General features: G+C 37.2%; 52 protein-coding genes and 1 pseudogene (2 of these 53 running past the window's edge). 28 read left to right on the plus strand and 25 right to left on the minus strand.

From position 1 onward, the window contains the following. Together M1F17_RS10705 and M1F17_RS10710 are read right to left on the minus strand one after the other, a co-directional pair. Window positions 1-1,106, minus strand: partial view of an ATP-binding protein gene (locus M1F17_RS10705; RefSeq protein WP_094960567.1) — the 5' portion only. Its footprint begins 4 nt before the window's first position; only the first 1,106 of its 1,110 coding nucleotides appear in the window; the start codon lies at window positions 1,104-1,106; the stop codon falls past the left edge of the window. A gap of 24 nt (window positions 1,107-1,130) precedes the next feature. Beyond that, window positions 1,131-4,865, minus strand: a complete 3,735-nt coding sequence (locus tag M1F17_RS10710; protein ID WP_206277298.1) for a DUF4132 domain-containing protein — start codon at window positions 4,863-4,865, stop codon at window positions 1,131-1,133. 361 nt (window positions 4,866-5,226) lie between these two features. On the opposite strand from M1F17_RS10710, the gene M1F17_RS10715 reads away from it, so the two are divergent. The 3 genes from M1F17_RS10715 (at window position 5,227) to M1F17_RS10725 (ending at window position 7,357) form a co-directional block, all read left to right on the plus strand. Further along, window positions 5,227-5,616 (plus strand): RidA family protein, encoded by a 390-nt coding sequence (locus tag M1F17_RS10715; protein ID WP_206277297.1) that lies wholly within the window; start codon window positions 5,227-5,229, stop codon window positions 5,614-5,616. A gap of 27 nt (window positions 5,617-5,643) precedes the next feature. Then, the gene (locus M1F17_RS10720) at window positions 5,644-6,609 is read left to right on the plus strand and encodes a threo-3-hydroxy-L-aspartate ammonia-lyase (RefSeq protein ID WP_180311957.1); all 966 of its coding nucleotides are present in this window, start codon (window positions 5,644-5,646) and stop codon (window positions 6,607-6,609) included. A gap of 118 nt (window positions 6,610-6,727) precedes the next feature. Further along, the gene (locus tag M1F17_RS10725) at window positions 6,728-7,357 is read left to right on the plus strand and encodes a transcriptional regulator (RefSeq protein WP_036957733.1); all 630 of its coding nucleotides are present in this window, start codon (window positions 6,728-6,730) and stop codon (window positions 7,355-7,357) included. Here the strand turns inward: M1F17_RS10725 and M1F17_RS10730 are convergent. Continuing rightward, on the minus strand, window positions 7,354-7,890 hold the full coding sequence (locus M1F17_RS10730; RefSeq protein ID WP_180311958.1) for a metallophosphoesterase: 537 nt from the start codon (window positions 7,888-7,890) through the stop codon (window positions 7,354-7,356). The genes M1F17_RS10725 and M1F17_RS10730 overlap by 4 nt on opposite strands. A gap of 242 nt (window positions 7,891-8,132) precedes the next feature. Between M1F17_RS10730 and M1F17_RS10735 the strand changes: the two genes are divergently transcribed. Continuing rightward, window positions 8,133-9,014 carry an alpha/beta fold hydrolase gene (locus tag M1F17_RS10735; protein ID WP_180311959.1) on the plus strand — a complete coding sequence of 294 codons (882 nt, stop codon included), beginning with the start codon at window positions 8,133-8,135 and terminating at the stop codon, window positions 9,012-9,014. Window positions 9,015-9,054: 40 nt separating this feature from the next. Here M1F17_RS10735 and M1F17_RS10740 read toward each other — a convergent pair whose 3' ends face one another. Together M1F17_RS10740 and M1F17_RS10745 are read right to left on the minus strand one after the other, a co-directional pair. Continuing rightward, window positions 9,055-9,939 carry a DUF362 domain-containing protein gene (locus tag M1F17_RS10740; RefSeq protein ID WP_144140025.1) on the minus strand — a complete coding sequence of 295 codons (885 nt, stop codon included), beginning with the start codon at window positions 9,937-9,939 and terminating at the stop codon, window positions 9,055-9,057. Window positions 9,940-10,130: 191 nt separating this feature from the next. Further along, window positions 10,131-17,453: a C80 family cysteine peptidase gene (locus M1F17_RS10745; protein ID WP_318836970.1), complete on the minus strand. Its 7,323-nt coding sequence runs from the start codon at window positions 17,451-17,453 to the stop codon at window positions 10,131-10,133. A gap of 251 nt (window positions 17,454-17,704) precedes the next feature. Here M1F17_RS10745 and M1F17_RS10750 point away from each other — a divergent pair, with 251 nt between their 5' ends. After that, a complete protein-coding gene (locus M1F17_RS10750; RefSeq protein ID WP_094960576.1) occupies window positions 17,705-18,862 on the plus strand; it encodes an iron-containing alcohol dehydrogenase in 1,158 nt (385 codons plus the stop codon). Between the two features lie 302 nt (window positions 18,863-19,164). Continuing rightward, window positions 19,165-20,355 carry an efflux MFS transporter YdeE gene (gene ydeE, locus M1F17_RS10755; RefSeq protein ID WP_144140019.1) on the plus strand — a complete coding sequence of 397 codons (1,191 nt, stop codon included), beginning with the start codon at window positions 19,165-19,167 and terminating at the stop codon, window positions 20,353-20,355. 48 nt (window positions 20,356-20,403) lie between these two features. On the opposite strand, the gene M1F17_RS10760 is transcribed toward ydeE, so the two are convergent. Beyond that, window positions 20,404-21,555 (minus strand): MFS transporter, encoded by a 1,152-nt coding sequence (locus M1F17_RS10760; RefSeq protein ID WP_318836971.1) that lies wholly within the window; start codon window positions 21,553-21,555, stop codon window positions 20,404-20,406. A gap of 527 nt (window positions 21,556-22,082) precedes the next feature. Between M1F17_RS10760 and M1F17_RS10765 the strand changes: the two genes are divergently transcribed. After that, on the plus strand, window positions 22,083-23,330 hold the full coding sequence (locus M1F17_RS10765) for an MFS transporter (RefSeq protein WP_094960579.1): 1,248 nt from the start codon (window positions 22,083-22,085) through the stop codon (window positions 23,328-23,330). 112 nt (window positions 23,331-23,442) lie between these two features. Here M1F17_RS10765 and ada read toward each other — a convergent pair whose 3' ends face one another. Then, window positions 23,443-24,519 carry a bifunctional DNA-binding transcriptional regulator/O6-methylguanine-DNA methyltransferase Ada gene (gene ada / locus M1F17_RS10770; RefSeq protein ID WP_036957739.1) on the minus strand — a complete coding sequence of 359 codons (1,077 nt, stop codon included), beginning with the start codon at window positions 24,517-24,519 and terminating at the stop codon, window positions 23,443-23,445. Window positions 24,520-24,696: 177 nt separating this feature from the next. After that, window positions 24,697-25,551, minus strand: coding sequence for a helix-turn-helix domain-containing protein (locus tag M1F17_RS10775; RefSeq protein ID WP_318836972.1), 855 nt, complete (start codon window positions 25,549-25,551; stop codon window positions 24,697-24,699). A gap of 155 nt (window positions 25,552-25,706) precedes the next feature. Here M1F17_RS10775 and M1F17_RS10780 point away from each other — a divergent pair, with 155 nt between their 5' ends. The 3 genes from M1F17_RS10780 to M1F17_RS10790 all read left to right on the plus strand — a co-directional run bounded on the left by M1F17_RS10780 (window position 25,707) and on the right by M1F17_RS10790 (window position 28,858). After that, complete coding sequence (locus M1F17_RS10780) at window positions 25,707-26,249, plus strand: GNAT family N-acetyltransferase (RefSeq protein ID WP_094960581.1); 543 nt, start codon at window positions 25,707-25,709, stop codon at window positions 26,247-26,249. 176 nt (window positions 26,250-26,425) lie between these two features. After that, window positions 26,426-27,853, plus strand: coding sequence for a Na+/H+ antiporter NhaC family protein (locus M1F17_RS10785; RefSeq protein WP_004254427.1), 1,428 nt, complete (start codon window positions 26,426-26,428; stop codon window positions 27,851-27,853). 15 nt (window positions 27,854-27,868) lie between these two features. After that, complete coding sequence (locus M1F17_RS10790; RefSeq protein WP_318836973.1) at window positions 27,869-28,858, plus strand: D-cysteine desulfhydrase; 990 nt, start codon at window positions 27,869-27,871, stop codon at window positions 28,856-28,858. 85 nt (window positions 28,859-28,943) lie between these two features. Here M1F17_RS10790 and yqfB read toward each other — a convergent pair whose 3' ends face one another. Continuing rightward, window positions 28,944-29,273 (minus strand): N(4)-acetylcytidine aminohydrolase, encoded by a 330-nt coding sequence (gene yqfB, locus M1F17_RS10795; RefSeq protein ID WP_318836974.1) that lies wholly within the window; start codon window positions 29,271-29,273, stop codon window positions 28,944-28,946. A 184-nt stretch (window positions 29,274-29,457) separates the two neighbouring features. Here yqfB and M1F17_RS10800 point away from each other — a divergent pair, with 184 nt between their 5' ends. Continuing rightward, window positions 29,458-30,240, plus strand: a complete 783-nt coding sequence (locus tag M1F17_RS10800; protein WP_272673948.1) for a GNAT family N-acetyltransferase — start codon at window positions 29,458-29,460, stop codon at window positions 30,238-30,240. A 137-nt stretch (window positions 30,241-30,377) separates the two neighbouring features. Here M1F17_RS10800 and M1F17_RS10805 read toward each other — a convergent pair whose 3' ends face one another. Further along, window positions 30,378-31,298: an alpha/beta hydrolase family protein gene (locus tag M1F17_RS10805; RefSeq protein ID WP_004254440.1), complete on the minus strand. Its 921-nt coding sequence runs from the start codon at window positions 31,296-31,298 to the stop codon at window positions 30,378-30,380. Between the two features lie 147 nt (window positions 31,299-31,445). Here M1F17_RS10805 and M1F17_RS10810 point away from each other — a divergent pair. From M1F17_RS10810 to M1F17_RS10830, 5 genes and pseudogenes are all read left to right on the plus strand, one after another. After that, a pseudogene (locus tag M1F17_RS10810) lies at window positions 31,446-31,709 on the plus strand (inositol monophosphatase family protein); the annotation flags it as partial. Between the two features lie 13 nt (window positions 31,710-31,722). Further along, window positions 31,723-32,883: an MFS transporter gene (locus M1F17_RS10815; protein WP_110591704.1), complete on the plus strand. Its 1,161-nt coding sequence runs from the start codon at window positions 31,723-31,725 to the stop codon at window positions 32,881-32,883. 186 nt (window positions 32,884-33,069) lie between these two features. Then, a complete protein-coding gene (locus M1F17_RS10820; protein ID WP_262960693.1) occupies window positions 33,070-33,258 on the plus strand; it encodes an FAD-binding oxidoreductase in 189 nt (62 codons plus the stop codon). A gap of 3 nt (window positions 33,259-33,261) precedes the next feature. Then, window positions 33,262-34,035 (plus strand): GNAT family N-acetyltransferase, encoded by a 774-nt coding sequence (locus M1F17_RS10825; RefSeq protein ID WP_112307091.1) that lies wholly within the window; start codon window positions 33,262-33,264, stop codon window positions 34,033-34,035. Between the two features lie 117 nt (window positions 34,036-34,152). After that, a complete protein-coding gene (locus M1F17_RS10830) occupies window positions 34,153-34,704 on the plus strand; it encodes a hypothetical protein (RefSeq protein WP_004254476.1) in 552 nt (183 codons plus the stop codon). 47 nt (window positions 34,705-34,751) lie between these two features. On the opposite strand, the gene ddlA is transcribed toward M1F17_RS10830, so the two are convergent. Continuing rightward, a complete protein-coding gene (gene ddlA / locus M1F17_RS10835; protein WP_036957745.1) occupies window positions 34,752-35,855 on the minus strand; it encodes a D-alanine--D-alanine ligase in 1,104 nt (367 codons plus the stop codon). Window positions 35,856-35,988: 133 nt separating this feature from the next. Then, a complete protein-coding gene (locus M1F17_RS10840; RefSeq protein ID WP_136134960.1) occupies window positions 35,989-36,873 on the minus strand; it encodes a LysR substrate-binding domain-containing protein in 885 nt (294 codons plus the stop codon). Between the two features lie 149 nt (window positions 36,874-37,022). Here M1F17_RS10840 and M1F17_RS10845 point away from each other — a divergent pair, with 149 nt between their 5' ends. Then, window positions 37,023-37,637: a LysE family translocator gene (locus M1F17_RS10845; RefSeq protein WP_004254484.1), complete on the plus strand. Its 615-nt coding sequence runs from the start codon at window positions 37,023-37,025 to the stop codon at window positions 37,635-37,637. Between the two features lie 35 nt (window positions 37,638-37,672). Here M1F17_RS10845 and M1F17_RS10850 read toward each other — a convergent pair whose 3' ends face one another. Further along, window positions 37,673-38,146, minus strand: a complete 474-nt coding sequence (locus M1F17_RS10850; protein WP_036957747.1) for an NUDIX hydrolase — start codon at window positions 38,144-38,146, stop codon at window positions 37,673-37,675. A 351-nt stretch (window positions 38,147-38,497) separates the two neighbouring features. Then, window positions 38,498-39,139 carry a leucine efflux protein LeuE gene (gene leuE, locus M1F17_RS10855; RefSeq protein ID WP_004254492.1) on the minus strand — a complete coding sequence of 214 codons (642 nt, stop codon included), beginning with the start codon at window positions 39,137-39,139 and terminating at the stop codon, window positions 38,498-38,500. 470 nt (window positions 39,140-39,609) lie between these two features. On the opposite strand from leuE, the gene M1F17_RS10860 reads away from it, so the two are divergent. From M1F17_RS10860 to M1F17_RS10880, 5 genes are all read left to right on the plus strand, one after another. Then, the gene (locus M1F17_RS10860) at window positions 39,610-40,311 is read left to right on the plus strand and encodes an AzlC family ABC transporter permease (RefSeq protein WP_094960594.1); all 702 of its coding nucleotides are present in this window, start codon (window positions 39,610-39,612) and stop codon (window positions 40,309-40,311) included. Further along, window positions 40,308-40,622, plus strand: a complete 315-nt coding sequence (locus tag M1F17_RS10865; RefSeq protein ID WP_094960595.1) for an AzlD domain-containing protein — start codon at window positions 40,308-40,310, stop codon at window positions 40,620-40,622. Before M1F17_RS10860 ends, M1F17_RS10865 begins: the two co-directional genes overlap by 4 nt. Before the next feature lie 187 nt (window positions 40,623-40,809). Next, window positions 40,810-41,277, plus strand: coding sequence for a DUF1456 family protein (locus M1F17_RS10870; RefSeq protein ID WP_094960596.1), 468 nt, complete (start codon window positions 40,810-40,812; stop codon window positions 41,275-41,277). An 88-nt stretch (window positions 41,278-41,365) separates the two neighbouring features. After that, on the plus strand, window positions 41,366-41,827 hold the full coding sequence (locus M1F17_RS10875; protein WP_004254502.1) for an antitoxin Xre-like helix-turn-helix domain-containing protein: 462 nt from the start codon (window positions 41,366-41,368) through the stop codon (window positions 41,825-41,827). Then, complete coding sequence (locus M1F17_RS10880; protein WP_144139996.1) at window positions 41,824-42,282, plus strand: RES family NAD+ phosphorylase; 459 nt, start codon at window positions 41,824-41,826, stop codon at window positions 42,280-42,282. The genes M1F17_RS10875 and M1F17_RS10880 overlap by 4 nt, the downstream gene beginning before the upstream one ends. On the opposite strand, the gene M1F17_RS10885 is transcribed toward M1F17_RS10880, so the two are convergent. The 6 genes from M1F17_RS10885 to M1F17_RS10910 form a co-directional block, all read right to left on the minus strand. Next, on the minus strand, window positions 42,283-43,173 hold the full coding sequence (locus M1F17_RS10885) for a LysR family transcriptional regulator (RefSeq protein ID WP_094960598.1): 891 nt from the start codon (window positions 43,171-43,173) through the stop codon (window positions 42,283-42,285). Between the two features lie 45 nt (window positions 43,174-43,218). Then, window positions 43,219-44,178: an acetyl-CoA carboxylase carboxyl transferase subunit alpha gene (gene accA, locus M1F17_RS10890; protein ID WP_318836975.1), complete on the minus strand. Its 960-nt coding sequence runs from the start codon at window positions 44,176-44,178 to the stop codon at window positions 43,219-43,221. A gap of 105 nt (window positions 44,179-44,283) precedes the next feature. After that, the gene (locus tag M1F17_RS10895) at window positions 44,284-44,706 is read right to left on the minus strand and encodes a helix-turn-helix domain-containing protein (protein WP_144139990.1); all 423 of its coding nucleotides are present in this window, start codon (window positions 44,704-44,706) and stop codon (window positions 44,284-44,286) included. A gap of 30 nt (window positions 44,707-44,736) precedes the next feature. Then, window positions 44,737-45,300: a GNAT family N-acetyltransferase gene (locus M1F17_RS10900; RefSeq protein ID WP_004254518.1), complete on the minus strand. Its 564-nt coding sequence runs from the start codon at window positions 45,298-45,300 to the stop codon at window positions 44,737-44,739. Next, on the minus strand, window positions 45,281-46,741 hold the full coding sequence (locus M1F17_RS10905; protein ID WP_153673684.1) for an AMP nucleosidase: 1,461 nt from the start codon (window positions 46,739-46,741) through the stop codon (window positions 45,281-45,283). The genes M1F17_RS10900 and M1F17_RS10905 overlap by 20 nt, the downstream gene beginning before the upstream one ends. A 104-nt stretch (window positions 46,742-46,845) precedes the next feature. Continuing rightward, window positions 46,846-47,754, minus strand: a complete 909-nt coding sequence (locus M1F17_RS10910; RefSeq protein ID WP_094960602.1) for an AEC family transporter — start codon at window positions 47,752-47,754, stop codon at window positions 46,846-46,848. A 298-nt stretch (window positions 47,755-48,052) separates the two neighbouring features. Here M1F17_RS10910 and M1F17_RS10915 point away from each other — a divergent pair, with 298 nt between their 5' ends. The 4 genes from M1F17_RS10915 to M1F17_RS10930 all read left to right on the plus strand — a co-directional run bounded on the left by M1F17_RS10915 (window position 48,053) and on the right by M1F17_RS10930 (window position 50,998). Next, window positions 48,053-48,820, plus strand: a complete 768-nt coding sequence (locus M1F17_RS10915; protein ID WP_004254527.1) for a basic amino acid ABC transporter substrate-binding protein — start codon at window positions 48,053-48,055, stop codon at window positions 48,818-48,820. Window positions 48,821-48,885: 65 nt separating this feature from the next. Further along, window positions 48,886-49,650: an amino acid ABC transporter permease gene (locus tag M1F17_RS10920; protein ID WP_004254530.1), complete on the plus strand. Its 765-nt coding sequence runs from the start codon at window positions 48,886-48,888 to the stop codon at window positions 49,648-49,650. After that, the gene (locus M1F17_RS10925) at window positions 49,637-50,359 is read left to right on the plus strand and encodes an amino acid ABC transporter ATP-binding protein (protein ID WP_004254533.1); all 723 of its coding nucleotides are present in this window, start codon (window positions 49,637-49,639) and stop codon (window positions 50,357-50,359) included. The genes M1F17_RS10920 and M1F17_RS10925 overlap by 14 nt, the downstream gene beginning before the upstream one ends. A 99-nt stretch (window positions 50,360-50,458) precedes the next feature. Beyond that, entirely contained in the window at window positions 50,459-50,998 is a 540-nt protein-coding gene (locus M1F17_RS10930) for an NADAR family protein (protein ID WP_172767194.1), read from the plus strand. Window positions 50,999-51,103: 105 nt separating this feature from the next. Here M1F17_RS10930 and M1F17_RS10935 read toward each other — a convergent pair whose 3' ends face one another. Further along, window positions 51,104-51,562, minus strand: a complete 459-nt coding sequence (locus M1F17_RS10935; protein ID WP_094960604.1) for a GNAT family N-acetyltransferase — start codon at window positions 51,560-51,562, stop codon at window positions 51,104-51,106. A 103-nt stretch (window positions 51,563-51,665) separates the two neighbouring features. On the opposite strand from M1F17_RS10935, the gene M1F17_RS10940 reads away from it, so the two are divergent. Both M1F17_RS10940 and M1F17_RS10945 read left to right on the plus strand, forming a co-directional pair. Then, on the plus strand, window positions 51,666-53,153 hold the full coding sequence (locus M1F17_RS10940) for a PLP-dependent aminotransferase family protein (RefSeq protein WP_180311967.1): 1,488 nt from the start codon (window positions 51,666-51,668) through the stop codon (window positions 53,151-53,153). A gap of 93 nt (window positions 53,154-53,246) precedes the next feature. Then, entirely contained in the window at window positions 53,247-53,828 is a 582-nt protein-coding gene (locus M1F17_RS10945; RefSeq protein ID WP_004254550.1) for a YebB family permuted papain-like enzyme, read from the plus strand. Window positions 53,829-54,025: 197 nt separating this feature from the next. Here M1F17_RS10945 and yajD read toward each other — a convergent pair whose 3' ends face one another. From yajD to ahpF, 4 genes are all read right to left on the minus strand, one after another. Next, window positions 54,026-54,373 (minus strand): HNH nuclease YajD, encoded by a 348-nt coding sequence (gene yajD / locus M1F17_RS10950; protein WP_318836976.1) that lies wholly within the window; start codon window positions 54,371-54,373, stop codon window positions 54,026-54,028. Between the two features lie 172 nt (window positions 54,374-54,545). Next, window positions 54,546-55,577 (minus strand): methionine synthase, encoded by a 1,032-nt coding sequence (locus tag M1F17_RS10955; RefSeq protein WP_318836977.1) that lies wholly within the window; start codon window positions 55,575-55,577, stop codon window positions 54,546-54,548. Window positions 55,578-55,606: 29 nt separating this feature from the next. Next, entirely contained in the window at window positions 55,607-56,584 is a 978-nt protein-coding gene (locus tag M1F17_RS10960; protein ID WP_318836978.1) for a DUF1852 domain-containing protein, read from the minus strand. A 502-nt stretch (window positions 56,585-57,086) separates the two neighbouring features. Then, a protein-coding gene (gene ahpF, locus M1F17_RS10965) for an alkyl hydroperoxide reductase subunit F (protein ID WP_036957764.1) crosses the window boundary here: on the minus strand, window positions 57,087-57,671 show its 3' end. 990 nt of this gene lie beyond the right edge of the window; only the last 585 of its 1,575 coding nucleotides appear in the window; the start codon falls outside the window, past its right edge; it ends in the stop codon at window positions 57,087-57,089.

A 57,671-nucleotide genomic window follows, 5' to 3' on the forward strand; every position in this document is an offset into this window, starting at 1 on the left:
TGCCAAAATGCCCTCGATGCATCAAAAAAGGCTTTCCAGTCTTGGCTATGTTTTGCCCTTTCTCTCGCGACATTATCAATGTAATAACGCATCCGTTTAATATCATCAGGGTTATCTTTTAAAACCACGCCAATGAGCTGCCGTGCAACTGCTCCTGCATTGAGCGTACCATCGCCTAAGTAATGAGCTTCAAGCGCACATGCATAAGCAATATTAACGGCCTCGGCTGTCGACATAACCGCGTCTGGCGTTTTAATATTGCCCCCATCTTTAGTATTTCCTGAGCGCAATTCTTGAAATGTCGTAACCAACAGTTCGATCACGTTGCTTGGGATTGCCACTTGGCCGTTCAGGTCAGCTAACTCTGTGGCTAATTGCTTATTAATCAGTTCAATTTCAAATGCAGGGTCTTGGATTGGCCGCACGGTTTCAAAATTAAATCGGCGTTTTAGTGCTGATGACATCTCATGAACACCGCGATCACGCAAGTTTGCTGTACCAATTAAATTAAAGCCTTGTTTCGCGCTGATCCGTGCATTGTCTTTCATTTCAGGGATCATCATTTGCTTTTCTGACATCAAGCTAACCAGCACATCTTGTATTTCAGGGGGGCATCGTGTGATCTCTTCAAAACGCACAATTTTACCTTCTTGCATACCTTGGTATAACGGCGAACTCACCAGAGCCTTTTCCGTCGGGCCTTCCGCCAATAGCAATGCATAATTCCATGAGTACTTAATGTGATCTTCTGTTGTGCCCGCGGTTCCTTGAATGGTTAAACCTGAATCACCACTAATTGCAGCAGCTAATAATTCAGATAACATGGATTTTGCCGTCCCGGGTTCCCCTACTAGCATTAGTCCTTGCTTACCTAATAACGTCACAATTGCACGGTCAACCAAAGCATCATCACCGAAAAACTTTGCAGAAATATTGAGTGATTCATCACCTAAAATAAATTGCCTAACGGCACGAGGTGAACGCAGCCACCCTTGTGGTTTCGGGTTTTGTTTATCCGCTTCGGTTAAACGTGCCAATTCATCGGCAAAACGAATTTCTGCGCTTTCACGCAGAACATTCCCTTGTGTTGTTTTATTTTTAGTCATTCCAAAATCCTACGTTAAACCCGCTTACCAAGGTGTTTTCTTTTCCCACTCAGGGTCAAAACCTGCACACGCATCCGCAACTTTTAAATAATCCGCATAGCTTTCAGCTAATAAAATAGGCGGGATATCTTTTAACTCGATATAGCTGCGGTTCCATGAGCTTTGTTGTGATTTTTCAAAGCTTAGTGAAAATAAGACGGCTGGGATATTTTCCTCTGGCACATAGCTACCACTAAACTCGATATAGACATAAAAACCTAAACTAGCGAAATGTTTTGCATAATGGGTAAAGCTTCCACCATCTTCCGCTTGCCCACGTTGGTAACCCATTTTTGTCAAGACGCCACGCAAGGTATAGGTGTCGGTTAACCAACCTTTACGATCTTCAATTTCAGTTAATTTCAGATCCAGTTCAGGGATTTTATGTTCCATCTGCGAGAATAAAAATTTCACTTTGTAATCTTTAAAATGCGCTATCCACGCTTTTCGCTCATCTTCACTGACCAATGCCGCATGGGCTAATTTGATATAAGAATCAGTGGATAACGTAATTTCATCGTCATCTAAATTTAATAAACTGCCATCGTCTGATGGACGAAATACATTTAGAATGTTGTTGTCTTTCGTTTCTATCCAAACTAATTTTTCGATAAGCCCACGCATCACTGGGTGTGCTTGAATATATTCCTGCCAGTCTGCGGTTGTCCAAAGGCGCTCTGCACACATCGCTTCGTACAAACGTGCAGTTTGTAATTCAATCACTTGCTTGAGTTCTTTTTTACTCGCAGTAAATAGTTTTTTAGATTCTTTAGCTAATTCTTCATTGTCTGTTTTGCGTGCAGCAGGTAATGCTTTGATTTCTTTACCTTCAGGATTAAACAAAACGAGTTTTTGTTGTGCGTCCAGTTTCGCGGTAAACGTGCGGTCACCGTATTCAAGTGCCAAGATACCTGTTTCATCCATTCCGGCTGTCGGTATCGTTCTATCTGCGAGTTCATCTGCGCTCCAACCATTACGTTCAGCAATTTGAGCAACAAGCCCGCGTGCTTTTTCCTGAACTGACGCGGTACGATAACGACGAGAAAGAGACAATAATAGTTGGATAATCAGTGGGTCATTACTCGTTGCAACCGCATCAATCATGGCTTCAATTTGTGCACGGCGCTGGTAGTGATCACGCATATAGTTACGCAATGTGGTCACGGCAAGGTGCCCTTCAATACCACAGATCAGGGCTAACATTCCTTTATCACTAATAGCGGAACCTAAATAACGGCGCAGAACTTCATTTTTTATCTCATTAAATGTCTGTTCTAAAGTATAGTTTTCATACTGACTATAATATTCAGGCCAGCGTTTCACCCAATCTTGATAATTAGCTAAGCGTTTTGGCGCATCACGTTCTGCTTCCGCCATTGCCATTTCTAATGACGGCCCAGCAATATCTTGGCCGATAAAGCTATTTAAAATAAAACTGCCTAGTTTCTTTTGGCTCTCCACCGAAAGCAAACCAATATAACGTTGTAGCAGCCCATTCCCTGCTGGCATTTTTAATTTAACCGCTAGGATCACCCACCAGCGAATAATATCTGCTTCTACGGGTTTATTATTTTGCCAAGTTAATGCCGGCAAAGAATCTAGGTTAAACCATGCCATGCTGGCAGGCGCTTTCGCTTTTAGCCCTTTTTGCGCTTCAGCTAATAACACTTTAGGTGCAAGGTAACCAGAAATATCTTCCCCAAATTGTTCCAAAGCGGTTAATAAGGCCGCCCGCACAACTTCCCGTTTTTCTTTCTTTAATAAGGCGTAGAGTGGTTTTAATGAATCTGGATTATTTAAGCGTGCCAGCCATTCAATGGCAGTGACACGAATTTCTTGTTTGCCTGAGTCTAACCCTTCTGCCGCATTAAGATGAATATTCGGTAATGTCTCTAGTAGTTTCTGCGCACTCAGACGATGGGTTTTATTTTCCCCTAGGGCCAACTCCATAATACGTGGAATAAATCGCGCAGGAATGGTCGGCAACATTGCAAGCACATCAATTCCACTCGCCGCATCATATTCTTGGTAATAGCGCTGAGTTTCTTGTTGAGGGATTAAACCCAATGCTTCTGCAATAAAATCTGGATTTTGAATGAAAAACGGCCAAACTTGTGCTGGCTGGTTAAAGATGGCTAACCCATTGGCATATGAGCGTAAGCAAAGGTCTGCAATCAACCGTGTTGCGTTTTTAAAATGACATTGTGTTAACGTTTTTTCTAATTGGCGCAATTCTATTTGCCCAAGAATTCTTGGTGGAACTTCCCGAGTAAGATGATAATGGGATAAATGCTCTTCATTTGTTCGGTTATGGCTAATCAGACGTAATGCATGGAATAACGTAAACTCAGGTAAGTTAGTAATACGTTCTTTAAATTTCACCACGCTATATTCATGATCAGTAATAATTTCTTTACCTGAATTCAGTTTATCAATCACTTTGCAACAAGCTTGCGCATTGAGCTTTTGGAATTCTTTGTAATGGCGTTGCGCCCAATTGTAACTGTGCTTCTGTTTCTTATTTTCTTCAATTTCATTTTCTGCATTTTCTTTTGCTTTTTGCAGCATTTCATTGAAATTATTAACTAAAATTTCTTTTGCACTTTCAGGCAGTGGTGTATCTTCTAATTCAACGAGTTCAGGTAACTCAGTCTCTTCAACTTGGCTGGCAGTATCCATGACTGAGAATCTCGAAATCGCACTTTCAATACTTTTAAGTACCGTTTTATTGGTTTCAGTTGTTAGTGCAGCTTCTAATATCTCACGGTGTTCCCCTATACGGGCAAATAAATCCGCGGCTTGGGTACGCTGTTTTGGTGTTCCCTCTGTTAGAATTTTTGTTAAATGTTGTGTGACCGATTGCGCAGGTAAAATTGCCATTGTCGGTTCCGCAGCCGCACGTACTGTTTTTAAAGAACTAGTAGCAAAAGCAACTAATATATCTGCGAAAAGCGTATAAAGCTCAACATCTTTCTTCAAAGTGTTGATTAATTGAATTTGCCCAGCAGCGGATAAATGATTGGCTAACGTATGCTTAATAAATGCTTGCTCTGCGATTAAATACGCTTTGAAACCTGGAATGGAAAATAGCCGATTTAAGTTATCATAATGATAATCGGATAAATGATGACGGTCGAAAATAATATATAAAATAGTGTTAGCCGGTTTATCAGTTTCTTTTGCGATGATTTCCGTTAATAGGTCAAAATGCCAATGTTTTCGATGTTCTAACTTAGTATCTCGCGAATTATCATAGGTTTTTGCAAAAGCATCGCCCATTAAATAACTCATCCATGACGGTAATTCAGGTGTTAATACTTTGATATTGATATCTTGGCATGCCGCCGCTAACACTTTAGCAAAACGGGCTATCTGTGATGCAGTAATGCCATCACCCACTTTTGAATATAATTTATGCCTTGCGTTTGCCCCTTGGCGAATTAATTTATTATATTGGCTCGAGTTAAAGTTATTTCCCCCCCACCACCAATCTACGGTGCCAGGTTTATCGAGTAAAATAACCGCTTTTTCGTTATCTAATTGGCTTAGTTGAACCAATACTTCTGGCGATTTTCCATCTAGCACATACTCTAAAACAGTTTTAGGCAATGCTTCATCTAATACTGACAAAGGCAAAAGCGCTTCTTGTAAATATTGTTCTGCAACAGGTGATTCTTTTTTCCCAAAAATTGAAAGAAGATTAAATGTGAACTTCGCCATGTGATATCCCTAAAAGTATTTATATAACAACTTCTTATCATTTTAATGATATCGTCACAATTTGATTATTCTTAATCATTTTTAATTAAGATATATCGCTCAATCTGCATTGCCAATTTAAATTCTGCCTATAGGAATATCGCAGTAGATTTACTCTTGATAATTAACTTTTGCCCAGTAAATAATTTAATTAACTGTCTTATATCTCTATTTTTCTTTTTATTATGTTGATGGCAATTCTGATAACAGTTTGTTGTTATTTACATCAAATTTATTTCGCGAAGAAAAGCGTTGACTAAACATATAATCTAACATTAGACTAAAAATCCAATCAGGGTATTTTATGCATAATGAGGTAAATATGAGTCAACGGATTGAGTGTGTGAATGCACCGACACTCATTGCCCCCAAAGGGCATTATTCACACTGTGTTACTGCAAACGGTTTGGTTTTTATCTCAGGACAATTACCGGTTGATAAGCTCGGGAATGCGGTGATTGACGTGTCATTCCAAAAGCAAGCCTCGCTTGTGCTTAATAATTTACAAGCATGTTTAGATGCCGTTAACTGTAGTAAAGCACAGTTGGTTCAAGTCCGAGTTTATATCGCAGATATGGAAAATTGGCCGTTATTTAACCAAGTTTATGCTAATTGGATAGGTGACCATCGCCCAGCCCGTGCTGTCGCAGGTGTTGCTGAACTCCATTTTGGTGCAGCCATAGAAATTGAAGCCGTTGCAGTGTCTGCTTAATCACTTATTATTCATTGGGGTTATATCATGTCAGAATTAATATTACCGACTTTTCAAGATGTGGAAGCAGCTGCACGACGCATTGCGGGTTTTGCGCATAAAACCCCTGTTCTTACCTCAACCACCGCAAATAAAGAATTTGGGGCCGAACTGTTTTTTAAATGCGAAAACTTCCAGCGTATGGGGGCTTTTAAATTTCGTGGAGCCTTTAATGCGTTGAGTTTGTTGAGTCCCGAGCAGAAAAAAGCAGGCGTTATTGCATTTTCTTCTGGTAACCATGCGCAAGGTATTGCTTTAGCGGCGCAACTTCTACACATTCCGGCCACCATTCTGATGCCCAATGATGCACCTGCCGTGAAAGTAGCAGCTACGCAAGGTTACGGGGCCACCGTTATCCGTTTTGATCGTTATAAAGAAGATAGAGAAGTACTTTGCCAGCAACTCGCAGCCCAACAGGGGTTAACCATTATTCCACCGTATGATCACCCTGATATCATAGCTGGCCAAGGCACAGCAGCCAAAGAATTGATTGAAGAAGTAGGTGAATTAGATGCCCTATTCGTTTGCTTAGGTGGAGGAGGCTTACTCTCAGGGTGTGCCATTGCAACCAGACAATTATCGCCTAATTGCCTAATTTATGGGGTTGAACCTTTAGCAGGCAATGATGCACAACAATCATTTCGTCGAGGGGAAATTGTACATATAGACACGCCAAAAACTATCGCAGACGGTGCCCAAACCCAACATCTAGGTAACTACACTTTTGCAGTTATCAAAAATAAGGTTGATGATATTTTCACTGTAACCGATGAACAGCTAATTGACCGCATGAAATTTTATGCAGAGCGCATGAAAATTATCGTTGAGCCGACAGGTTGCTTGTCCTATGCTGCTGCCCTTGCCCACAAAGAACAGTTCCAAGGTAAGCGCGTGGGGATCATTGTCAGCGGTGGAAATGTTGATATTCAGCACTTTGCACAATTAGTTTCATAAGTAGCTAACTAGTTTTATAAAGAATTAGTTTCATAATGATCACCACCCTTCATCTATTAGCAACACGAAAAATAGGTTAAAATTAGGGGTTAACGCTTGATAGATGAAGGGAAATTGCATGTCAGATCAAAAAAATAATTCATTACTGGCTCAAGTTGAAATTATTGCAAAAGGTCTTAGTGAAACATTCGCCCCTTTTTGTGAGGTTGTTGTACACGACCTTAAAAATCCAGAGCACTCAATCCTGTCGATTCATAATAACTTATCTGGTCGCCAAGTTGGTGAGCCGACTACCGAACTCGGCCATGCAAGAATTGAATCTGCAGATTTTCCGAACATCATAGCCAATTATACCAACCAATTTTCCGATGGGCGCCCAGTAAAAAGTACTTCGATTGGTATTAAAGATGAGTCAGGGAAATATATCGCAGCATTATGCTTAAATCTGGATATGACGTTATTTAGAAGTATGCAAAGTATGTTATCGCAATTTATTGACGTGGGAAATAGCCCAATAAAAGAGCATATTGAGCCTAATGGGACCGAAGCGATTCGCATACGTATTGACCAATATGCAGCAGCCTTAGCAGCAACCCCACGCACATTGAAAGCGGACGAAAGAAAAAACTTAATTGAAGTGCTACGCAATGAAGGCCTGTTAGATGTAAAAAAATCCATGGAAACGGTGGCACAGCACTTAGGGATATCAAGGGCTTCAGTTTATTTGTATGCCAAAAAAGAAAGTTAACTATTTGCCTTTCTTAATATCTGTTTAATACTGATAGGGAGAAAATCATTCACATCTACGCCGACATTAATGGCTCGGGGCCCTAATACCGCTAAACGCTTAAACTGCTCAAGGTCTTTACCTGAATTATGAACATGTCCATATAAATGAATCGCATCACGGAAGAAGCCTTGCCATTCTAATATTGGGTAATGAAATAACACTAATTTCTGTTTTTGATATTCCAACTCATAATAGCTTTTAACCCATTCAAACAATGATTGGTCGAATTCAGGGTCGTCTAAAAATTTATCATGATTGCCGCGGATCAAATATTTTTTCCCCGCTAAACGGCGTAATATTTTATTGGCATCCGCACCACTACCCTTGTATAAAAAATCACCTAGTATGTAAATCTCATCATGATCAGTAACATACGCATTCCAGTTATGAATTAATGTATCATTCATGTGACTGGTGCTTTTAAACGGGCGATCACATAGGTTAATAATGTTCGAATGGCAAAAATGGGTATCTGAAATAAAGTAAATCATATAAAACCTAAAAATATATTAATAATTATTCTACTCAAGCAAACGATTTGCTTGCTAGTTATCATATCTCAATGCTTTTTAATTGCTTTACAGAATTGACTGAAAAACAGACTTATATTGCGTTGCCATGGTATATTTCAATTATATCATAGGTAATCATTGCTAATTTTTATGGCTCGCAATTGCAACGAAACTACGGCATATAAATAGTACTATTCATTAATAACGATTCCGGAAGAAAAATGACTAAAACCAATTCAGTTCCGCTTTTTTACGATTCATTTGGTACACCAAATAACCCCACTATTGTTCTGATCCCTGGCTTAGGTGGCCATAACATTAGCTGGACCAGCGATTTTTGTCAGGAAATTGCAGATGCCGGTTTTTACCTGTTACGTATAGATAATCGAGATGCGGGTTTATCTCATCATATCAATGAGTTCCCACCTATTGATTTAGAGGTATTGATTGAAAAAATGCAAAAAGGTGAACCTTTCGCTATTCCTTATACTTTATTCGATATGGCTGAGGATATTATCCACCTCTTGGATACATTATCTATCGATAAAGCCCACGTTATTGGCCGTTCCATGGGCGGAATGATAGCACAAATAGTGGCTGCAAAGTTTCCTGAGCGTACACTCTCTCTTTGCGCGATCATGTCATCAACAGGGAACCCAGCACTGCCACAAAGCGCTCCCGATGTTATGCAAATGCTGATGAGCCCAAGTGCTAACCCAAAAGAAGATTTAGAAGGGTATTTATCAGGACAGCTTGCGTTTTATCGCCGGATCAGCTCAACGTTTGGCCCATTTGATGAAAATTATTATCGTGAATATATACTGCAGTCACTCACACGCAATCATTCACCGGAAGGAACAAAACGCCAAATTGTTGCTGTTGCCGTCACCGGAGATCTGCGTCCTTATATTCAGCAAATCAACGTCCCTGCATTGGTTATTCACGGTTCAATTGATCCGCTCTTTCCTTTAGCTGCAGGAAAAGACATTGCTGACAATATTCCTAATGCAAAATTGGAGATTATTGACGGTATGGGCCATGAAACGCCACCAATGATTAATCCACTAATCGCTAAATTGATAATTAATCACTTAAATCAATAAATTAACGTACTAAGGCTCTAAAAATGAGCCTTAGTCATCCTTATAACCAACCTTGTTTCTTATGCTGTGCACAAATTGGGCAAGTATGGGTATTTTCTTCCCAAGAAGAAAAAGGTAAATGGCAGGTATGACACTGCGCATCATAATAATGGAAGATTTTCGGCACGTTATTTTTAGCTGTATAGCTTTGTACATGAATAGATTTAGGAAAACAAACGACTTGGCAACTCATACAACCAGTACAACGTTTTTCATCTATCAAAAATTGGTTATTTTCAATTTCTATCGCATGCTCATCACACATCTTGGCACAAGCACCACAAAGAATGCATTTTTCCGTGTCTAGTTCGACCTTAAACCAGCTATCTTCAGGGTAAAATTGTTTTCTTGCATTTAATCCTGTTTTCACCTGCCCCTTATCTAACGGCTTTGAATCCAATTTTTGACGAAATAGCATCATCCGACGACCGCTATCGACTTGTTCAGGCTGAACAATACGTAATTGCCAAATAGGTTCTTGTAATGTTTTGAGTTTTAAATTTAATGCCGCAATCGTTGGCAACCATTTATCAACCCAGGGTTCAGCGATTTGCATACCACGAATGCCATATTGCCGGTGCCAAACAATCAGTTCGTCCGCATTAGCAATAGGCTCATCATGGTTTACTATCAAAAATTCCCCTTGATAACTACGTTCATGGGGTTTGATATTTTCGATGGCATCGACAGGGCAAGCAAATAAACAATTACCACATTGAAAACATAATTCATTATTAATTTCTGCATCCATATGGCTAAACGATACCGCCCCCACAGGACAACTGGTGGCACAATTATCACAGATGCTATTTTTCAGGCGCTTTCTTACGCACTGACCGTTAATTATGGGTTCAGGAGGCAGCTCTAAACTAATAAAACGTCTCATTGCTCTACACTCTCCCGTTACAGCAAAAATAACTTATTTAAAAATTGTTATATTTAATAGTTAAATTCTAGCATTAATTTTTACACTATTTTAGTACAACACTCTGTAGATAAAGATGATTTGGGCTAAATAATTACTTAAAAACCACAAAACTCTCTGTATTTTGGAGCCTTGTGGTTTACGCCTCCTTTCTAACTCGCTTTTTTCATATAATTATCAACAAGGTTGGTGGGCTCCCAATTCTTCTGTAAATATTCAATATCCTGAATACCAATACAGTTTTCTTCGTCTTGTAGGCGTAGTGTCGCTAACGTCTCCACTAAATGATTCAATTTTTGTTGGGTGGAATGCTCATTTTGCCCATCTAAAGACTGCACATGGACTACAGTGGGAGCTATCGTATTCGGATACTGAAATATTTTCACACTACGTCCCTGATCTGAAGTATAAATATATCGAGTTGCATTACTTCGGTGGTCAGGTTCTTCTCGAATAACGTCCTTATTAAAATTAATGAGGTAAATCGTGTTTTCACCGCCAAGGCTATACAACGAATTCCAGCCTACAATTTCGCCATTGATAATAAAACTATTTTTTCCGCTAGCGTCTGTTAACAACCCATTTGAACCATTAGAGATGAAGACATCATTCCCTTCACCACCATATAAATTGGTATCACTTGTTGATGCATAAAGAACATTATGTCCGTAAATACCATCTGGAATTGAAATGGCTCCAGTTACCGCTTGCGCTTTAAATACCCGCCCGACCCCACTTCTATCCCAAACTTTTTGTTCTGGTCCTTTTGTTCGAATAAACAAGCGCCTAAATGGCGTATTTTCACTAATATGTATATTTTTTATCTTTGTATCAAGAATTGATGAAAAGCTTAATTCGTTAGAAAAATTTTTAAACTCATCCATAGGATGCCAAATCTGTTCTGGCGTTAATTCTTTTTTATATTGACGCTGTTCAGCAAGGTAGCGAACTAAATGTGCCATACCATCATTATGAATATGGGCGGGCATATGGGAGGGTAACCGCTGATGATGATAAACTTGATTATTGCTATTTTTATTATTTTGGGGCATTTTTACTTTGACTGTGCGCAAATTAGATTGCGATGTGTAAAAATGATAAGTCTCTCCCCGTTCGTCTATGACCTCATACTGTGCTTTAAAATTAAATAAATGAATGTTATTAAATCCAACTTGATCTAATATTTCTGTATTACCGCCCCCTTTACTTCCATCAATTAAATAGTGGTCATCCCCTCCTTGTCCATCAAGTTTGTCATTACCCAAGTCAGATAGAATTAAATCACTATTTTCACCACCATATACATAATCATCACCGTTACCTCCATACAAAACATTCACTCCTCCATTTGAAATAATAATATCATTACCTTCCCCTGAATTTATGATATTTCCTATCATGCTGTTGTCTTCAATTAGGTCATCACCATTGTTTGTATCTAGAATAGGATAACGAAAATTATATCCCTTAGGAATTTTTATGTAATCATCATTTTCTGTAGGCAACTTTAAATATTCAATCGGTTGAATATCATGAAAATTCTCTCCCATTTTTATTCTAAATAAATTTCCATGACCGTCTTTAATGTGAATTTTCTTACTCATTGGGTATGATATATTAATGAAACTAATTTCAATTTTTTCATTACTAAACTTATCATATAAGAATATTGATGTTCCCAATGCCTTGATATTAAATCCATTCTCATAAGGTAATAGAATTGTTATATCAAACTCATTTTCCATTTCTGGTTTAATATTTGAAAAATCAAAAATTATTTTACCTTGAAAAATCTGATCTGGGTTAACTTGATAAACATCTCTTCCTTTAGTAACCATGATATGACAGTTTCTACTGACCATTAAAAGGTGGTCATCATTACTCTCTCCTTTATATTCTAACTTACTCGCTAACCCATGAAATTTAAAATCTCCCCATGATGGTTGATGATATATTTCATCATCTACTGAAATTGTTTTTTCACTCTCATCAATACTCATTGTAGAGCTAGCACCTCCCTGATAAGTAATATTAAAAATATTTTCACTTATAATGTGTGAAGCACTCGAGTCCAAATTATTTAGCTTAGTATTTAATACAAATCCGTCCCTTGTATATAATTGATACCTATGAAACATTTCCCTGCCGTGACTATCTGTTTTATATGTGTTTTTTAAAGCAACATTCAATATTAAATCTTTCGTTTCTGGCTCTGCTGAATTCATTTCAATAGTTAATACAAGATCATTACCAGAAATACTGACATTCTTTATTTCGCTTAACATATACCCTAAATTTACTCGACTTTGACCTTGTGTGTTTTCAATAATTACGGCTGATAATTCTAATAAATTATCATTTAATTCATCTTGATTATTGTGCCAATTAACCCGACGTAGAAAATAACTATCATTACCTTCTCCACCATTGACTATCCCTGATTCAAATATTAATTGATCATCCCCCTCCATACTTTGAATAAATGCAGTCATTGCCCCTGCATCTAATGTGTTGGATTCTTTATTACCTAATAATTCTGCTGTCGTAGAGATATCTCCAATTAGCATCACATCATTAACATTGCGCAAATGAATCGTCTTAACTTTATGATTAATGAAGGCCACCTCTGACGTTCCCTTGTTCAAATCGATATCTATTTTACTGTTGGATGGAATGTCTTTAATGATTATACTATTATTCCCTCCATTACCATCAAAATAAATTTCGTTAATTTCTTCAATGTTATTATCAAATAATAATGATAAATTTGTAATATCATCTTTTTCGCCGCCTACGAGAAACTTACTCCCTGCATTGATGTTAAATAAATTTTTTGAATTTTTTTTCCCAACGATAATATCTATTCCATTTCCTGGGTTAAAACTAATGTTTTTTTGCTTTGCTTCATTTTCATATCGGTAACCAATATTTTGCATGCCTTCATAAATAACCCTAGGCTTCTCACTTAATAATTCTCTTGCAATATCAATAGGCTGGTTTAAAAATTCATTCCCTAGTCTATTCACTCTGATATCATTATTTATATCAGGGTGAATCGTATTGGTATAATTATTTCTGGCCTGGAATAGCCGTAACTCTGATGCTGATAATGAACTTAGTTGTGTAGCAACCGACTGTTTTTTCTTTATGTTATAAAAAGTAGTTAGTTCGTTTTTATGTAAAAATTGTTTTAGTAATAAGCTATCATACTCAGGATTAAGTACAATAATGTCATTGGCAACCTCCTCGCCAATATTTTTATAAGCAATAGGAGCCGTTTTATTCACTAGTCTAAAACGATAATTAAAATTCAGTTCATTGACCCTCTGTGTTTGAAAGCTTTTTACCCAACGATTATCTTGAGAGTCATAATGATAATTTTCCCGAATAAAATTAATTTGCTCGATGGTATAGTAAGGCCCTATTTCATCACTATCAATATGACTAAGAGGTCCACGGTTATCCACATCAGCAAACTCTGCACTACTAATTATTTTTGAGTTATTTCTATAATAAATATAATGTTTGATATGTTCAACAAGGATCGGTTTACCAACCAATTGTAATTGTTCATCAAAACCTTGATATAAAAATGACGACTTGAACGTATCTAAGTCTTGCTGCCAATTTATATTTTTGAAGTATGCTAAATGCTGTTTATAACTAAATCGATTTAATATATTGTCTGATGGAGGAAAACCAAGTGCAGCACGAATACCTTCTCTGGCTTTTTCATCCCAGCCTAGAGATTCACCGAGTTCCTCTTCAATTTTTTCTACTGCGCGAATACCTGTATATACCATCCCTCCAATTAATAAGGAACCAGCAACAATTAAACCAATGACAGGTATTGCCGATGAACCAATGATTATACCGATCATGGTTACCCCCCCCACAATAATGTTAGCAATTGACAAAGAACCATTCACAATTAAGTCTTGGCGCTCTTTATCATTTGTAACCCTGTCTAGTTGTTCAAATGCTTCACAAGCTTGATAAATATCTAACCCCATTCCAATTAAATTAAATATAATTGTAATACGAGCTGTAATTTTTGATGATACATTAAATGACCCGGCTTGTTTGTAAGCCAGCTTAAGTAAAATGGGCTGCAAGACCATGTCCCCATAATTAAAAAATGCATTTGCACAGGCCAAATCAAGGTTTTTCTGTATTTCTCGTCTTTCTTGTTCTGATAGATTCGGATTATCTAATTCATCGATCAACTGGTAAACAGAGTTGATTGTTAGAAATATCCCTGTAGAACCAACTCCTTGTCCAAAATAATTAGCTATTTTGGCATAGGCTGGTAATTTAATACCAATGCGCCGTAAATCCCCCACCGTTTTATCTACACCAGCTTGACTATCAAGTTGTGATCCCTGAATAATTTGCAATTGTTCATGTAGTACTGCCCGTGGTTGGATCTCTGAGTTAACATCAATGCGTCGTGTTATTTGGTCATTTTGCAAACTCTTATTAAGCATTTTAATGAGATTAGTATCTTTTAGATCCTCAGTTAAAAAGGTTAGTTGGAACGCTAATTTATCAGGGTTAAATTTAACATCCCCCTCCCAGTTAGGTACCTGAATATGTTTAAAATCTAGTGGCTCACCATTTATTGTTGCCCCAATATCTCTAAGTTTATTTAATGATGTTACCTGCTCGCCAAAAGTAACTTCCGTATCATCAATCACTGATATTGCTGATGACTTAAAAAAAATATCTAGCTCACTCATTATGCTTTGCCGCATCCTGAGGTATGCTTCACTCTCTGTATTTATGATTTGCACTTCACCAAACAAGGCTTCACCCACTTTGTGCTTAAATCCCGCAATATTTCCTCTGGTTGATACTGAGCCATCCTCTTGCGTTATTTCTTGGTTAATATAATCATTAAAAACATTAGATAAGTGTTTCTTTGCCTGATTAAATTCTGAATGGCTAATAACAAGTTCGACACCTGTCGTATCAGATAAAGTCAAAAAATACTTATCATTACGTGAATAGCTTGTAATTGTATATGTTTCCTTATCACTTTGAAAAGTGATGTTCTGGTTATTTTCTATATTTTCAAATAATAATTTGTGAGATTGTTCGTCTATTTCATTAGAAACAGCAGCCCCTAATAAATCAAAATTCGATTGATATATTTCATCAAATTTATTGAGCACTTCCTGCTCTTTACTGGTAATATTACTTAATTCTTTTTTCCGTGTTAGTTTGGTTAGAACTTCAAGCTTTTTCTTAAGTTGCAAACTTTGTTCATCAGTTAAATTGCTATGCTGCAAAAAGTGTAAAAGGTAGATATTCTCAAATGAATGCATTTCAACTGGTAATTTATTTACTGTAACATCGAACCCCTCTTTATCTGATAACCTAGATAATATGGCATGGTTAGATTTTAGTGTTTCGTTTAAATCCAAAATCAATTTAAACTCTTTTCTTAATGACTTTTTATCTGCAAATGGTGTTTCAATATCAATATAAACCATTAAAAAATTCTCAATGTTTTGGTTATATTCTCTTAGCTTAATTGGGTCTTGAACTAATTTTAAAACTTCTGCATGATTAAAGCCTTGCCCACTAGGGAATAGCTCACTCAAACGGTTTATAGACTGCTTACTTAAGTAGTTTATTTTTTCAGGTTGGAGGCTCAAAAACCCTAAAATATTTTTTACTTCAATAGCTTGCTGTTTAATCCTAGTGGTGTCATCATCAATAAATATTGAATTCCACATATGAGAGAAATCATTTTCATTCTCAGCGTCACAAATTTTATTAATTTTTTTACTGATAATGGGGTCATATGCTGCAATATTTAATTTGTTCTTATCGACACTTCCATCTTGGAATGTAAAATACCCTTTTAAATAAAGGTGTTTATTAATATCAATATGCTCTGCTAGTAAATTACCTATACTAATATCTTCGAGTAATGATTTTATTTTATGTCTTGGTTCAAAATTATTTTCTAAAAAAATTTTAGTATATATCCCATTTATTTTTAGCTTACTCGTCAACTCCTCGCCAAAAATCGCCTTTTCTTCTTTTGTCAAAAGTGCCTTTTTATCGGTTAAATATAGAATAATATTTCCTGGCATTTTAAAAGCATATCTTGTTTTTAATACATTCAATGAGTTAGCATAGCTTTGAATAAAACCAGGTTCAGAATGAAGATTATCTATTAATATCCACTGTTGTTTAGATGCTTTTAGTAAATGTTCTATATCTCCATACTCTGAAAAAAATTCCATCGAATTCGGGTTTACCTGAAACACTAATGTATTATCGGGGGAATATTTTACTAGTTCTTCTGCATATTTTTTGCCTATAGAGCCTCTCCCTGAACGAATAATAATTTTGACAGTATCATTAAATTTCTGTGGATTAGCATTGACATCGTTTTTATTAATCATTAACCATAATGGTGTTTCTAATATTCCAACATTTTCATATTCACGAATTAGTTCACTTCTAAAATCACTATTAAATTGAGTATCTTCCGCATTTAACTTCTGTTTAAAAATAGCGTATGCATCATGATTAAAAACCACTTTTTTAATCAAATCAATATCGATTTTATACTCATTATTTGGATCCCTAAAAATATCCATAGTAGTAGAATGGTCATCTTTGATTAATTGCCAAACTTCTAACTCACCACTTCTTAGCTCATCGATAAAATATAAACTGGCATGCTTTCCATTAATATAGCTCTGTTGGTTAGTTTGGTTAACATTAATTTCCAACCGCCAATTCTTAGTAGACTGTTTTTCCCCTGCTAAATTATATGGCCAAGTTATTTTTTTACTGTCACTCGTGACACCGATAGGTCGATTATAACCTACTACTGGAAGATATATTCCATGCTTAGCTAATTCGACACTTGCCCTAAAAACAAAGTTTTCATTTACCCCCCCGCGTCCTAATTGGCAGCCTGCCAAAACAATCTTATTAGGTGGATATACCTTCAGTACATCATTTTTAAGATACTTCAACCCTGTAATAAGTTGGTAAGCTTGGTACCCTTCAAGGTGGCTTTGCTGGTTACGTCCAGTATATTGACCATGGCCAATAACCGCCCAACGTATTTTCCCGTTAACTTGAGTTTGTAAATCACCATGTAGTACTTTCCACTGTTCATTTTTAATATCAAACTGTATAACAAGCGAATTACTAGGAAATTTTGCTAATAATCTCCCCGTTGATTTAGCTGCTGTGTCATCACCTCCGATTTGGATTAAAACATGATAATTATATGTCGAGTCACTTGTAGGCCGACTCATTAAATGATGAAAAATTGTAAGCCTTGTGAATTCATCTATAGGATTAAACCAGTTAGATATATTTTTAAGTTCGGAAGACTGCTCCCCTACTAATGGACTGCCATCTATGTGTTCCGTTAAAAATATCAAATCATCATCTTTATTAATTATTTTATTATTAGTTTTCTTATCATTTACATTTATCATCTGAGTTTTCTTTCCATGTCAAATTAAAGCCCACCTTCAACTTAACAAGGTTGCCACATCAGTAAAATATATAAAAAAACAATTAAGATTAACTACAATTAACAACGCTCAAGATAATTTCACTATTAAAATATAAACCATCAAATCGATATGATACACAATCATTTTAATGATTATATTATGTTTACTTGTAATTATATTATATGCATGTAATTATTTGGATTCATTTCTACTTTCTACGAAGGCCATATATGAACAATTTCGAATTTTATAACCCCACTCGTATCATGTTTGGTGAAGGTAAAATCAGTGAACTTGACCGAGTTGTCCCTAAAAATGCTAAGGTTCTTATTTTATTTGGCGGTGAAAGTGCAAGAAAAACAGGAACCTTAAATGAAGTTGAGCAAGCTTTAGGATCTCGAACATTCGATCATTTTGGTGGAATTGAGGCCAATCCTCGCTATGAAACATTGATAAAAGCTGTCGATAAAATTGAAAAAGAAGGTTTCGATTTCTTGCTGGCGGTGGGTGGTGGCTCCGTCATTGATGGTGTTAAATTTATCGCAGCCGCGGTAAATTACCCAGGCGATAAATGGGAGGTGGTTACAAATAGAGGCTCGACTATAAAAACTGCGCTGCCCTTCGGTACAGTGTTAACATTACCTGCTACTGGTTCCGAAATGAACAAGGGTTCTGTAATTACTCGTGAAGAACTGCATTCTAAACTTGCTTTTATGAGCGACCATGTATTTCCTCAATTCTCTATTCTTGACCCAGTAAAAACCTATACTTTACCGACTCGCCAAATAAGTAATGGTGTTGTTGACGCTTTCGTTCATGTTATTGAACAATATTTGACTTACCCAGTGAATGCTTACGTACAAGATGCATTCGCAGAAGGCTTATTGAAAACATTAATAGAGATTGGACCTAAAGCGCTTGAGACTCCAAAAGATTATGATATTAGAGCCAATTTAATGTGGACAGCCACCTTGGCTTTAAATGGTTTAATTGGTGTTGGGGTACCACAAGACTGGTCTACTCACATGTTAGGCCATGAAATCACTGTGCTGTATGGTTTGGATCATGCACAAACACTCGCTATTGTTCTACCATCCATGCTGACGGAAAAATTAGCCCAAAAACAGGCCAAATTAGTGCAATATGCAGAACGAGTTTGGGGAATTACGTCAGGTTCTGACCAAGAGAAAGCATTAAATGCCATTGAGTTAACTCGAGAGTTCTTTGAAAAAATGCAAGTAGGTACTCGTTTTAGTGACTACCAACTGACCCAAGAGGTTATTGAACCATTAGTTAATAGCTTAGCTGCACACAATATGGTGAAATTAGGTGAGCACCAAGATATTAACTTAGAGATTAGCCGCCGCGTATATACGGCCGCTTTATAATTTCCTCCCACTCGAAAAGGTGCAAACTTGCACCTTTTTCTTTTTTATCACCGAAAGCCCTTTTCCTTATAAGTCATTTAAATTTATCGGTTATTACAACAGCATATAACGTTTAATTGGCTAGATTGTATTTCATATTGCCAGATTTTTAATTGAGAATGGCACATTAGCATCAGCAAAATATTGTTTTCAATTTTGAGCATTAATCACCATATCTCACCACTGTAAATTTAGGTATTTTATAGCTTACAGATAGTCCGAAACAAATATATAACAACAATTAATAAGTTAGGTTGTGAGCCATGTTATCTAAATTTAATATATCAAACAGTGCATTACTTGCATCGTCTCTGCTCTTAACGATTGGGCGTGGTGCAACATTGCCCTTCATGGCTATTTACCTAACCCGTGAATATGAAATGGCTATTGATATTGTCGGTGTTGCAATGTCAATGGCTATGGTGGTTGGTGTTTTATTTAGTATGGGATTTGGTATGTTAGCAGACCGCGTTGATAAAAAACGCTGTATGCTATTCGCAGTTATCGCCTTTATTTGTGGGTTTATTGCGATACCTATCGTGAATAATGCTATTTTAGTCATTATTTTCTTTTCGTTAATAAATTGCTCTTATTCCGTATTCTCAACGGTACTAAAAGCCTATTTTGCAGATACCCTTACGGTTGCATTAAAAGCAAAAATATTTTCCTTAAATTATACCTTCATTAATATAGGCTGGACTGTTGGTCCTCCCATTGGCACCTGGTTATTAATGTATAGTATTAACTTACCATTCTATTTAGCTGCAATTTCAGCCGCTTTTCCAATCTTTTTTATACAACGGTTTGTACAGAGCATAAAACCGATACCATTAGAAGAAGGCCAGACCCGCAAATGGAACCCTGTCTCTATGCTACGAGACCAAGTGCTGGCATGGTTTATTTTATCAACTTTCTTAGGTTCATTAGTTTTTGGAACTTTTACCACTTGGATATCCCAATATGCCATCACCGTTGCTAACAGTGATTTTGCCCAAGTGGTTATCGGTGTTATTTTGCCCGTAAATGCTATTGTCGTAGTGACGTTACAATATACAGTCGGTAAACGTATCACTCCAGATAACTTAAGAGAATTGATGACATTAGGTAGTCTATTTTTTATTTTAGGGTTGGCAACCTTTATGTATGCCCATGAAAACTTATACCTATGGGCTCTTGGCGCCTTTATTTTCACTTTAGGTGAGTTAATCTACGCCCCTGGCGAATACATGTTAATTGATAGTATTGCTCCAGACGGAATGAAGGCCAGTTATTTTTCGGCTCAATCTTTAGGGCTACTTGGCGGTGCATTTAATCCGATGTTAACAGGAGTTGTATTAACTGAACTTCCCCCCTATTTTATTTTCATTATTCTTATGTTTATTACATTTTTAGCCTGGCTATCCATGCTAAATGGAATGCGTCTAAGAAAAAAACAATTATTAGTTACCCAATAGCATTTTTTCTCCACTGAAAAACATTTTCGGTGGAGAAAAATGACCAATCTACTGCCTTTTTATTCTCTGTCTTATCGGTAAAACTAAACAAATAGCTGAACTCAATAATGCAATAGTCATGATTATAGAAACCTTAAGATAATTTTTCGAAATGAGTAAAGAAAATATTGGTAATGCAGATAATAAAATCAAGTTGTTAACACTCTCGGATATAGACAAGACAAAACCTTTATTCTCTGCACTTTGCCTTGCTAACATTGCGGTGCTTATCGGAGAGGCCAATCCTAACATCCCACCAATAACAGTTAAGCATAATCCATGACCAATTAACGAAAGCCATCCACTAAGAAATAAGATAATCGTTACTATGATTATTAAAATAATAACCACGAGTTTTGTATTATTTGATACTTTAATTTTTTCAATTTTTGCAACTAAGCCATTGCCAAATAATAATCCCATCCCAAATAATCCCATTAAGCTACCAACCTCCGCACTTTCTAAGTGGGATCGTTGCCTTAATATTTCACCTGCAAGCAAGAATATACAAACTGATACCCCATTCCATAAACCTTTCGCTAATATGAGTCTGGTAATACCTACATGTTTAATCGCTTTAAAAGATAATTTTTTTCCGACAGTTTTTTGAGAGTGCGGCAGTGTAAATAGCCCTATAATGAATACGACTAAGCACCCTATCGCGGTATAAATAAAAGGGGCGTACCAAGCAAAATACTGGACTAATATCCCTGCAATAATTGGCCCCGTAATAATACCGACAGTTATTCCCACCATAATACTCCCCATTGCTGTAGCTTGTTTACTTTCACTAATTACATCAGCAATAAGTGCGAAGATAACGGGAACAAGTGCAGCAGTAGCCAATCCTCCGAAGCCCCTTAAAACAAGTGCAGTCAATAGATTAGGTGAAAAAATAATGACTAAACTATCGAGTGATAATAGCAAAAGAGCCATAAGCACAATTTTTCGTCTATCAATTCTATCTGATAAAAAACCAATAATAGGAGCTGCCAAGGTATAGGCCAACGCATAAGCCGATACCAACCACGTAATTTGGTCAGGTTGAACATGAAATACCGTTGCTAACGGCGATAAAATAGCCGACAACATAAATTCTGCGGTACCAACAAGGTATACCGCTACTGCCGACAAAAGCAGCAAGTAATGAGTAGAAGTCATAGTTTTCTCGTTTTGATATATATTGCATTATCCAATCAGTGCTTATGATTGGTATCGATATGGTTTTATTTAAAAAAAATTAGGGGAGTTTTTTGGCAGTGAGTAGCTAGTTGTAAGTAACGTTTAAATACTGGAAGTATTGAGATGATTAATTAAGGTAACAAACTGAAAGATAAGAGCGAATAGAGGTCTATTAAATCTTAAACTTTAATTAAATTCAAGAGATTCCTGCAAAGTTAAATATATATTAACAAATATTCCATCTTCTTAAATTTAGCAAAAATAATTACTATCTGATTTCCTTGTTCCTATGCATTTAATACGTAATATTACCCATTCAAATACACTAATTCCTGCGATTAATCGACTATTAGCCACTTCTATGTCAAAAAAAACTCTCATTATCTATTTTATAATGTACAAACAATAACATGATAGTTGCTTCCATATTTGGTTATTAAATCAATAGAATAGTTTATTTAACAATCACATTAAAGCATGTTTAGGCTAACGGAAGGTATATAAACATGAATATTATCACTCGGCTTAAATTCGTTTCATTTCTACAATTTTTTATCTGGGGATCATGGCTAGTTACTTTTGCATCTTACCTATTCAATACATTACATTTCAAAGGCGGTGAAATCGGCTTAATTTTTAGTACATTAGGTATCTCAGCCTTATGCTCACCGATTATCATCGGATTTATTGCAGATAAAATTGATAACAGAAAACTTGTATACACTACATCACATATCATTTCTGCTGTATTTCTAATCGTAATGGCTCATAGTGATTCAATAACCCTACTATTTATTGTGACATTAGTTCATCTAATGTTTTATATTCCAACTATTTCTATTTGTAATAGTATTGTTTTTGAAATGTTGAGCGCTGAAAAGCTCGATTCTGATGTTTATTTTCCTAAAATACGCGTTTACGGTACCTTAGGCTTTATTGTCGCTATGTGGACAATTAGCTTATTAAAATTGGAAATGAGTTTTTATCAATTATATATTGGTGCTATTGCATCGATTGTACTCAGTATTTTTTCTATTTTCTTTATTTCAACACAGAGCTGTAAAATTGAGAGAAAAGAAGAAAAACCCAGTTTTAGTTGTCAAAATATTATTTTTCTCTTTAAAAAAGGACGAGTTGCAGTATTTCTATTCTTTGCCATGTTATTAGGCTCTGTTTTACAAATTACCAATACCTTTGGCGTTCCCTTTTTACAAGATATGGCATTAATGCCTGAAGCTAGAGGCTCGGTTTTTTCTGAATATCCCACAATCTTTTTATCAATATCGCAATTTTCAGAAATTATATTTATTTTGCTTTTACCGCTATTACTCAAAAAATTCAAAATTGAAGCTATCCTATTTATGAGTATGATCGCGTGGATTTTACGATTAGGTTTATTTGCTTACGGTGATTTCACTGTGATTGGTACTATCGCTTTATTTTTATCCATGGTTGTATACGGCTGTGCATTTGATTTCTTTAATATCGCGGGAGCACTATTCTTAGAAAAAGAAATTGCCCCCGAATTTCGTTCAACAGCACAAGGTGTATTCACCACATTAGTGAACGGTTTTGGTACATTTTTAGGCGCGGTATTATGTGGATGGGTTATCGAACTGAATACGGTCAATGGTGTGGTGAATTGGAAAACTTTCTGGATGATCTTTACCGGCTACACTGCGAGTTTTACACTTCTCTATGTCATTTACTTGTTCTATCCTAAAAATAGTCAACCGAAAACTGCCATTCAATGACTCGTATTCCCCTTATTCATGAGCCATATATACAGAATAAGGGGGTTATATTATTTCAAATGTGTGATTTTGAAATAGTCATATTAGGGTTACTCTTCATTTTTAGTGCAATTTAATTATTATCTGCCTTATACTTCGCCTCTTTTAGCAATAACGCTTGTTTTCGGTCAATACCCCAACGGTAACCAGAAAGATCACCATTACTCCTAACAACACGGTGGCACGGTATTGCTACCGCTAACATATTTGCACCACAGGCATTAGCTACCGCTCTGACTGCACTAGGCTGGCCAATTTTTTCTGCAATATCACTGTAACTCTTTGTTTCCCCAACTGGGATATTACGTAAAGCTTGCCAGACGCGTTGTTGAAATGCAGTACCTTGAATGTCTAATGGTAAATTTAAACCAATTTCAGGCGCCTCAATAAAACCCACCACTTGAGCGACTAGTTGTTCAAAGTCGTCATTTCCTCCAATGAGCTCTGCGTTCGGGAATTTATCCTGTAAATTATTCAATAACTGCTCAGGGTCATCCCCTAACAAAATGGCGCAAACCCCTATCGGACTTTGTGCAACTAATAATGTTCCCAACGAGCAAACCGCAAGAGCAAAATAAATTTTACTGCCTCTTCCTCCTGATTTCCATTCACTCGGCGTCATGCCTAGTCGTTGAGATGAGGCTTCATAAAAGCGACTATTTGATTGATAACCTGCATCATAAATAGCATCCGTAATTCGTTTTTTTTCTTGAAGCTGTTGCTGCAATGTTTTATGGCGAAATGCATCCGCATATGCCTTTGGTGTTAACCCTGTCTGTGCTTTAAATAAACGGTGTAAATGATAGCGACTCATACCAATATAATCAGCTAACTCTGCCAAGCTCACCGTTTGTTCCTGCTGCTCAATATAACGACAAGCCTTTTCAATTTGTTCTTGATAAAATTGGGTTAATTGTGACGTTTCTGTCCGAAAGCGTTTTCCAGCACAGTAGCCTTGTTCAATAGCTTGCTGTTCATTATCGAAAAACTCAACATTATCTCTATTTGGTAAACGCCCCGCCGCAGATGGATGGCAATAAATAGCAGAGGTTCTTACACCGTAAACAAAATGACCATCTGCGGATTTATTCCTTTCAACCACCGCTTGCCACCTCTGTTCTGGCGTTTTCCACAAATTTTTAGTTATCATCATGTCGCCCTTCGCTGGTTAATTACATTAATTATGACAAACTTCAGTCCTAAAAAACTCCGAACATTGCTTTTTAATTCTAGCTTTATCCGTCCAGCACAAGGCCATAATTACATGAATTCCAATGTGTTATTGCGTTTATAAAAAGCACTCAACAAAAATTGAACCGCATTAGTATTATTTGTTTTTCAGCTCTTTTTGTGCAATGCGTTTTTTAAATCCTGTTAACGTCATTCCTGTATGCCGTTTAAAGTAACGGCATAAATAAGATGTATCTTCAAAATTTAATTCATCAGCAATTTGCTTAATGGATAAATTACCAATTTCTAATAATGCTTTTATTTCTAAAATAACTTGCCTATCTATTAATACTTTTGGTGGGTCATTAAAAAAATTTTGACTAATTTTGGACAAGTAGAATGGTGTAATAGACAATTGTTCAGCATAAAATTTCACTTCTTTATGCTGCTTACAGTGAGTTGTAATTAAGTCCCAAAAACGCCAACACAGCTGCTCTTGGCGGCTTTTATTTTCTGGTTTTATAGAAATGTGTTGTGCATGATTACTGATTTCTAAAAATAAATTTTGTAAATGGTTTTTTAATTGTAATACCCCATATTTACCCCAATTAGACACTATAGCTAAAAGAATGTATCTCCAGCTTTCAAACAGTGCAACTTTTTCTAATGGAATTGAAATAACAGGAAAATCATTAAAAAAAGCAAATAATTGATTTGGTAATACATAGGCAATTTCTGTTTCTAGCTTTTTATCAATCAACCAATATTCCAAACGAAATTTACGTGATTTGGCTTGCAGCATTGCAAAAGAATCATCGTATAAAATGATAATATCGTTTTTGCGTATCAGATGCCGTTTGAAATTAATATTGAAGACTCCATATCCTTGCTTGCATACACAAACCGCCACATAAGATGTTTTAATCGGTTTAAATTGCATCTCTTCCATATTACTTTCACCAATCCGAATGGCTTCAGGTAAATCAATTTGATAATTTTTTAAATGCTGCATGATTGTTGTGTTTTGATTTACTTCATATAACGCATATCATAACAAAAAAGTTGTCATAAGTACCAATAATGTACAAGTTATGCCCTTATTTTATTTTCATAAATACCTAAAATAGCCTTCAAATTAAGGGATACCATAACGGGGGAGATTAGAAAATGGTACTTGCAACAAATAGGTTAGTATTGCGTCCTTGGCAAGAAACAGATGCCGCTGATTTATATTTCTATGCAAAAGATGAAAGAATTGGCCCTATCGCAGGTTGGCCTGCTCACAAAAATGAAGAAGAGAGTCTTTCTATCATCAAGAATATTTTTATGCGAGATGAAATTTACGCGGTAACGTTAAAAAATGAAAACCAAGCTATTGGCCTGATTGGATTATCATTTAGCCATGAAAGTAATTTTCCCATTGGGGAAAATGATGCAGAAGTCAGTTATTGGATTGGTGTACCGTTCTGGGGTAAAGGCCTTATACCAGAGTCAATTAACGCCATCATGTACCATGCATTCACTAATTTGAAATTAGATAATTTATGGTGTGGTTACTTTCAAGGTAACGAGCAATCTAAAATTGCCCAAGAAAAATGCGGCTTCAAATACTATGCAACTCTTGAACCACAATTTATTGAATTAATTGGTGAAACTAAGACAGAAGATATTAGTAAAATAACCGCTAAAGAGTGGCAAGCTCGACAGTAATATTTGATTCTATCTATACATGTGGCCAGCATTTATCTGTTTGGCCTTTTTCTTATTAATTTATTGTCACAACTCATTTCAATGATGAATAAAATTATTCTACCGTGTTCCTATTAATGCTATGATTTTTCAACAATTATAAAATTCATACTTTCACTAGGATCACAGGTAAACACATGCAGGACTATGGTATTTGGACCGTTATCACTCCCATTGTGACTATAATTTTGGCGATATTAACTCGCCAAGTCATGCTTTCATTAATGCTAGGAATATTCGTTGGTTTTACTGTCATTAACGATCACAACCTATTATTAGGTGTGCAAGGTACCGTTGATGGTATTATTGATACATTTTCATCTGCAGGGAATACGCGAACAATTGTCTTTATGGTCATGATCGGAGGGATAATGAGGCTTGTTGTTGTGACAGGCGGAGTTCGAGCATTAGTTCAGCTACTAACCAATAAGACAAAACTGATTAAAAACCGTAAATCTACCCAGTTTCTTGCCATTATCATTACTTCTCTTATTTTTATTGAAAGCTCAATTAACCAATTAGTCGCTGGCGCCTCAACTAAAAATCTAGCACGACAATATGGTGTTGCTCCTGAAAAAATGTCCTATATTATCCAAACAGCATGTGTTTCTGTTTGTTCCTCCGCCATCATCAATGGTTGGGGTGCAGTAATAATGGGGTTAATTGGGGTACAAATTTCCCAAGGTCTGATTCAAGGCGAGCCCTTTGATATTTTAATTACTTCGATTGGTTACAATTTAATGGCATGGTTATCTATTATAACTATCCTATTCTATGTATTTACCAATATTTCATGGGGTCCCATGAAAAAAGCTGAAGATAAATATCAACAAAATTTTATTGAGGGGAATATTTCCCAGTTACAAAGCCAAGATAATGAAGAAGAGATTATTGATCACCCTAACGCTCATTCTTCATTAAACTTCTTTATTCCTATTTTATCTACGGTGTTAATGGTCCCTATCGCACTATATATCACTGGTGACGGTGACTTTAGCAAAGGAAGTGGTTCGACATCCGTATATTGGGGAGTCATGTTTGGTACTGTGGTATCTTTCTGTTGGTTTATCGGTCGACGGTTACTAAATATTGATGAATTCTTTAAAGAATTATTTATCGGCTACGCCAATATGCTAAAAATCAGCTCAATTATGATCTTAGCATTCTTGATGGGAAATGTCTCTGCTGAGTTAAACACGGGAGCCTATATTGCTGAAGTCACTCAAGGAGTTATGGCCCCAGGTTTTTCTATTGGATTTATCTTTATAATTAGCGCCATTATGTCTTTAGCAACAGGCACCTCTTGGGGAACTTTCGCGATAATGATACCTATCGGGGTTCAATTAGGTTTATCTGTAGGAATGCCTGTTGAATATATGATTGGTGCAGCAATTTCTGGCTCAATATTTGGCGATATGACCTCCCCAATTTCTGCGGATGCTATTGTTGCTTCAATGGCGACAGACTGCGAACATATTGAGCATATTCGTACTCAAATGCCTTATGCGTTAGTAACTGCCAGTATTGTTCTTGCTATTTACCTTTACCTTGGTTTTTCTTATTAATTATTGGGAGTTTAGATGTCTATCCAACAACAACTAACACAGTACGCAAAAATAGATTTACTTAACTCGTCGACTCCACTTAATCGATTGAATAATTTATCGCATAAGTTTGGTCGTGAGATTTATATAAAACGTGATGATATGACTCCCCTTGCTATGGGGGGAAATAAACTGCGTAAACTAGAATTTTTAATGGCTGATGCATTAGCCAAAAAAGCAAAAATTATTGTTACCGCGGGGGCAATTCAATCAAACCATGTCCGCCAAACTGCAGCTGTTGCTGCCATGTATGGGCTTGAATGCGTTGCGTTATTAGAAAATCCAATTAAAAGTGATAACCCTAACTTTCTGCATAATGGTAATAAATTATTAACTGACTTATTTTCCACCCGTTGTGTGATGTGTGATGAATTAACCGACCCACAATCCCAAATGGAAGCGCTAATTAAAACACTTTCTCTTAAAGATGCCTATATTGTCCCTGTGGGTGGGTCAAATACATTAGGTGCTTTAGGCTATGTCCAATGCGCTATTGAGATAGCTCAACAGAAGCCAGAACATATTGAATTTGATAAAATTATTGTTGCTTCAGGAAGTGCTGGAACCCATGCAGGGCTTGCCATTGGTTTACAAGAATTACTACCACAGAGCCAAGTTATTGGCGTGACAGTGTCACGAAAGCAACAAGACCAAGCCCCTAAAGTTGAAAAATTACAAACTGAATTGGCTCAATGGCTGTCTCTAGCTAAAACCCCAAAGGTGCAGCTGTGGGATAACTTTTTTGCCCCTATGTATGGAATGCCAAACCAAAAAGGCCTCGCTGCAATCAATTTATTAGCGAGGCAAGAAGGTATTTTATTAGACCCAGTTTATACCGGTAAAGCCATGGCTGGATTAATTGACTACTTGGAAAGCTCTGAAGAAAAAACTCCCGTTCTGTTTATTCATACGGGTGGATCCCAAGCATTATTTGCTTACTCAGATATTAGCCAAACAATTAAGTAATCATCATCAGATAAAAGGGCCAGATTGCCCTTTTATCTTCCATTGTAAAGCTAAAATACTCGACTTCCTTCTTTATTATTGTTGATTAGTCTGTACTATCCAATAATCGGTAAGTGATCACATATAGATATTGTTCATTTGGGTAAATCTCTTTGATAAGTGCTTTCAACGTCTCTAGACTCATGGCTTCTTGCTTAGCGTGGTATTCAGAAATGTCATCATAAGAAATGGGCTCTACCGACAATATTTTAATATCAGTATAATATTTCCCTGTTTCTAACGCATATACCTTCACAATACTCCCAGGAACATAATCGCTCTCGCTTTTATCACGAATAGTGATAATTTTTTTACCGGAAACCACCAATGGAAGTAAACGCTCAAAAAAGGTTATCGTGTCTGGTGCGTTATTCATAATAATTCTCTTATTTTTATACAATCTCTTTTCTAGGAAGACCTATTTTCTTATAAATCCAATAAATTGCAATAAAATGGTTCTTTTTGTGCTTTCAATTATACGAACACTATAGCGATCATTGCGTTTTATATACAATCAAGCCATAAAAATATTATCTACTACTATAAACTGAGTATACATAATGGATAACAATGAAAATTTGTTCTATCAACAAGAACACTATTTTTGGTCTGCAATATGTGCAAATACGGTGAAAATTAGCAACCAAACTAGTGCTTATTTTTCTGAGCTACCATTGCCTATATTTAATTATATTTACCTCCACCAAGGCGCACTCATTTCAGATTACGAGAAGGCCGAAGCGCTGTTCAAAAAACAAACTAAGCCTTATGTACTGGTTGTTCATGACCAAATACTTTCACTATTTGAGTCAGAAATAATAACACGGAGATTAGTCTTTGATGGTGAATCAACCGCAATGATTTTGCCACAAGGGGCTCTGTCTCAATACAATTCACCACCACCGCTTAATACTGATTTTCAGATAATACAGAGTAATGATCGACTCGAAGATTGGGCTCAGCCGTTAATTACAGCATTCCCTGTCGATTCTGATACAGATGAAAGTGACTCAACTGTTACTGACGAGTATATTCGTTATCACCAAAGAGCACTTGATAAACAAACTAATATGGTGCATTTAGTCTTATTTGCAGATCAGCAACCAGTCTCAACCTTAACTATGACATTTAATAATGAAACAGCTCGACTTGATGATATTGGTACTGATATTCAATACCAAGGTAAAGGGCTCGCGACTTCACTTATTAAACATGCGCTATACCTTTGCCATCAACAAGGGATTAAACAGTGTGTATTGGAGTCATCCAGTGAAGGGTTATCTATCTACAAAAAACTGGGTTTTGAACCTATTTTTAATTACTACAGCTATATTTCGGAGTGATTTTATTGAATGCATCTTAATAATCAAGATGCATTTTACTTTACCTAAAAAAATAAGGTTTAATGTAATCACTAATCGCAAAACTGCACCTAGTGACACAATCATGGGGATTAATATAATGATAACTCCCAGTATATTTATTTTGTCACCGTTTGGTACCAATGTTGAATATCTGTCACAATTTGTTCAGTGTGCAACTGCCCATCTTTATCTTTGAAATAATGGTCTAAATCTTGATAAGAACGGTAACTAACATGGGTATTACGAACTTGTTTCATCATATTATCTGTACCATGAGCATCCACGTTGGTATCCGCCATCGCTTGTATCACCAAATGTGGGGTTTTAACTGACTGGATAAGTTTTAAATTGTCAATGGTGAGCATCTCATACCACCATTTCGAGCCATGGCCGCTGACAAATTGGTCGTTATTTAATTGCTTTTGTTTTACCGCTTCTGCAAATTGTTTAAAACCTTCCTTTGAGTTAGCAATTTCTTCTTTAGGTGTATTATTTTCAATACTATATAGAACATCATTAATGAAGTGTTGGCCGCCAACATTCAATGCAACGGATGCGGTAATAAAGTTTTCTTGTGCAACAATTAAATTAGTTACCAGCGCACCTTCACTTCCGCCTAATAGCACTATGTGTTGGTAATCATTTTTTAATTGCTTTAATACTGCTACATAATTATTGGCGCGTTCTAATGGCGAGTCTTTCGACATGTAGTCAACAGGACATTCTTCTTCTGAAGCTTCTTCGCCATTAACCCCCACTTGGCTGTTTAATCCTGTTTTTTCAACTAATAAAATATCATTATGAGGAAATACAGCCCCGAAATTTTTCAACATATTGGGGTTATTAATGACGCTTTTACAATCTGAGCCTTGTAATAAAACTAATAAATCCTTTGATTTTTTGGCTTGTTTTTGGATTAAATAATAATTTATATCTTTGCCTGCAAAGTGCATAGTTTGCATACTCACAGGTAAATTCTGTGCAAATACACTTAATGGATAAATTGAAAACAACAAAGGCGTAATTTTTAGTTTCATTGCACACTCATCATGTTCTATAAGGACCTTTCGACGATATTATATTGAGTTTTTTATAACAAATAGCGCCTAAAATGCCCTCGTAAAACAAGATTAAATATAGATATACGGTTTAGACCTGTACATTTTTTTATGGCGCTTGAGAAACAAGTATTAATGACTCGCTATGGGGGAGAATGCTATGCAATGGCAATGTTAGCAGCGGATAAAATCGATATTTGTGTCGAATTCGCACTGGAACCTTATGATATTGTTCCATTAATCCCTATTATAGAACGTGCTATTGGCAAAGTGACTACATTAGATGGTTGCTGAGCTGAAATTGGTGGTACGGTTGTAGCAACAGGCTACCCAAACCTTCATGAACAAATTCTGGCTATCTTAATACAGGTAGTTAATTTTATCTTTTAAGAAGTATTATAAAATGCAATCTACTCAACAAGTTAATAGTCATGTTTCCTTTATGCCTGCGAAAAGGGAACAAGTTTCTACTCGAATTATTTTTTTTATTGCCGGTTTTGTTACCGCGGCCTGGGCAGCCATTGTTCCTTATGTCAAACTTAACACAGGGGCAAATGATGCCACCCTTGGCATGCTACTATTATGTTTCGGTGGAGGGGCACTTATTGCTATGCCAGTAACTGGTGCATTAGCTGCCAAATTTGGTTGCCGCCGTTTAATGGTGTTTTCTACCATCGCCTTTAGTTTGTTATTCCCCATTTTATCCTCTTTGTCGCAAATTAACTTTATTATCATTGCCTTATTATTATTTGGAATTTTCATTGGCTTAACAGATTGCGCGATGAATGTTCAAGCGGTGATTGTTGAAAAATCATCTGATAAGCCAATTATGTCCGGCTTTCATGGTTTTTATAGTGTCGGGGGGATAGCTGGTGCAGGTACCATGAGTTTGATCTTGTTACTTGGTGTTTCCGCGACAATGGCATCAATCATCGTTTCAGTTATTGCCGTAGTTTTATTAGCTATTTGCTATAACGGTTTAATCCCTTACGCTAACGCCCCAACAGGCCCTCTTATCGCTATACCGAAAGGCATTGTTTTGGTTATTGGGGTTGTTTGTTTTGCCGTTTTTCTTGCTGAAGGCGCAGTTCTTGACTGGGGAGCTGTATTTTTAATTGAACACCATGGATTAGAAGAAACTTTAGGCGGCTTAGGGTTTGCTGCTTTTGCCACAACTATGACGATTGGCCGATTACTGGGCGACAAAATTGTTATGCGAGTCGGTTCCTCTCGCGTCGTATTTTTAGGTGCTTTACTCGCTTGCCTCGGTTTTGTTATTGCTGTTTTATCTCCTCATCTTATATTTGCCATCATGGGTTTTGCATTAGTCGGTGCAGGTTCATCTAATATAGTACCGGTGATGTTTTCTGCTGTAGGGAAGCAAAAAACGATGCCAGAGGCTCTTGCCGTACCTGCAATTTCAACTTTAGGCTATTTAGGTATTTTGGCGGGACCTGCAGCTATTGGTTTTGTTGCTTTTCAACTGTCCCTGGCAACTGCATTATTATTAATTTCTGCATTATTAGTTATTATTGCTTTTGTGACTCGTTTTATCCGTGTGTGATTTTTTGAATCTCATAAGGCTGCCCTTGCAGGTTCAGGTAAAATACTCTGTGCTGAAGATTATATTGATGATAAGCCTGAACACAACGCGTTAGCTATCGCACAAAACGCCCTTACAACAATTAAAAATTCATTTATAGGTAGTAACACGCTAAATCTTGAAAACGCTTTCACAGGAATGCGACCTATGCCTAAAGATGAGACGCCAATTGTCGGAAAAGTTGCTGATTTCGAAGGTTTATATATTATCAGTATGCACGCTGCGATTACGCTAGCGCCTTTGATATGCCAATTGGCTCAAGATGAAATCTTGCATGGGATAGAACAAGCCGCATTAGGTCCATATCGATTAACTCGTTTTGTATCAGGTAACTGACAAATGAATATTCCGTTGTACTATTTAAGACATTATCAATCGATTGAAAAAACATTCTGGACATCTATTTGTGAACATAGTATCCAGATTGCACAACACACAATTTGCTATTTAACGCCCCTTAATTCGCCAGCGTTTAACTTCATTTATTTGCAGCCTGACTCAACCAGTCACGCCTTTATGCAGGCTCACAACCTGTTTGTTTCACAGAAGAAAAACCATACCTTAGTGATCCCCGAAGAGATGCTACAGCAGGTGGTAACTGAGGCTGAGTCATTAGGGTATAAACGTGACAGCGTCACGACTGCAATGGCACTGACCTTAGTAAAGCAAAATGAAGTTGAACTGCCTGATAACCAAGTCGATATCGTCTTAGCCAATCACGATTTGTCTTTGTGGGCAAAGCCACTGGTTTCTGCGTTTTACCTGTCAGAAGAGCACGATCAGGTTATTCAGGAATATGTGCGTTATCATGAGGATGCATTACAACAAGGCGCCCCGCAGTTTCACCTTGTGTTACTCGTTAATGGTGAACCAGCGACCTCCATGACGGTGACGATCGAAGGTACGTTAGCGCGTTTTGATGATATTGGTACCGAGCCAAGTCATCAAGGTAATGGTTATGCTTCACAACTTATTGATTATGCGTTAGCATTTTGCCGCCAACAAGGTGTAGAACACTGTTTCCTAGATGCGTCTGAAGCGGGATTTGATTTGTATAAAAAATTTGGATTTGAACCTCTCTTTCGCTATATCAATTATGTTTGGTGCAAATAATTTATAACCATAATGTTATTTGTAGAGCTATCTGAAGTGGGATCATTGTTCACACAATGGTTCCAAGCTCAGTCATTCCAGATTAATCATAATGACAAAATTATCTAATATTTACATATGAAAATTAATATTATTGGCACTAGTGGTAGCGGTAAAAGTACCCTTTGCCAACAACTTTCGCTGTTGTTAAACGTCCCTTCTATCGAATTGGATAGCTTGTATTGGTTAGCGAATTGGCAAGGTTCTTCGGATGATGCGCTTAACCAGAAACTCACCGCTGCATTAGATAAAGCGGTATCTGGATGGGTTCTTGATGGAAACTATACGCGAACCCAACCCATTAAATGGAAAGAGGTTGATATGGTGGTATGGCTGGATTACTCCTTACCAAGAACGCTTTATCAGTCGATTACGCGCACATTGTCGCGCATTCGTTCAGGACAAGAGTTGTGGGCAAATACAGGTAATAAAGAACGTTGGAAAAATGCTTTTTTCAGCCGTGATTCGATAATTCTGTGGCTACTAAAGACTTACTATCCAAATAAGAAAAGAAATCTAAGTCATATGGCAAATATCAACTTACGCCATATTCAGTTTGTTCGACTCACCTCGCCAAAAGAAACAAACTTATTTTTACAACAAATGAAAGCTCAAGTTCAGGGTAAATAAACATCTCGGTAGCCATAAAAACCACCGAGATAGTATTTTTTCAGCAATTAAAGCTCATCACATGCCGTTTTCAACATCGCAGTTTGTTGGAATTTTTCAATTCCTAACTCAATCAAGCGGCTGATTAATTGCGGGTATGTCATACCAGCTTGTTGCCACAATTTTGGGTACATACTGATGTTCGTAAAGCCAGGCAATGTGTTGATTTCATTGATGACCACGTCGTTGTTTTCCGTTAAAAAAACATCCACACGGGACATTCCACTGCAATTTAATGCGCGATACGCGGATAAGGCAATCTCGCGTATTTTATCACTCACCGCAGCATCTAACTGTGCAGGAGCCACGACAGAGGCGCCATTTTCATCAATATACTTAGTGTGGTACGCATAGAAACTATCGTGTAATACGATTTCACCACAAGGGCTGGCAAGAGGTTCTTCATTACCCAGTACGGCGCATTCAATCTCACGCCCTTTTACTGCACTTTCAATAAGGACTTTCATATCAAATAAGAAAGCAAAGTCCAGTGCTGCGTAAAATTCTGATTCAGTGCTGACTTTACTGATCCCGACAGATGAACCTTGATTTGCTGGTTTAATAAAAAGTGGTAAACCTAATTGCGCCACGGTCGCTTCATATTCAGTTGTTGCGCGCTCATTTTTGAGCACTGTTATAAACGGAGCAATATTTAAGCCTGCATCTCTAAGTAATCTTTTGGTAACGTCTTTATCCATACAGGCAGAGGAACCTAAAACCCCCGGACCGACAAATGGTAAATTCGCCATGCGCAATAAACCTTGTAACGAGCCGTCTTCACCTAAGTTACCGTGAACAATAGGGAAAATAACATCGATTTGTGGCAATGGCTTAGCATCTTCTAACGAAATAAACTGTTCGCTTGTTTTACCTGGAACAAGTGCGATAGCTCGCTTAGGCGTATTCAACGCAATACGAGAGGGATCATCACCATGCAATAAAAAATCAGATTCGTTATATTCATGCCATTGCCCTTCTTTATTAATCCCTAAAAGGCATACATCAAATTTATTGCGATCTAACCCATTGATAATATTTTTAGCAGACTGTAGTGAAACTTCATGTTCTGTTGATCGGCCACCAAAAATAACACCGACTCGTATTTTGCTCATTATTTGCTCCGACATAAAACACCAAACCTAGCCGAGAAATATAGCACGCAAAGAAAAGGTTATGGCATAAATTATTTATTTTTCATTAAGATTAGCTGGCTTTATGACCAAACCTTCTTTTTTTGATAGCTAATTATCTTTTATCTATCAGAGTTTCAATACTGATATTCACCTGTTCAATTAGCCACTGCGTAAAAATAGCCGCTGCACTGCCTTGCTCTACAGGTTTAGATGACAATAAATAATATGCTGAATTATCTTCAATAAAGCCATATGGCGCGGTTAATTGTTTCGATTTTACTTCATCCGCAACCATCAAAAATGACGCAAGCGCCGCCCCTTGCCCAGCCAAAGCCGCTTGTATACACAAATAAAAGTGTTCATATGTAATAGTTTTACTATTTTGAAACACTATTTCTTTTATATTTTGCCAAGTTTCCCATGCAGTTGGCCTAGATAGAGTTGACAGTAGCGTTATATGACTAAAGTTTTCTTTAAAATCAAGTTCAGGCCGAACCACGATGCCCATACGTTCTGAGCACACTTTCACCGCGCAAAGGTTGTCATTCCATTTGAAATCATTACGCCTCAATGCTAAATCAACATTCGTTTTTGTGAAATCGATAACACCACCTGCCGCCACTAAATGCACTGTAATATGGGGATATTGTTGATAAAAATGTGTAAGCCGAGGAATTAACCACTTCATTGCGATTGTAGGTTCACAAGACAAACTAACAACATCAGGAAAGGTACTGTTTTTTATCTTTTCAACACCCTCCTTGAGCTGTTCAAATATTGCACTGGTTGTTTGTAACAATATTCGTCCATTCGCCGTTAAAAATACAGCACGGTTCCTTCGTTCGAATAGCTCAACACCAAGGTGTTCTTCTAATAAACGAATTTGTCGGCTAATCGCACTATGAGTCACATTCAGCTCTTGAGCCGCTTGCACAAAGCTACCTGCTTTCGCAGCAGTGTCAAAAAAACGTAATGACGTTAACGGTGGTAGTTTCATATATAGGTAATAAAAACTGACAGATTTATGTCAGGATAAATCGCTTTTTAGTTTTATTCAATCTATTGATAATAAAAACAATAAATGAACAAACAATTTCAGAATAAATCTGTTTTTGGTCTGTTTTCATTACCTTTTAGGAAATTAATATGAATGAAATTATTGCAGTTGCAACTATTACCATTTTAGCAGTCATTAGTCCGGGGCCAGACTTTGCTATGGTAACTCGTAATAGTTATACCTATGGCATTAAAACAGGCTTACTGTGTGCGCTAGGTATTGCTATTGGTGTGCAGGTTCATGTGTTTTATACCATTTTTGGCATCACTTTGGTCATTATGAGTTCACCCGCATTATTCTTAATCGTTAAACTTATTGGGGTGTTTTACTTGGTATACATCGGATTTAAATCATTGACCAATAAAGTAAAAATATCCTCAGATAAAGCAGTATCAAAGCCATTATCGGCCCTAAACGCGTTTAAAAATGGTTTTCTGACAAATGCATTAAACCCAAAAACCATGTTTTTTGTGGTTTCTGTGTATAGCCAAGTTATCAGTACACAGAACTCAATTTGGCTAAATTTGAGTTATGGCCTATTTATTTCTTTCACTCATTGGCTTTGGTTTAGTCTAATTGCTATTTTCTTTGCAACGCCAGCAGTCAGAAACAAAATTCTTAACTACCAATTTATTATGGACCGAACGATTGGAATTCTACTGATTTTATTGGGATTATCTCTACTATTCTTTAATATAAACTAACTCCACATTCACATTCACATTCACATTCATGGTAGTTATTTACCCTGCAATCGATAATATTCATTGACCACTTTCGCCAACTCAACCACATCGGTTGGAATATTGAGTTTGGCGAGTTGGTCAAATGGCACCCATTCAAATGGGGCAAAAGGCGATTGTGATGAGGGTAATAGCTCACATAAGTAAATCATATCAATATGCCAATGGTTCCCTTTCTTTTTATCCGCAATAAATTCTTTCAAGATAGCGATGGGCAACGGTAATACTTGTGTATGGGATGAATCCTGCACTTGCGATACAAAGGGAAAACCGCAACTGACCACTTGGCACTCTAATCCAGTTTCTTCAAGAACCTCTCGGAAAACAGCATGTTGTGGTTCTTCATTTGCTTCAATGTGACCGCCTGGAGGTAACCAAAAACCAAGTTTTTGATGTTCGTGTAATAAAAACTCACCATGCTCATTACGGATCATTGCTGTTGCCGTAAAATGTTTAACTTCCTCTCTCATCTCACCACATCCCTTTTTTATTTTGTTATTCTTACATTGTATTTCTGGTGTTGAGCCTAACACCTTGTTGCCTTTCAGTCACGGTAACCATTTCAACTTACATGAGGCATTTAAAGCGCAGTCAGCGGAAAGAAATTATCGTATGCTTAGCTAATGGCGATTGATTATTAACTCAGGTGGTTAAATTGAAAAAAGAATTTGATTTTTATAAGCAACAAGCTATGAACTTTGAGAATGGGGAACAAAATAAAAACCCATGAGATTTGTTATTGTTCATCATAAAGATGCGCAATAAATTGAACAAATTAGAGAAATAGCCAGCACATAGACTGGCTATTTCTGATAAAACCATTACGCGGTTAATGCAAGTTTTGCTCCAAACATCAAGAATACAGCACCAATACAGCTATTAGAGAACTTCGAAAGCTTTTTATTATGTTTAACCATATTCGTTACGGCAACAGCACCAAAAATCAGCAGTGATAAATAAATCATGCTACAAGTTTCTAAAATTAGGCCAAGTATGAAAAATGGCACACCTGCACTTGGGTAAGCTGGGTCAATAAATTGGATAAAAAATGAAACATAGAAAATGATCATCTTAGGATTTAGTAAACTTAAAAAAACGGCTTTTTTATAGGTGCCCTTGGTTTCTAAGATAATTGAATCAACATCACCTGTATTTTCTTTCTTATGCAATACGCTATACAGGGTTTTAATCCCTAAATAAAATAAATAAGCCGCCCCTGCGTATTTTATAACACTAAAAAAGATAGGTGATGTTTTTACTAAAGATGCAACGCCTAAAAATGATAGAAAAATGAGCACAGCATCTCCTGTAAAGACACCTAATGCGGCTTTATAACCATTTTTCACACCATATTTTGCACTGCTAGTTAAAACAAATAAAGAATTAGGGCCTGGTACCAATGTAATAAAAATAACACCGATAAGATAAGTCCATAAGTTTGTAATACCGAGATTTTCAAGCATAGGAAACCCGCTAACTCAATAAAAGTTATAACAAAAAATTCACATCATTTATTTATGACTATATGATACAGGCTTTACATTACTTATAAAAGATATCACCACATAATAATGTCAATATGAAATATAAACCCAAATAATATCAAAATACTAGATAAACAACAATGAGTGAAGATCAAAAAACAGAATAACAACCCAAAACGAGAACCTTAATTAGAAGCTAACTATAAATAGCTAATCAAGTAGTTGCAAATGCTAATATAGATAATTAAATTAGCATTTAATTTTATAGAATAAATAAAAGTAGTAGTGATTTGATTATGGTTTCGCGTTATAACATAAAAGTTCGTGCTATTTAAAAGTAAAATTGGATAAAGCCAGTATAAAGCTAAAATAGCTCATTACTAATATTTCATCTCTTTAAAATCAATCAAGTTATATAAGTGTTCAAAATTACAATAAGGTTAGCGTAAATGGTGTCACAACAAAGTAATCAATGGCAAAAAGCAATGATGGCAGGCGCTGTTCATACCGCTCCTCTTAATCTTGCTGTTATTCCTTGGGGAGTTTTAGCAGGTTCAATGGCGGTCGAAACTGGTCTCGATTTCTGGCAAAGCGTAGCGATGTCCGCGATGGTATTTGCAGGTGCGGCACAATTAGTCACTCTTGGGTTGCTTAACTCGGGTGCTGGCTATATCACGATTGTTATTTCTGTTTTTTTTATCACTTCCCAGCATTTACTTTATGGACTGACATTACGCCCCCAAGTTAAAGACTTTACAACTTCTCAGCGCCTTAGTATCGGTTTCTTATTAACAGATGAATTATTTGCGATTAGCGCTGCTAAACGTCAGAGTTTAAGCTTTCCTTATTTGTTTGGTGCGGGGTTTAGTTTTTATCTCGTTTGGTTAATTACTAGTCTTTGTGGGATTGCAATGGCCAATATTGTGGGCGATTTGAGCCGCTTACATCTCGACTTTTCTGTCGTGGCAACTTTGCTTGCAATCGTCGTTCCATTAACAAAAAAAATAAGTACGTTGTGTGGCGTGATCTTTTCACTCGTTGTCGCTATCGTACTTTCAATGTACTCCTTCAGTAGTGCTATTGTTATCGCAGGTGTGGGTGGGATGTTTGTTTCGGTAGCCGTTTCACGTTTATTGAAGGAGGAAAAATGATTTGGCTTTTAATTATTACCTTAACAGCGGTTGTTTTTACTCTACGTTATATTTTTCTAATACCACAGTTGCCAATACGCCTTCCTCTTGTGGTTCGTCAAGCACTAGGGTATTCAGCACCTTGTTTATTAACCGCAATTTGTGCCCCTGTTATCCTATTAGAAAACCATGAATTGCGAACCTTCCCTGATAATCCTTATTTATGGGGAGCGCTATTCTGTGTCATCGTGGCTTCTGTATTAAAAAACATGCTGCTAACTGTCGGCCTTACCTTAGTATTTTTCTATTCTCTTATTTATTTTATCGGTTAACTTATTATTTAAGATAAAGCATCGTTCAGCGCTTTGCTTTATCTTGGTTAATCCCTCATAATATGGCCCTCTCAAAATACATTCCTTTTCAATTTCACCCTGTCATTGATTGTCATAGTGAATACTTTATTGGCCTTACTCAATAAATAGCCAATTAACCTTTATAGATAATGGATAATACAATACCATGCTTAATAATTATGTTTTACGCAGCGTTCGCTATATGTTGGACTTAAGCGACGCCCAAATGGTTAAAATCGTAAAACTCGCAGATTTGGCTGTAACAAAAGAAGAAATGGTGGCTTGGTTAAAAAAAGATAATGAACCTGAATATGTTGAATGTAACGATAATATAATGGGGCATTTTCTAAATGGCTTAATCTATCACCGCCGTGGTAAAGATGAAAACCACCCCGCTCCCGAAGTCGATAGCCGACTTAATAACAATATTATGCTCAAAAAATTACGCGTGGCTTTTGAATTAAAAGATACGGATATGATTGAAATTTATCAGCTTGTTGATTTTCGTGTATCCAAGCCTGAGCTTAACGCAGTTTTCCGTAAACCTGGGCATAAAAACTATCGCGAATGTGGAGACCAATTACTGCGTTACTTCCTAAAAGGCCTGACAATTCGCCTACGTGGTGATAAATAACCGTTATTTTTGTTTGTTTTTTATTCATTAATTTTGCATTCTCCTGACATTTGTCTATAATAGAAGTGACAAATGTCAGGAGATTCAAATGAGAAACTATATCCCCACAACCCCACTTCAACCGACTGCTTCATCCTTTAAACCACTGTGGCGCCATGTAGGGTTACCCGCAGAACGTGGTATTGAGTTAACTCATTTCTTGCGTCAAGGCCTATCTGTCTCTGTCTTAGACAATATCCAAGAATGGTCAGGAATGAGCAAAACTGAATTATTGCGAATATCCGGCATTAATGAGCGCAATATTGCTCGACGTAAAAATGCTGGCCAGCCCCTTAATGCTGATGAAAGTGAGAGAATTGCTCGTCTAGTGCGGGTATTCGATGCTGCGGTGCGTTTATTTAATGGAGATAAGCACGCGGCAAGTGATTGGCTTAACCACCCAGTTAAAGGGTTAGGACATTTACGCCCTATTGAGCTTATTGCGACAGAAAGCGGAGCCATTGAAGTGATTGATTTGATTGGCCGTATTGAACATGGCGTATTCTCATGATTTTATATCGATTGGTTAAATCCAATTTTGCGCATGATGCATGGTCGGGCCAAGGAGCTATGCTCTACGGCGGGCGTTGGAATCATAAAGGGACTCCTGCTGTTTATACTTCAACGAGTATTTCATTAGCGACCCTTGAAGTACTCGTTCACATCAATCAAGACAGACTATTGAGCCAGTTCAGCTTACTATCCATAGATATCAATGATAAGTACGTGATGAAATTGTCGTTAGATCACCTTCCGACAGATTGGCAACAAGACCCCGCACCAACCTCCACCATGGATATTGGCACTATATGGCTTAATAACCAAGATAGTCTAGCATTATTAATTCCCTCTTGTATTGTTCCCTATGAATACAACGCAATTATTAACCCGTTACATCCGCAATTTCAAAAAGCTTTACATACCGTTAAACCACTAGATTTTAGTGTTGACCCGCGCTTAGCATAATTAGATATTTGCTAATAAATACTGTAAAAAAGCATCTATTTTCGGTGATAATGCACTACGGCTCGCATAAACCGCGCGAAGTTCTATAGGCGCTGGCGATACTTCATCGAATGCTATCCGCACTAATTTCTTCTGTTTAATCTGTTCTTCGCATGCATCTAACGCCAAAATAGCATAACCTACCCCATTCACTGCAGCAGCATGAGCCAAAATACCACTATTCACTCGGTAGCTGCTGTCAATTATCACTTTTTTCTGTAAGCCAGATGAATCAATAAATATCCACGGTTGCCCCTGTAATGCACTCAAGCTCGAAATGCACGGCATATTGGCTAAGTCAGAGTATGAACACGGTTTTCCTACTTTTTCAATTAATTGGGGTGATGCAACCACAACGCTTTGCCATGATTTGATCAGACGTGAGTGATAGCTACTGTCTTCAAGATGACCACGATGAAAAGTGAGTAATAAATCAATATCATCACTAATAACATCTTGAGGTATTAGTTGTGTATCACAGTGAATATTCAATTGTGGGTGAGATAATGCAAACTTCGCTAATAAATCTGCTAATAATAAACTACCGGATTCACTGGGAATAGTTAGCCTTAACGTACCTGTAATTTGTTGTGGATGACATATTTGCACTACAACTTGCTCTAATTCACTGACTAGTTTTTGGCTTTGTTCAAATAAAATATTTCCTGTTTCCGTTAGCCGCATTTGCCGGGTTGTACGTTCAATTAACTGGCTATTAAGTTGTTGCTCCAACTGTTTAATATAACGACTCACATTCGATGTTGGCATTGAAAGTAACTTTGCCGCATTGACAAAATTTCCTTGTGTCGCGACGGCAATAAACACTTTCAATAAATTCAGGTCAACAGCCATTTCTAATTCCTACAGTTCACGCGCTATTAACTTGAACTAATAGCACTAGCAGTAACCAAAATCCATTATTTTTTGATACCGCTGTGCCAGTAATTCGTCTATGTCTAATTGAGTTAGCTCATTTAAATCAGTGAGTAACTGTTGTTTTAATTGTTGTGCAGCTAACTGATAGTCGCGGTGAGCTCCACCCAAAGGCTCAGGTATAATAGTATCGATAATACCTAACTCTTTTAACCGTGGAGCGGTCATTCCCATTACTTCAGCTGCAATTTGTGCCTTCTGGGAATCTTTCCATAAAATAGAGGCACAACCTTCTGGAGATATCGCCGCATAAGTACTGTATTCCAACATATTAATACGATCCCCCACACCAATCCCTAATGCACCACCAGAACAACCTTCACCTGTAATGACACAAATAATAGGGGCTTTTAAATGAGACATTTCTATAATATTGCGTGCAATAGCTTCTGCTTGCCCGCGCTCTTCAGCACCAACACCGGGGTAAGCCCCAGCAGAATCAATAAATACCATCACTGGTAAGTGGAAACGTTCCGCCATTTTCATTAAACGAAGTGCTTTACGGTAGCCTTCTGGCGATGGCATCCCAAAATTACGCATAACTTTCTCTTTTGTTGTCCGCCCTTTTTGTTGCCCAAGCACCATAACCGGCCTACCATCTAAACGAGCAAGGCCACCCACCAGCGCTTTGTCATCAGCAAAAGCTCGGTCACCCGCTAATTCCTGAAACTCAGTAAATATTAATGGAATATAATCAAGGGGATAAGGCCTTAATGGGTGTCTCGCTAATTGGACAATCTCCCATGCCCCAAGCGATGCAAATATGGTTTTCGTAAGCGAATGACTCTTTTTTCTCAAGAGCTGGATTTCTTCTTCTAATTTAATCTCTGATGGATGTCCTTTTTGCTTGAAGGCAATAAGCGCTTCAATTTTGTCATTGAGTTCAACGATAGGTTTCTCAAATGCAAGAAAATGATTAGTCATAACGTTCCTAAAATGGTAACAGCAATCTTAGGAGTGTAATCAGAGAATCAATCCCATTCTATGCTTAAAAATAGGATTGATTGTTATCAAGAATGGGATAATGTTTTAACGCTGACTTTTCTTTAGCGAATTTGATTTTAAGCTGTTTTCCATAATCTTTTGAAAATTAGGGCATAAAAAGTGATTTTCTTCAGGACAATTCGCAATATGCAAAATACCCTTTTTTAAGGCTAGTAACCCCTGTATGGTTTGCTCAATTTCTTCTGCTCTTTCAAGTAGGCTCGCACGTTCAATATTAGGGCCATCCTTATGGTTGAGCATGCTAGCAATTTCATCGAGTGAAAATTTAGCTTCTTGCCCCAATGCAATTAAAGACAAACGGGTTATTACGTCTTTCCCGTGATAAACCCGTTTTAACCCTTTACGCCCTATCGGCTTAATCAGCCCTCTCTCTTCATAATAACGTAGGGTTGATGCTGCTAAACCTGATAATTGGCTAACTTGAGAAATATCTAACTCATCAGACATGAAATACTAACCCGCTATAATACTCGCTAATCAGGCTAATTGTTGGCGCAGTAACACCGTAATCGTGCCATTCATAAAAATTTCACGGTCAACAACGTAACCTAACTTTTCAGCCACACGTAAAGAAGCTAAGTTCCTCGGTTCAATAAAACAAATAGATTGCCGATACTTATTTTCTTTCGTCAGCCAAGACAGTGCAGCCTGCATAGCCTCTGTTGCATAGCCTTTTCCTTGATGTTCAGGTGCAATGACCCAACCCGCTTCTGGAATGCCTTTAACATGGGGTTCGACCATACGATGAAAATCCGCGAAACCTAAATCACCAATATATTGACCACTCGCTTTTTCACGGACAGCCCAATAGCCAAAGCCTAATAATGGCCATAAACCACCATAAGCTAACATTCTCATCCATGATTCGCGCTCACTAGAAGGCATACCACCAATGTAACGAACCATTGACTCAGTCGCCCATAACTTCGCAAGTGCAGGAAAATCACTTACTTGGTGTTTATTTAATATCAGTCTATCTGTTTCAAGTTCAGGTATTACAGCCATTGATTGCTTCTCCTTGCTATCTAAATGGGGGTTCATCGAACGTTCTTAATTTCCTTGAATGCAATTTATCCCCTTCTTTCCTCAATAAATCAATAGCACGAATACCTATTTGCAAATGTTCTGAGATTGCACCTTCATAAAAACTGTTTGCTTGACCGGGCAATTTAATTTCACCATGCAGAGGCTTATCAGAAACACATAACAGCGTGCCATAAGGAACCCTGAAGCGATACCCCTGAGCTGCAATTGTGGCACTTTCCATATCCACGGCAACCGCGCGGCTTAAACTAAAACGGCGAGCTGTTGCAAAAAAACGTAATTCCCAATTTCTGTCATCTGTTGTAACAACGGTTCCAGTTCGTAGACGTTGTTTTACCAATTCCCCAGGCATATTGCTAACTTGTTTTGTAGCGTCATATAGCGCACGCTGGACTTCCGCAATACTTGGAATAGGAATATCTGGCGGTAATACATCATCAAGAATATGGTCATCACGCAAATAAGCATGGGCCAAAACATAATCGCCAATTTTTTGGCTTTCTCTTAACCCACCACAATGGCCAATCATCAACCAAGCATGTGGTCGTAAAACGGCTAAATGATCGCAAATATTCTTTGCATTTGAAGGCCCAACACCGATATTTACTAAAGTAATTCCTGCCCCATCTCTAGCGATTAGATGATATGCAGGCATTTGAAATTTTTTCCATGTTAAATCAGAAGTCGCAATTTGTGGATCTGCATTCTCAGCGGTTAAATAATTATGTCCAACACAAGATAATGCAATATAACGACTTTCAGGATCACGTACCTGTTCACATGCCCAATTCACAAATTCATCGACATAACGGTTATAATTAGTGAAAAGAATGTACGGTTGAACATGTTCAGGTGGGGTTCCTGTATAATGCTTTAATCGCGCTAATGAAAAATCCACACGTAATGCATCAAAATGAGACAGCGGCATTTCATCCGTAGCAGTGTTCAAACCATCTGTAATATCATCACTGATATGAGATAAATCGGTTATCGGAAAATGTGCAGCTAAATTACTGCTCATACTCCTATCTAATGCTAAATCTGAACCATCAATGACAAAAGGGTAAGGAATTTCAATTTTTGAAGGGCGAACGGAAAAAGTGACATCATAATCCTGTTGTAGGATAGATAATTGCTCAACTAAATAAGCACGGAATAGTTCTGGCTGAGTCACCGTAATAGTATAATCACCCCGTTTAACAAAACGTGCATAAGCACGGGTTTTTTCGCAATGATCAACTTTGCCTTCCCATGTAACACACAGTTCAGGATAAGCAAATAACCCATTTTCCCTTTCTGTAATATCGGGTATGCGGCCTTCTTTTACATAAATAGCGATAGCATCTCTTAATGAATCAATCGCATTGCTATATAACAACGAAAGTTTATCTAAAACATCTTCAATAGATAAATTTTCATATTTCTGGCATTTTTCCAAAGACACACACAACTCCTTATCATCAGATAAAATTATCTCCGATAACATAGAGTATCAATGTGACAGTTGCAAAATATATCGCGATTAACGTACTTATATCACAGTTAATGTACTACAAAGGATAAAACAATTGGTAATGTGAATACCGCAGCCACGGTTTGTAATGTAATTATACCTGCCATTAGTTGGCTGTCCCCATTTAACTGACGCGTTAAAATATAAGCGGTTGGCGCAGTAGGAATAGCAAAAAATAGTACTAATAGAATTGTTTCAAGGTTTGGCAAAGAAAATAAGCCCGCCACTGTTAATGCTAAAATAGGCATAAGAAGTAAACGTAACAATGTTGACGCCATAATAGGCTTAAATTCATTTCTTAGTGTTGAGGTTTGTAATGCGGCTCCAATACAGATTAAGCCTAATGGTAAGCTGGCAGCTGCGAGTAGTTTTAAAAATTGGTCCGAGCCAAAGGGTAATCCCACTGGGGATATATTCAATAACACGCCAACGACACAGGAAATGATCAATGGGTTTTTTATGATTGGTAATAAAATTTGCTTAGCTGAAACCTTTTGTCCTGAAGATAACGAAAGCACAGCAATGACATTACAGCTTGGTACTAAAACAGCCATAATTACCGCAGCAATAGCGATCCCTTCTTTGCCAAATAAATCAGCAACAATAGCCAACCCTAAATAAGTATTAAAACGCGTGATTCCTTGGATATGCGCGCCAAATCTCGGGATAGGTATTTTGAATAAATATTTACAACCTAGAACTAGCACAGAACTAATTGCTAAAACACAAAGGATGGCGCTCGCTAAATAGGGTAATTTAGGGTTGTCCAAAGGTGCAGTTGCGAGACTGTTAATTAATAATGCAGGAAACAAAATAAAATAGTTTAATTTTTCAGCACTCGGCCAAAAATCAGTGGTGAATATTGTCGAGCGACGCAATACAAATCCCATTGCAATCAGAGCAAATAATGGCCACAAAACTAATAGAATCTTATCCATGAGAACGTAATCTGTTTTTATTTGAGCACTAAGTGAGTTTGTTAATCAGTCTATCGTTAAATTTTTGTAGCTGATAGGTAAAAAAAGCGCTATTCCTATGTTTTGCTTTTCTTAGCTTATTTTCGATTAAATCGAGATTGTATCGACTTTCTCTTATTTATATTTAAATAATATATTTTTCCGCCCTTAAAACACAAGCTCCTAAACTTATCTCACTTCGACATATAAAAATCATTTGCTTAGGAGTTCAATATTATGTATTTTTATTCATTATAAATGCATAATTAAAGAGGTTAGTATGTTTAAAAAATTAGTTTTTGCTGGCTGTATGTCATTGGCAGCCTTCGCCGGGAATGTTTACGCAAAAGAAAGCTATACCGTTGGTGCTGGTGGGACTTACCGTCCGTTTGAATATGAAAATAGCCAAAAACAGCTCGAAGGCTTTGATATTGACATCATTAAAGCAATTGCAGAAGCAGAAGGTTTTGACGTTAAACTTGTCAATACCCCTTGGGAAGGGATTTTTGCGACCTTATCGTCTGGTGATAGAGATATTTTAATTTCGGGGATCACAATTACAGATAAACGCAAAAATATGGTTGATTTCTCTAACCCCTATTTCCCGGCTGAGCAAGCGATCGTCATCAGTGAAACATCTGATGTTAAAGACTTAAATAGCTTAAAAGACCTGAATGTAGGTGTTGTGAACTCCAGCACTGGTGATATTGTTGTTTCTGATGTAATAGGTAAAAACAGTACAGCAATCAAACGTTTTGACAATACTCCTCTTTTATTACAAGAACTATTCGAAGATGGCATTGACGCTGCAGTTGGTGATGTCGGCGTAATTAAATATTATATAAAAACGCACCCTGAGAAAAAATTTAAACTGATTTACGATAACCATTTCGAAAAACAATATTTTGGTATTGCTGTCGCTAAAGGGAATAGTGAATTACAGCAAAAAATAAATAATGGCTTAGATAAGATTATTGCAGACGGTACATACAATAAAATTTACCAAAAATGGTTTGATGAAAATGTTCCTCAATTACCAAAACAATAATTAAATTTAACTTAAAGCCATCTATGGATGGCTTTTTCACGTTTTAAATCAGGGTGAAAATTAAGATGTCTGCGTTTCGTTGGGAAATAATTGAAGAGTATGCTCCATTATTTGCTGAAGGCGCAATGATGACGATAAAAGCAACCATCATTTGCGTTATTTTAGGCTCACTATGGGGATTAACCCTCGGTTTAGGCAGAACTGCCAAAGCTGAACAAGGGATATGGAAACCTATTTTACACTATTTTGTACAGTGGCCGGTTCGCTTCTATGTCAGTGCCTTTCGTGGTACTCCACTATTTGTTCAAATAATGGTTGTTCACTTTGCCTTAGTGCCACTGTTTATTAACCCTCGTGATGGCTTATTTGTTACATCAGGGTTAATGTCTGTTGATACCGCTAAAATGCTCCGCTCCGATTACGGTGCTTTTCTATCTTGCGTCATTGCAATTACTTTAAACTCAGGAGCTTATGTCTCTGAAATATTCCGTGCGGGTATTCAATCAATTGATAAAGGGCAAATGGAAGCCTCTCGTGCGCTTGGTATGAGTTGGGCAAAAACAATGCGCAAGGTGATTCTTCCGCAAGCTTTTCGGCGCATTCTTCCCCCATTGGGAAATAATGCCATCGCAATTGTCAAGGACTCCTCCCTCGCTTCCGCAATCGGTTTGGCCGATCTCGCCTATGCTGCAAGAACAGTCTCCGGCGCTTACGCAACTTACTGGGAACCCTATTTAACAATATCTGTGATTTATTGGATGCTGACATTTATACTTGCTCAGTTGGTGCAATATATGGAAAGAAGGTTGGGCAGAAGTGATTTACGTTAATAATTTACAGAAAAAATTTGGTGATGCTCATGTACTTAGAGGCATTTCTTGTGAAGTTAAACCTCAAGAAGTGATTTGTGTCATTGGCCCTTCTGGTTCAGGAAAAAGTACCTTTTTACGTTGTTTGAATGCGCTAGAACGCCCTGACGGGGGCGAAATTCAAGTCAATGGTTTTAACGTTCATGATCCTAAAACTGATTTAAATAAAATGAGAGAAAATGTGGGGATGGTGTTTCAGCGTTTTAACCTATTCCCCCATATGACCGTGTTAGAAAACTTGATGATGGCGCCAACCTTAGTGAAAGGAATAAAAAAGGAATTGGCACTTAAACAAGCAGAACAACTTCTGATCAAGGTAGGGTTGTTAGATAAAATTGATGCATGGCCAGCCAGTTTATCCGGTGGGCAGCAACAACGAGTCGCTATTGCTAGAGCGTTAGCCATGCAACCATCCATTTTGTTATTTGATGAGCCGACATCTGCACTTGACCCCGAATTAGTTGGTGAGGTTCTTTCAGTGATGAAAACCCTTGCAAATGAAGGTATGACAATGGTTATCGTCACCCATGAAATGGGGTTTGCACGTGAAGTTGCCGACCGAGTCTTGTTTATTGACCAAGGTATTATTCAAGAAGAAGGCACGCCAGAACAACTCTTTACTGCACCTAAAAACCCACGGACTGCGGAGTTTCTAAGTAAAGTACTTTAATTTTATAGCCTGCTTAGTATGCTAAGCAGGTTTTTCTGATAGGCAGGTCTTTTTATTATCGATACGCTAAGAATATTCGCTCTTAATAAAGATTAATTTATGGATATCAAAAGCCTCTGCAAACAATACCGCTCAGGGAAAAAATTTAAATATGTTTTCTTCTGGGGCCACCAAACCAAACAAAATCAAATTACAAAAAGCTGCTTCAGCCAATGGTACCCTTCCCCATTTATTGTTAATAACCACCGCTTTGCCAGTGCAGAACATTTCATGATGGCCGAAAAAGCACGCTTATTTGGTGATTTAGAAACATTGGATAAAATCATTCATGCACCAAATCCCGGAGCGGCTAAAGCATTTGGTCGTGAAGTTCGTGGGTTTAAGCAAGATGTTTGGGATGAAAACCGTTTTGCTATTGTTGTCAGCGCTAATATGGCAAAATTCTCTCAACATGAAGAATTAAAACAGTTTTTACTCTCCACAAACGAACGTGTTCTAGTTGAAGCTAGCCCCGTCGATAAAATTTGGGGAATAGGCCTTGCCGAAGATAGTGAAAATATTGAAAACCCATTAACATGGAAAGGGTTAAACCTTCTCGGTTTCGCATTAATGGATGTTAGAAGTCAGCTAGCCAATTAACTCTCTAATTTTTGCTTATTTTCTGATAAAATGAAAAACCCGTTGTTATTAAACAGCGGGCCCGTCATTATTTTATCAAAATATAGAATATACTACTGAGCTTTATTATAAAGGCATTCTGTATTCAATTACCCCAGGCTTTTCTGCCACCCAGTTATACAATTTTTGGCCTCGTAAATTGGTTTCTTGTGTATGCCAATATAGACGGCCACATTGTTTCTCTTGCGCTTGTGCGTGTACAAATTCAATTAATTGTTTTCCTACATGACGTCCTCTCATTTCTGGCGTCACATATAAATCTTCAAGGTAACAAAAATCATTTTCAGCCCATGTTGAGCGGTGAAATAAATAATTCACAAAACCAACAACTTTTCCATTTTCCAACGCAACAGCACAGTACATCGGCTCACTCTCATCAAAAAAGCGCTCCCATGCTTTTAAGGTAATTTCTTCACTTAAATCTACCTGATAAAATTTCTGATACTCTAACCAATACACTAACCACTCTGGGTAATGTTCTGGCGCAACAAATTCCACTGTAACTGGTAATGCTGTTTTATTCATAATAACCCTTCCATTTGTAGACATATTACATAATGGCGCTATAGTACCTAGCAATCTGGCTCTATATAAGAGACACTTTTGTTATTTATTTAGGATCCACTTTATGCGACGCCAACAGCATGCCCAGTTCCCATTACTATTACTTGAAAAAGGTTACATTAAAGAAAATGTTTATCACACAATACGTAATGCCATCTTAGATGGACGTATTGCTGCTGGAATTAAACTTCCTTCCTCTAGAGCATTAGCAGAAATGATGGCCATCTCACGAAATTCGGTAATTGCTGGGTTTGAACGACTAATTGATGAAGGATACCTTTATTCCCAAAAAGGCTCAGGGACTTATGTTTCCCCCCATATTCCTGATGAATTAATTGGTGCCATAAGTAGCACTAAACAGGGTGACCAATCTGGATATCCTGCATTAAATCTGAATCCTAGAGTTTCCACTTTATCGAATTTATGGGAAAAATCGCGTCCAAATACCAACAAACACCAAATGTTTAATATCGGTATTGGTTGTGTGGACCAATTCCCGCATGAATTATGGGGAAGATTATTAGGTCGAGTTTGGCGTAAGTCCAAACAAATTATTACGCATTTTAATCACCCTGATGGGTATACACCACTAAAAGACTTATTGGTAGATTACGTCCGTTCGACTCGGGGAGTTCATTGTAAACAGCAGCAAATTATTATTGTTAATGGAACACAGCAAGCCATTAATTTAGCGGCAAAAGTCTTATTACAGCAAGGGGATAAAGTATGGTTAGATGACCCTGGCTATGATAGTGCGAGAGCTATTTTAACCGCTGCTGGTGCTGATATTGACGCTATTCCATCAGACAAAGAAGGAATGGATATTATATATGGTGCGAAACACCATAAAACAGCAAAATTAATTTATACCACGCCTTCTCACCAGTTCCCTCTGGGCACAACTCTCAGCTTACCTCGGCGTTTAGCATTATTGGATTGGGCGCAACAAAACAACGCATGGATTTTTGAGGATGACTACAATAGTGAATTTCGCTTTTTATCAAAGCCAATTCAAGCATTGCAAGGCTTAGATAATCATCAACGTGTTATTTATGCAGGGACATTTTCTAAAATGATGTACCCCGGCTTTCGTTTAGGTTTTTTAATAGTGCCAGAAATTCTGAGAGAGGCATTCACCATGATGAAATATTATAGTGATAGCCACTGTGGTTATTTAGAACAGGCCGCTTTAGCTCAGTTTATCCAAGAAGGCCACTATGCACGCCATGTCAGAAAAATACGGAAGATATGTTACGAGAGGCAAAATACTTTTATCAATGCCATCAATCACTATCTCCCTCACCTATTTAATGTACAGATGACGGATTCAGGCATTCATACTGTTTGTTGGGTGAAAGACGGTTATGATATTAACGTGATCCTTAACCAATGCCGTCTGTTGGGCTTTGGCGCACAACCGTTATCGCGCTACTGTATTCAAAGTACTCACCAAAATGCAATTCTATTTGGCTATGCTGCTCATTGTGAAAATGAGATAATTAACAATATAAAATTACTCAGTGAACAATTGAGTAATATATACCCTAGTTAAACAAAAATGATTTTCAGCGTTTATCCGATAGCGCGAATTCTTCTAATCTTTATAACTATACCTTAATAGCATTGTTTATATTGAGGTACTTTTATGACAAAAATAAATTATCCCCATGAGTACGAAGTTGGCGATGTTGTCTTTACCAGTATTGGGACCGAGTTATTTCGCCAAATAGCCTCGGCATCTTTATGTTGGAGTAATCATGTTGGCATGATTGTAGGTCACAATGGTGAAGATTATTTAATTGCAGAAAGTCGCGTTCCCCTTTCAACAACCACGACCTTATCGCGGTTTATTGCCCGTTCGTCTGACAATCGTTACAGTGTACGCCGATTTTCCCATACATTAACAAGTGAACAAAAATCCGCATTAGTCGCCGAAGTTCCTGCTCGTTTAAATAAGTTTTATCACACGGGATTTAATTATGAGTCTTCTAGGCAGTTTTGTTCAAAGTTTGTTTTCGATATTTATCAATCTGCATTATCAGTTCAAATAGGAGAATTAGAAACCTTCAAGGAATTATTAACTAAAAACCCGAATGCAAAATTAAATTTTTGGAAGTTATGGTTTATTGGACAAATTCCATGGGAACGTAAAACAGTTACTCCTGCAAGTTTATGGCATCACCCTGAATTATCATTAATTTATCGCAGCCATGATGACATTCATTAATTAGCGATATTGATATTTGACTAAGCCACTCAACGTTTATAAGAGTGGCTTAACATGATGCCTTAATCTTTATCAATCAATAAGCATTACATCACTATTAAGCAAATTTGCTGTAATAGCCAGTTATTATAGTAAAGCCTCTTCTATTAGAGACTTTACTTTGCCTACCTGTACTGGAATTGCGTGGATTATCGCGATTATTTTTTCTTATTTAGCATCGATTTCAAGTCAGCAAACGGGTTATAAGTTGCTGCTTCAATATCATCCTGTGCATCTTCCCCTGCCACGACATTAGTGCCATACATTTCAGCTTCTGTGTACTTCGAATGCTCATGATCATGGCAAAATAAACACAATAGTTCCCAATTGCTGCCATCTTCAGGGTTATTGGTATGATCATGGTCGATATGATGCACAGTCAATTCACGTAAATTTGAATACACAAATTCACGTGTACAGCGTCCACAAACCCATGGGTAAATTTTAAGTGCTTTTTCACGATAGCCACTTTCTAATCGCGCATAGTTTTTAGGGATCAAAGCCATTGCCGATATTCCTATTAAAAATAGTAATTTTGAGATAATACGCCTAATATACCTCAATTCAGAGCAAAAAAAGAAACTCAAAACAACAAAAAACCCAGATATGATGACATCGCCAACTTTATAGGGCATGTCATCAACTCCAGGCTAATTTATTAGTTAGTTTTTACTTAGATTACTTATTCAACAATTCTCTACGGATAATCTCAGCCCCTGCACTTAATGCATTAAGTTTACCCGTTGCGACCCGTCGAGATAATGGTGCCATACCACAGTTTGTTGATGGATAAAGTTTATCAGCATCCACAAATTGCAGCGCTTTACGTAACGTATTGGCGACTTCTTCTGGTGTTTCGATGATATTGCTAGCCACATCAATCGCCCCCACCATCACTTTTTTACCGCGAATAAGCTCAATTAAATCCATAGGAACATGGGAGTTATGACATTCTAAGGAGATAATATCAATATTTGAAGTTTGCAATTTTGGGAAAGCCTCTTCATATTGCCGCCACTCAGAACCTAGTGTCTTTTTCCAGTCAGTATTAGCTTTGATGCCGTATCCATAACAGATGTGAACTGCTGTTTCGCATTTCAGCCCTTCAATGGCTCTTTCTAACGCAGCCACCCCCCAATCGTTTACTTCATCAAAAAACACATTAAAAGCTGGCTCATCAAACTGAATAATATCAACGCCCGCGGCTTCAAGCTCTTTTGCTTCTTGATTCAATATTTTAGCGAACTCCCATGCCAGTTTTTCACGACTTTTATAATGGTTATCATACAGTGTATCAATCATCGTCATCGGCCCAGGAAGCGCCCATTTAATCGGCTGTTTTGTTAGCTTACGTAAAAATTTAGCATCTTCCACAAAAACAGGTTTTTGGCGTTCAACCGCCCCAACCACCGTCGGCACGCTCGCATCATAACGATCACGAATTTTAACCACTTCACGCTTTGCAAAATCAACACCACTGAGGTGTTCAATAAATGTCGTCACAAAATGCTGGCGTGTTTGCTCGCCATCGCTAACAATATCAATCCCAGCACGTAGTTGATCTTCAAGGGATAAGCGCAATGAGTCTTGTTTTCCCTCGATGAGTTCTTCATTTTGCAACTTCCAAGGAGACCAAAGCGTCTCAGGTTCAGCAAGCCAAGAAGGTTTTGGTAAACTGCCCGCGGTAGATGTTGGTAATAATGTTTTCATAATAATTGACCTTAAATTTTTATAATTAATCAAAGCGCGTAGTTAGCAGACCATTGCTCTAGAATATGCTTATAGGGCTCAATAAAATGTTCTTCTGTATATTTTCCCTGCTCAATAGCCAATCGGCTACGTTCTTCGCGGTCATAAACAATTTTTGTTAGCGAATAATCTTGATTCGTCAAACTCGGTTGATAGCATTGCCCCGCAACGGAGTTCGCATTGTAAATCTCTGGCCGATAAATCTTCTGGAATGTTTCCATCGTGCTAATCGTACTAATTAATTCAATATTGCTGTAATCGCTCAGCAGATCTCCCGTAAAATAAAATGCCAGCGGTGCAACACTATTTTGAGGCATGAAATAACGAACCTGTAATCCCATCTTTTTAAAATATTGATCTGTTAATGAAGCCCCATTTTGCTGATATTCAATCCCCAATATAGGATGTTGATTCCCAGTTCTATGGTAGATATCTTTATTTGAGACACTTAGACATATCACTGGCGCCTTACTAAAATCCGCTTTATATTCGCTAGAATTCACAAAATATTTAAAGATATTCCCATGCAAGTCACCAAAGTTTTCTGGAATACTAAAGCTTGCTTGGTCCTTATTGTGGTCTAACAATAAAACACTAAAATCATAATCACGCACATAAGATGAAAAGTTATTTCCGACAATACCCTCAGTTCGTTCACCTGTTTTATGATCAATAATATTAGTTTTTAATATTTCAATCACAGGGAACCTATTACTATTTTCCTCAACACTCATCTCGACAGAAATAATTTCCAACTCGATTGAATAACGGTCGCTTTTAGGGTTATCCCAATAGGCTAATGTATTGAAACGGTTGTTCATCATGACAAGCGTGTTACGCAAATTTTCTTGGCGATTTTCCCCTCTGGCTAAATTAGCAAAGTTAGTTGTAATACGTGTATTTTCAGAAGGATTATAATTTTCATCAAAAAGACTACTTTTAATCGTAAATGTAAAATTTTTGTTCATCGTCTCGTCACACCCTAAATTCCAAGATGGAAACTCAATTGACTTCTTGATTTTTTAGAAGTTTTAGTTTCCCATTCATCAATCTTTATGTTGTAGATAAGTTAATTTTCCTCGTTAGCTAATTTATGCCAGAGCTGTTGATTGAGTGAAAGCGACTTAATTTCATTTCGAACATGAACGATTTTCATGATCATCTATTTCACTTATTTTAATTATGTGACGAAGAACTAAGAAATATTATTTTTCATTATAATTCATGATGTTAAGTATATTGCATGGACAATTTCCTAGAGGGGATGAATATTCGACTCGAAGACTTAAACATTGGTTAGTGAAATAAATTTATTTAGTGCATTTAGAAAACACTTAGGTCATACAGTCTAAGTTACTAACTAAAATTAACTACAATAATAAAAGGTGGCACAGTATTATGCACAAAAAAAAGGCACTCGCCCCCGAGTGCCTTTTGACTACAACTCACTGAATATAAAGTAAATTATACCTATTCAGCGGTTCTGGTACTTGTGCGGATCAGGTAATCAAATGCGCTAAGTGCGGCTTTTGCCCCTTCTCCAGCTGAAATAATAATTTGTTTGTATGGTACCGTTGTACAGTCACCGGCAGCAAAAATACCTTTAATACTGGTTTCGTTACGTGCATCAATCTCGATTTCCCCCATACGGTTTCTAGCGACTGTGTCGCCTAACCAATTGGTATTAGGCAATAAACCGATTTGCACGAATGCTCCCGCCACTTCTAATAAATGTACGCTATCATCAGTGCGGTCTTTATATTCAAGACCCGTCATTTTACTGCCATCGCCTTTTACTTCTAAGGTTTGCGCATTGACGATAATATCAACATTCTTTAGGCTACGTGCTTTTTGCTGTAATACAGAATCTGCTTTCAGTTCCGGAGCAAACTCCAGAACGGTCACATGCTCAACGACACCGGCTAAGTCAATAGCCGCTTCAATACCCGAGTTACCACCACCAATAACGGCAACACGTTTACCTTTAAATAACGGACCATCACAGTGTGGGCAGAATGTTACACCCTTAGTACGATATTCTTGTTCCCCCGGAAC

The organism is Providencia sp. PROV073 (assembly GCF_033688125.1).
Lineage (GTDB): Bacteria > Pseudomonadota > Gammaproteobacteria > Enterobacterales > Enterobacteriaceae > Providencia > Providencia hangzhouensis.

Excerpts from the sequence above, each read along its gene's own strand:
- M1F17_RS10845 (WP_004254484.1), top strand. The coding sequence starts at position 37,023 with ATGAATGAAATTATTGCAGTTGCAACTATTACCATTTTAGCAGTCATT.
- M1F17_RS10880 (WP_144139996.1), top strand. The coding sequence starts at position 41,824 with ATGATTTTATATCGATTGGTTAAATCCAATTTTGCGCATGATGCATGG.
- M1F17_RS10945 (WP_004254550.1), top strand. The coding sequence starts at position 53,247 with ATGACAAAAATAAATTATCCCCATGAGTACGAAGTTGGCGATGTTGTC.
- M1F17_RS10840 (WP_136134960.1), bottom strand. The coding sequence starts at position 36,873 with ATGAAACTACCACCGTTAACGTCATTACGTTTTTTTGACACTGCTGCG.
- M1F17_RS10765 (WP_094960579.1), top strand. The coding sequence starts at position 22,083 with ATGAATATTATCACTCGGCTTAAATTCGTTTCATTTCTACAATTTTTT.
- M1F17_RS10865 (WP_094960595.1), top strand. The coding sequence starts at position 40,308 with ATGATTTGGCTTTTAATTATTACCTTAACAGCGGTTGTTTTTACTCTA.
- M1F17_RS10745 (WP_318836970.1), bottom strand. The coding sequence starts at position 17,453 with ATGATAAATGTAAATGATAAGAAAACTAATAATAAAATAATTAATAAA.
- M1F17_RS10775 (WP_318836972.1), bottom strand. The coding sequence starts at position 25,551 with ATGCAGCATTTAAAAAATTATCAAATTGATTTACCTGAAGCCATTCGG.
- M1F17_RS10935 (WP_094960604.1), bottom strand. The coding sequence starts at position 51,562 with ATGAATAAAACAGCATTACCAGTTACAGTGGAATTTGTTGCGCCAGAA.
- ddlA (WP_036957745.1), bottom strand. The coding sequence starts at position 35,855 with ATGAGCAAAATACGAGTCGGTGTTATTTTTGGTGGCCGATCAACAGAA.
- M1F17_RS10960 (WP_318836978.1), bottom strand. The coding sequence starts at position 56,584 with ATGAACAAAAATTTTACATTTACGATTAAAAGTAGTCTTTTTGATGAA.
- M1F17_RS10885 (WP_094960598.1), bottom strand. The coding sequence starts at position 43,173 with ATGGCTGTTGACCTGAATTTATTGAAAGTGTTTATTGCCGTCGCGACA.
- M1F17_RS10910 (WP_094960602.1), bottom strand. The coding sequence starts at position 47,754 with ATGGATAAGATTCTATTAGTTTTGTGGCCATTATTTGCTCTGATTGCA.
- M1F17_RS10780 (WP_094960581.1), top strand. The coding sequence starts at position 25,707 with ATGGTACTTGCAACAAATAGGTTAGTATTGCGTCCTTGGCAAGAAACA.
- ydeE (WP_144140019.1), top strand. The coding sequence starts at position 19,165 with ATGTTATCTAAATTTAATATATCAAACAGTGCATTACTTGCATCGTCT.
- M1F17_RS10940 (WP_180311967.1), top strand. The coding sequence starts at position 51,666 with ATGCGACGCCAACAGCATGCCCAGTTCCCATTACTATTACTTGAAAAA.
- yqfB (WP_318836974.1), bottom strand. The coding sequence starts at position 29,273 with ATGAATAACGCACCAGACACGATAACCTTTTTTGAGCGTTTACTTCCA.
- M1F17_RS10720 (WP_180311957.1), top strand. The coding sequence starts at position 5,644 with ATGTCAGAATTAATATTACCGACTTTTCAAGATGTGGAAGCAGCTGCA.
- M1F17_RS10830 (WP_004254476.1), top strand. The coding sequence starts at position 34,153 with ATGAAAATTAATATTATTGGCACTAGTGGTAGCGGTAAAAGTACCCTT.
- M1F17_RS10930 (WP_172767194.1), top strand. The coding sequence starts at position 50,459 with ATGGATATCAAAAGCCTCTGCAAACAATACCGCTCAGGGAAAAAATTT.
- M1F17_RS10955 (WP_318836977.1), bottom strand. The coding sequence starts at position 55,577 with ATGAAAACATTATTACCAACATCTACCGCGGGCAGTTTACCAAAACCT.
- M1F17_RS10850 (WP_036957747.1), bottom strand. The coding sequence starts at position 38,146 with ATGAGAGAGGAAGTTAAACATTTTACGGCAACAGCAATGATCCGTAAT.
- M1F17_RS10915 (WP_004254527.1), top strand. The coding sequence starts at position 48,053 with ATGTTTAAAAAATTAGTTTTTGCTGGCTGTATGTCATTGGCAGCCTTC.
- M1F17_RS10815 (WP_110591704.1), top strand. The coding sequence starts at position 31,723 with ATGCAATCTACTCAACAAGTTAATAGTCATGTTTCCTTTATGCCTGCG.
- M1F17_RS10760 (WP_318836971.1), bottom strand. The coding sequence starts at position 21,555 with ATGACTTCTACTCATTACTTGCTGCTTTTGTCGGCAGTAGCGGTATAC.
- M1F17_RS10740 (WP_144140025.1), bottom strand. The coding sequence starts at position 9,939 with ATGAGACGTTTTATTAGTTTAGAGCTGCCTCCTGAACCCATAATTAAC.
- M1F17_RS10710 (WP_206277298.1), bottom strand. The coding sequence starts at position 4,865 with ATGGCGAAGTTCACATTTAATCTTCTTTCAATTTTTGGGAAAAAAGAA.
- accA (WP_318836975.1), bottom strand. The coding sequence starts at position 44,178 with ATGACTAATCATTTTCTTGCATTTGAGAAACCTATCGTTGAACTCAAT.
- M1F17_RS10860 (WP_094960594.1), top strand. The coding sequence starts at position 39,610 with ATGGTGTCACAACAAAGTAATCAATGGCAAAAAGCAATGATGGCAGGC.
- M1F17_RS10715 (WP_206277297.1), top strand. The coding sequence starts at position 5,227 with ATGAGTCAACGGATTGAGTGTGTGAATGCACCGACACTCATTGCCCCC.
- M1F17_RS10805 (WP_004254440.1), bottom strand. The coding sequence starts at position 31,298 with ATGAAACTAAAAATTACGCCTTTGTTGTTTTCAATTTATCCATTAAGT.
- M1F17_RS10725 (WP_036957733.1), top strand. The coding sequence starts at position 6,728 with ATGTCAGATCAAAAAAATAATTCATTACTGGCTCAAGTTGAAATTATT.
- M1F17_RS10735 (WP_180311959.1), top strand. The coding sequence starts at position 8,133 with ATGACTAAAACCAATTCAGTTCCGCTTTTTTACGATTCATTTGGTACA.
- leuE (WP_004254492.1), bottom strand. The coding sequence starts at position 39,139 with ATGCTTGAAAATCTCGGTATTACAAACTTATGGACTTATCTTATCGGT.
- M1F17_RS10785 (WP_004254427.1), top strand. The coding sequence starts at position 26,426 with ATGCAGGACTATGGTATTTGGACCGTTATCACTCCCATTGTGACTATA.
- ada (WP_036957739.1), bottom strand. The coding sequence starts at position 24,519 with ATGATAACTAAAAATTTGTGGAAAACGCCAGAACAGAGGTGGCAAGCG.
- M1F17_RS10730 (WP_180311958.1), bottom strand. The coding sequence starts at position 7,890 with ATGATTTACTTTATTTCAGATACCCATTTTTGCCATTCGAACATTATT.
- M1F17_RS10790 (WP_318836973.1), top strand. The coding sequence starts at position 27,869 with ATGTCTATCCAACAACAACTAACACAGTACGCAAAAATAGATTTACTT.
- M1F17_RS10870 (WP_094960596.1), top strand. The coding sequence starts at position 40,810 with ATGCTTAATAATTATGTTTTACGCAGCGTTCGCTATATGTTGGACTTA.
- M1F17_RS10750 (WP_094960576.1), top strand. The coding sequence starts at position 17,705 with ATGAACAATTTCGAATTTTATAACCCCACTCGTATCATGTTTGGTGAA.
- M1F17_RS10900 (WP_004254518.1), bottom strand. The coding sequence starts at position 45,300 with ATGAACCCCCATTTAGATAGCAAGGAGAAGCAATCAATGGCTGTAATA.
- M1F17_RS10820 (WP_262960693.1), top strand. The coding sequence starts at position 33,070 with ATGCCTAAAGATGAGACGCCAATTGTCGGAAAAGTTGCTGATTTCGAA.
- yajD (WP_318836976.1), bottom strand. The coding sequence starts at position 54,373 with ATGGCTTTGATCCCTAAAAACTATGCGCGATTAGAAAGTGGCTATCGT.
- M1F17_RS10825 (WP_112307091.1), top strand. The coding sequence starts at position 33,262 with ATGAATATTCCGTTGTACTATTTAAGACATTATCAATCGATTGAAAAA.
- M1F17_RS10920 (WP_004254530.1), top strand. The coding sequence starts at position 48,886 with ATGTCTGCGTTTCGTTGGGAAATAATTGAAGAGTATGCTCCATTATTT.
- M1F17_RS10895 (WP_144139990.1), bottom strand. The coding sequence starts at position 44,706 with ATGTCTGATGAGTTAGATATTTCTCAAGTTAGCCAATTATCAGGTTTA.
- M1F17_RS10875 (WP_004254502.1), top strand. The coding sequence starts at position 41,366 with ATGAGAAACTATATCCCCACAACCCCACTTCAACCGACTGCTTCATCC.
- M1F17_RS10800 (WP_272673948.1), top strand. The coding sequence starts at position 29,458 with ATGGATAACAATGAAAATTTGTTCTATCAACAAGAACACTATTTTTGG.